The 57304-nt window shown below is 63.7% G+C and carries 47 protein-coding genes (1 of these 47 cut by a window edge); 16 read left to right on the forward strand and 31 right to left on the reverse strand.

What is annotated here, in order from left to right; translation table 11 throughout:
• Nucleotides 1-75: 75 nt before the first annotated feature.
• The 7 genes from ACFODV_RS07895 to ACFODV_RS07925 form a co-directional block, all read right to left on the reverse strand.
• The gene (locus tag ACFODV_RS07895) at nucleotides 76-528 is read right to left on the reverse strand and encodes an AAA family ATPase (protein WP_379757273.1); all 453 of its coding nucleotides are present in this window, start codon (nucleotides 526-528) and stop codon (nucleotides 76-78) included.
• Between the two features lie 4 nt (nucleotides 529-532).
• Nucleotides 533-2356, reverse strand: coding sequence for a restriction endonuclease subunit S (locus ACFODV_RS07900; RefSeq protein WP_379757276.1), 1824 nt, complete (start codon nucleotides 2354-2356; stop codon nucleotides 533-535).
• Nucleotides 2353-3837 carry a type I restriction-modification system subunit M gene (locus tag ACFODV_RS07905; RefSeq protein WP_379757279.1) on the reverse strand — a complete coding sequence of 495 codons (1485 nt, stop codon included), beginning with the start codon at nucleotides 3835-3837 and terminating at the stop codon, nucleotides 2353-2355. The genes ACFODV_RS07900 and ACFODV_RS07905 overlap by 4 nt, the downstream gene beginning before the upstream one ends.
• Before the next feature lie 116 nt (nucleotides 3838-3953).
• A complete protein-coding gene (hsdR, locus tag ACFODV_RS07910) occupies nucleotides 3954-6410 on the reverse strand; it encodes an EcoAI/FtnUII family type I restriction enzme subunit R (RefSeq protein WP_379757282.1) in 2457 nt (818 codons plus the stop codon).
• A 299-nt stretch (nucleotides 6411-6709) separates the two neighbouring features.
• Nucleotides 6710-8038: a TRAP transporter large permease gene (locus tag ACFODV_RS07915; RefSeq protein WP_379757285.1), complete on the reverse strand. Its 1329-nt coding sequence runs from the start codon at nucleotides 8036-8038 to the stop codon at nucleotides 6710-6712.
• Entirely contained in the window at nucleotides 8035-8553 is a 519-nt protein-coding gene (locus ACFODV_RS07920; protein ID WP_379757288.1) for a TRAP transporter small permease subunit, read from the reverse strand. Before ACFODV_RS07920 ends, ACFODV_RS07915 begins: the two co-directional genes overlap by 4 nt.
• Nucleotides 8554-8685: 132 nt before the next feature.
• A complete protein-coding gene (locus ACFODV_RS07925) occupies nucleotides 8686-9747 on the reverse strand; it encodes a C4-dicarboxylate ABC transporter substrate-binding protein (protein ID WP_379757291.1) in 1062 nt (353 codons plus the stop codon).
• Between the two features lie 389 nt (nucleotides 9748-10136).
• Here ACFODV_RS07925 and ACFODV_RS07930 point away from each other — a divergent pair, with 389 nt between their 5' ends.
• From ACFODV_RS07930 to ACFODV_RS07940, 3 genes are all read left to right on the forward strand, one after another.
• The gene (locus tag ACFODV_RS07930; RefSeq protein WP_379757294.1) at nucleotides 10137-11213 is read left to right on the forward strand and encodes a DUF2235 domain-containing protein; all 1077 of its coding nucleotides are present in this window, start codon (nucleotides 10137-10139) and stop codon (nucleotides 11211-11213) included.
• Between the two features lie 153 nt (nucleotides 11214-11366).
• Nucleotides 11367-12845: a DASS family sodium-coupled anion symporter gene (locus tag ACFODV_RS07935; RefSeq protein WP_379757297.1), complete on the forward strand. Its 1479-nt coding sequence runs from the start codon at nucleotides 11367-11369 to the stop codon at nucleotides 12843-12845.
• 94 nt (nucleotides 12846-12939) lie between these two features.
• Nucleotides 12940-13527, forward strand: a complete 588-nt coding sequence (locus tag ACFODV_RS07940) for a DUF4202 domain-containing protein (RefSeq protein WP_379757300.1) — start codon at nucleotides 12940-12942, stop codon at nucleotides 13525-13527.
• Here the strand turns inward: ACFODV_RS07940 and ACFODV_RS07945 are convergent.
• The 4 genes from ACFODV_RS07945 to ACFODV_RS07960 all read right to left on the reverse strand — a co-directional run bounded on the left by ACFODV_RS07945 (nucleotide 13524) and on the right by ACFODV_RS07960 (nucleotide 18307).
• Nucleotides 13524-14717, reverse strand: a complete 1194-nt coding sequence (locus ACFODV_RS07945; RefSeq protein ID WP_379757303.1) for an acetate/propionate family kinase — start codon at nucleotides 14715-14717, stop codon at nucleotides 13524-13526. The genes ACFODV_RS07940 and ACFODV_RS07945 overlap by 4 nt on opposite strands.
• A 1-nt stretch (nucleotide 14718) precedes the next feature.
• Nucleotides 14719-16149, reverse strand: a complete 1431-nt coding sequence (locus tag ACFODV_RS07950) for a bifunctional enoyl-CoA hydratase/phosphate acetyltransferase (RefSeq protein ID WP_379757306.1) — start codon at nucleotides 16147-16149, stop codon at nucleotides 14719-14721.
• 308 nt (nucleotides 16150-16457) lie between these two features.
• On the reverse strand, nucleotides 16458-17513 hold the full coding sequence (locus tag ACFODV_RS07955; RefSeq protein ID WP_379757309.1) for a C45 family autoproteolytic acyltransferase/hydolase: 1056 nt from the start codon (nucleotides 17511-17513) through the stop codon (nucleotides 16458-16460).
• A 2-nt stretch (nucleotides 17514-17515) separates the two neighbouring features.
• Nucleotides 17516-18307 (reverse strand): dienelactone hydrolase family protein, encoded by a 792-nt coding sequence (locus ACFODV_RS07960; RefSeq protein ID WP_379757312.1) that lies wholly within the window; start codon nucleotides 18305-18307, stop codon nucleotides 17516-17518.
• Nucleotides 18308-18502: 195 nt separating this feature from the next.
• Here ACFODV_RS07960 and ACFODV_RS07965 point away from each other — a divergent pair, with 195 nt between their 5' ends.
• Nucleotides 18503-19708, forward strand: a complete 1206-nt coding sequence (locus tag ACFODV_RS07965) for an ABC transporter substrate-binding protein (RefSeq protein WP_379757315.1) — start codon at nucleotides 18503-18505, stop codon at nucleotides 19706-19708.
• A 104-nt stretch (nucleotides 19709-19812) separates the two neighbouring features.
• Here the strand turns inward: ACFODV_RS07965 and ACFODV_RS07970 are convergent, their stop codons facing one another.
• The 8 genes from ACFODV_RS07970 to ACFODV_RS08005 form a co-directional block, all read right to left on the reverse strand.
• Nucleotides 19813-21123 (reverse strand): branched-chain amino acid ABC transporter permease, encoded by a 1311-nt coding sequence (locus ACFODV_RS07970; protein WP_379757318.1) that lies wholly within the window; start codon nucleotides 21121-21123, stop codon nucleotides 19813-19815.
• Nucleotides 21123-22130 (reverse strand): branched-chain amino acid ABC transporter permease, encoded by a 1008-nt coding sequence (locus ACFODV_RS07975; RefSeq protein ID WP_379757321.1) that lies wholly within the window; start codon nucleotides 22128-22130, stop codon nucleotides 21123-21125. Before ACFODV_RS07975 ends, ACFODV_RS07970 begins: the two co-directional genes overlap by 1 nt.
• Nucleotides 22131-22160: 30 nt before the next feature.
• Nucleotides 22161-22865: an ABC transporter ATP-binding protein gene (locus tag ACFODV_RS07980; RefSeq protein WP_379757324.1), complete on the reverse strand. Its 705-nt coding sequence runs from the start codon at nucleotides 22863-22865 to the stop codon at nucleotides 22161-22163.
• The gene (locus tag ACFODV_RS07985; RefSeq protein WP_379757327.1) at nucleotides 22852-23631 is read right to left on the reverse strand and encodes an ABC transporter ATP-binding protein; all 780 of its coding nucleotides are present in this window, start codon (nucleotides 23629-23631) and stop codon (nucleotides 22852-22854) included. Before ACFODV_RS07985 ends, ACFODV_RS07980 begins: the two co-directional genes overlap by 14 nt.
• 70 nt (nucleotides 23632-23701) lie before the next feature.
• Complete coding sequence (locus ACFODV_RS07990) at nucleotides 23702-25147, reverse strand: sodium-dependent transporter (protein WP_379757329.1); 1446 nt, start codon at nucleotides 25145-25147, stop codon at nucleotides 23702-23704.
• A gap of 126 nt (nucleotides 25148-25273) precedes the next feature.
• The gene (locus ACFODV_RS07995) at nucleotides 25274-25609 is read right to left on the reverse strand and encodes a hypothetical protein (RefSeq protein ID WP_379757332.1); all 336 of its coding nucleotides are present in this window, start codon (nucleotides 25607-25609) and stop codon (nucleotides 25274-25276) included.
• Between the two features lie 137 nt (nucleotides 25610-25746).
• Entirely contained in the window at nucleotides 25747-27597 is a 1851-nt protein-coding gene (typA, locus tag ACFODV_RS08000; RefSeq protein WP_379757335.1) for a translational GTPase TypA, read from the reverse strand.
• Nucleotides 27598-27735: 138 nt separating this feature from the next.
• Nucleotides 27736-28284 (reverse strand): hypothetical protein, encoded by a 549-nt coding sequence (locus tag ACFODV_RS08005; protein WP_379757337.1) that lies wholly within the window; start codon nucleotides 28282-28284, stop codon nucleotides 27736-27738.
• 509 nt (nucleotides 28285-28793) lie between these two features.
• Here ACFODV_RS08005 and glnA point away from each other — a divergent pair.
• The 5 genes from glnA (at nucleotide 28794) to ACFODV_RS08030 (ending at nucleotide 35295) form a co-directional block, all read left to right on the forward strand.
• A complete protein-coding gene (gene glnA, locus ACFODV_RS08010; protein ID WP_379757340.1) occupies nucleotides 28794-30200 on the forward strand; it encodes a glutamate--ammonia ligase in 1407 nt (468 codons plus the stop codon).
• Between the two features lie 195 nt (nucleotides 30201-30395).
• Nucleotides 30396-30962, forward strand: coding sequence for a DUF4124 domain-containing protein (locus ACFODV_RS08015; protein WP_379757343.1), 567 nt, complete (start codon nucleotides 30396-30398; stop codon nucleotides 30960-30962).
• Between the two features lie 413 nt (nucleotides 30963-31375).
• Nucleotides 31376-32422 carry a nitrogen regulation protein NR(II) gene (gene glnL, locus ACFODV_RS08020; RefSeq protein ID WP_379757445.1) on the forward strand — a complete coding sequence of 349 codons (1047 nt, stop codon included), beginning with the start codon at nucleotides 31376-31378 and terminating at the stop codon, nucleotides 32420-32422.
• A complete protein-coding gene (gene ntrC / locus ACFODV_RS08025) occupies nucleotides 32415-33827 on the forward strand; it encodes a nitrogen regulation protein NR(I) (protein WP_379757345.1) in 1413 nt (470 codons plus the stop codon). The genes glnL and ntrC overlap by 8 nt, the downstream gene beginning before the upstream one ends.
• Before the next feature lie 124 nt (nucleotides 33828-33951).
• Nucleotides 33952-35295 carry a deoxyguanosinetriphosphate triphosphohydrolase gene (locus tag ACFODV_RS08030; protein ID WP_379757348.1) on the forward strand — a complete coding sequence of 448 codons (1344 nt, stop codon included), beginning with the start codon at nucleotides 33952-33954 and terminating at the stop codon, nucleotides 35293-35295.
• A gap of 36 nt (nucleotides 35296-35331) precedes the next feature.
• Here ACFODV_RS08030 and ACFODV_RS08035 read toward each other — a convergent pair whose 3' ends face one another.
• Nucleotides 35332-36237, reverse strand: coding sequence for a nuclease-related domain-containing protein (locus ACFODV_RS08035; RefSeq protein ID WP_379757351.1), 906 nt, complete (start codon nucleotides 36235-36237; stop codon nucleotides 35332-35334).
• Nucleotides 36238-36414: 177 nt separating this feature from the next.
• Between ACFODV_RS08035 and ACFODV_RS08040 the strand changes: the two genes are divergently transcribed.
• On the forward strand, nucleotides 36415-37269 hold the full coding sequence (locus ACFODV_RS08040; protein ID WP_379757354.1) for an NAD-dependent protein deacetylase: 855 nt from the start codon (nucleotides 36415-36417) through the stop codon (nucleotides 37267-37269).
• Between the two features lie 35 nt (nucleotides 37270-37304).
• Here the strand turns inward: ACFODV_RS08040 and ACFODV_RS08045 are convergent, their stop codons facing one another.
• Both ACFODV_RS08045 and ACFODV_RS08050 read right to left on the reverse strand, forming a co-directional pair.
• Complete coding sequence (locus tag ACFODV_RS08045; RefSeq protein WP_379757357.1) at nucleotides 37305-37679, reverse strand: translation initiation factor Sui1; 375 nt, start codon at nucleotides 37677-37679, stop codon at nucleotides 37305-37307.
• A gap of 111 nt (nucleotides 37680-37790) precedes the next feature.
• Nucleotides 37791-38483, reverse strand: coding sequence for an HAD family hydrolase (locus ACFODV_RS08050; RefSeq protein ID WP_379757360.1), 693 nt, complete (start codon nucleotides 38481-38483; stop codon nucleotides 37791-37793).
• Nucleotides 38484-38681: 198 nt separating this feature from the next.
• Here ACFODV_RS08050 and ACFODV_RS08055 point away from each other — a divergent pair, with 198 nt between their 5' ends.
• Nucleotides 38682-39065, forward strand: coding sequence for a DUF6394 family protein (locus tag ACFODV_RS08055; protein ID WP_379757362.1), 384 nt, complete (start codon nucleotides 38682-38684; stop codon nucleotides 39063-39065).
• 66 nt (nucleotides 39066-39131) lie between these two features.
• On the forward strand, nucleotides 39132-40892 hold the full coding sequence (locus ACFODV_RS08060) for a potassium channel family protein (RefSeq protein ID WP_379757364.1): 1761 nt from the start codon (nucleotides 39132-39134) through the stop codon (nucleotides 40890-40892).
• Nucleotides 40893-40976: 84 nt separating this feature from the next.
• On the opposite strand, the gene fba is transcribed toward ACFODV_RS08060, so the two are convergent.
• The 6 genes from fba to tkt all read right to left on the reverse strand — a co-directional run bounded on the left by fba (nucleotide 40977) and on the right by tkt (nucleotide 47477).
• Entirely contained in the window at nucleotides 40977-42041 is a 1065-nt protein-coding gene (fba, locus tag ACFODV_RS08065; protein ID WP_379757367.1) for a class II fructose-bisphosphate aldolase, read from the reverse strand.
• 47 nt (nucleotides 42042-42088) lie between these two features.
• Nucleotides 42089-43258, reverse strand: a complete 1170-nt coding sequence (locus ACFODV_RS08070; RefSeq protein ID WP_379757370.1) for a phosphoglycerate kinase — start codon at nucleotides 43256-43258, stop codon at nucleotides 42089-42091.
• Nucleotides 43259-43271: 13 nt separating this feature from the next.
• Nucleotides 43272-44339 (reverse strand): type I glyceraldehyde-3-phosphate dehydrogenase, encoded by a 1068-nt coding sequence (locus ACFODV_RS08075; protein ID WP_379757373.1) that lies wholly within the window; start codon nucleotides 44337-44339, stop codon nucleotides 43272-43274.
• Between the two features lie 67 nt (nucleotides 44340-44406).
• The gene (locus ACFODV_RS08080) at nucleotides 44407-45123 is read right to left on the reverse strand and encodes an LrgB family protein (protein WP_379757376.1); all 717 of its coding nucleotides are present in this window, start codon (nucleotides 45121-45123) and stop codon (nucleotides 44407-44409) included.
• The gene (locus ACFODV_RS08085) at nucleotides 45116-45475 is read right to left on the reverse strand and encodes a CidA/LrgA family protein (RefSeq protein ID WP_379757379.1); all 360 of its coding nucleotides are present in this window, start codon (nucleotides 45473-45475) and stop codon (nucleotides 45116-45118) included. Before ACFODV_RS08085 ends, ACFODV_RS08080 begins: the two co-directional genes overlap by 8 nt.
• Before the next feature lie 7 nt (nucleotides 45476-45482).
• On the reverse strand, nucleotides 45483-47477 hold the full coding sequence (gene tkt / locus ACFODV_RS08090; protein ID WP_379757382.1) for a transketolase: 1995 nt from the start codon (nucleotides 47475-47477) through the stop codon (nucleotides 45483-45485).
• A gap of 229 nt (nucleotides 47478-47706) precedes the next feature.
• On the opposite strand from tkt, the gene metK reads away from it, so the two are divergent.
• From metK to ahcY, 3 genes are all read left to right on the forward strand, one after another.
• Nucleotides 47707-48927: a methionine adenosyltransferase gene (gene metK / locus ACFODV_RS08095; RefSeq protein WP_379757385.1), complete on the forward strand. Its 1221-nt coding sequence runs from the start codon at nucleotides 47707-47709 to the stop codon at nucleotides 48925-48927.
• Between the two features lie 95 nt (nucleotides 48928-49022).
• Nucleotides 49023-50711 (forward strand): NAD-dependent DNA ligase LigB, encoded by a 1689-nt coding sequence (gene ligB / locus ACFODV_RS08100; protein ID WP_379757388.1) that lies wholly within the window; start codon nucleotides 49023-49025, stop codon nucleotides 50709-50711.
• A gap of 79 nt (nucleotides 50712-50790) precedes the next feature.
• Entirely contained in the window at nucleotides 50791-52200 is a 1410-nt protein-coding gene (ahcY, locus tag ACFODV_RS08105; RefSeq protein ID WP_379757391.1) for an adenosylhomocysteinase, read from the forward strand.
• 21 nt (nucleotides 52201-52221) lie between these two features.
• Here ahcY and ACFODV_RS08110 read toward each other — a convergent pair whose 3' ends face one another.
• Nucleotides 52222-53157 (reverse strand): AEC family transporter, encoded by a 936-nt coding sequence (locus ACFODV_RS08110; protein WP_379757394.1) that lies wholly within the window; start codon nucleotides 53155-53157, stop codon nucleotides 52222-52224.
• Nucleotides 53158-53276: 119 nt separating this feature from the next.
• Here ACFODV_RS08110 and metF point away from each other — a divergent pair, with 119 nt between their 5' ends.
• The gene (gene metF, locus ACFODV_RS08115; protein ID WP_379757397.1) at nucleotides 53277-54119 is read left to right on the forward strand and encodes a methylenetetrahydrofolate reductase [NAD(P)H]; all 843 of its coding nucleotides are present in this window, start codon (nucleotides 53277-53279) and stop codon (nucleotides 54117-54119) included.
• A gap of 89 nt (nucleotides 54120-54208) precedes the next feature.
• Here metF and ACFODV_RS08120 read toward each other — a convergent pair whose 3' ends face one another.
• Nucleotides 54209-56410: a TRAP transporter permease gene (locus ACFODV_RS08120; RefSeq protein ID WP_379757400.1), complete on the reverse strand. Its 2202-nt coding sequence runs from the start codon at nucleotides 56408-56410 to the stop codon at nucleotides 54209-54211.
• 92 nt (nucleotides 56411-56502) lie between these two features.
• Nucleotides 56503-57304, reverse strand: partial view of a TAXI family TRAP transporter solute-binding subunit gene (locus ACFODV_RS08125; protein ID WP_379757403.1) — the 3' portion only. The gene runs 182 nt beyond the window's last position; the window shows 802 of its 984 coding nt (coding positions 183-984); its start codon lies off the right edge, out of view; the stop codon is at nucleotides 56503-56505.

Raw genomic sequence — 57304 nt, forward strand, 5'->3', positions numbered from 1 at the left:
GGGCGCTTCCAGGCCCAGGCCGAGGGTCAGAATCTGGGTGCCGTCCATGCCATGCCTCCTGTCATCGTGGAGGCTCTATCGTGGCTCAACGACGGGGGCGAATTCCACACCCGACGACGAAGAGCCTGTTTTTATCTTCTTTCTGAATGACTCCTCGGAGTCCTTTACAGCGTTCACTACTGTTTCATTGTGCCCAGAATAATAAACTATTACATTCTCTGGAAGGGTAACGTTGCCGATTTGTTTTTTTCCAGTTCTGCTCTCGTCGATATAAAACAACCCGTCGCGCCATTCTATTATAGTTGCTTTGCCTTCAATTTCATAAGAGATTTTGTAATTAAAGTTTGACTGCGGAGATTCCTTCCCGCCATAGATGTTTCGAAAAATCTTTACTATAGCTTCTATGAGATTTGATTTCCCACTTCCATTCCTTCCTACAAAAATATCCATGAATTCTTCTTCATCGAAAACAATTTCAAAATCTTTTAGGTTTTTGTAATTTTCAATATATATCTTCTTGAATCTCATGATTTTATTTATCCCCTGATGCTTTTCTCACAATTCCATTTGCCAGCTCTTCTTTAAGCTTCTCCAATGAATGTAATTTTTTTCTTATCGCCTCACATAGAAAAAGCATGTTTTCTACAGCTTTACAGATACGCACCTGCTCATCGAATGGTGGTAACGGGGTAAGGAGCTGGTTGATTTGACTTCTGGAAACATTTTTCATTGAGTGACTTGTTCCACCAGCAACGCTTGAATAATATTCTCTGGCATATTGGCTATTGTTGAATATGTTGACATATGGTTGGTGAATGTATTTCGAGAAGACCACTCTTATTATTTTATCACTCAGCATTAGCTTTTCTGGGGTGGTTGTTGGTACAACGACAGAACGAGCAACGAGATCTGCTGTATTGGCCCTGGATATCAAGAAATCACTGGGCCTTACTTCGAGTTCAGCCCGTGGCGCTAAGTTTTTTGGTAATCCTTTGTTTTCATCGGGCTTGAAATTTCCCCAAGAAACGGCGCTAACTTTCAATACGCCCCAATTACCTTCGCTGCGCGGTCCGTTGTTGCATTGAGGGCTCCAGCCGGACTCTGAATATAATGTGATATTTTCTAGCCTACACCATTTCCAACGTCCTGGAATTTTGAAAGGTACAATTTCTTCCTGTGACTCTGGTGCCACTTTCGACTTCTTGATCTTGCCTTCATTTACCAGCCTAGCCTTTTCCTCAGCGATGCGATCCAGCAATACGATGGCGGGCTCGTCATTGGGGTCCTGCTCCACCAACCGCCCCATCACCGCCAGCTGGAGGATGGTCTGCTTGAGCTTGTCGATGCTGGCTTCGGTGGTGAAGAGAGTATCAAAATGCTCGGAAATGCGAGCCCAGTTCTCGACCACTTCGGCGGCGTCGGTGGAGCGGGTGAGAGAGCCTTCGGCGGGTTTGAATAAAGAGCCTAGAAGAGTATCGACCAGCACCTCATGGGCTTCCAGTTGGTCGCCGACCTGCTGCTCCAGTCGGTCGCAGAGGGCCATTAGCTCGTCGATTTTTTCGACGATACGCTGTTGCTCTTTCGGCGGAGGAAACGGTAAAACTAGCTCTTCCATTTTGGCCTTCGTCATGTGAGTCATAGCGATGCCACTTCCGGAAGATTTAATTTCCTCAGTTACAGCTTTCAGATAATTATAGAGAAAATGCTTACTGGTGTATAAGTGATCATATAGCTCGAGCTTCCAGATGTGGTAATGGTAGATGGCTTTTCCGCCATCCCAGATAAAGGGGCCAAATGATGCTGACCAAGCATAGATCAGGTCGCCATGGTCGATATATTTGTCATCCTCAAGCTGCAAGTCTGAGTAGTACCACTCATTGGAAGTGAAGAGATTTCCAACCCGCAGCAGTGGGGTGCCTTCTTGAAGCATTTCATGCTTCTTGTAGGCTCGGCCATTTATAACTCGAAGAACATCGGACAGCCTTGCCCATTGCCAGCCTTCCGGCAGCTCAAACGGCTTCTCTTCCTCCGTGATTTCCGGCAGCTTCTTGGGCTTCTTGATCTTCCCTTCCTTGACCAGCCTCGCCTTCTCCTCGGCGATGCGCTCCAGCAACACGCCGGCGGGTTCGTCGCTGGGGTCCTGCTCCACCAGCTTGCCGCGCACGGCGAGCTCCAGAATCAGCTCGCGCAGCTTCTTGATGCCGGTGAGTTCGATCTTTCCATGGCGACCTCTTCCCGCCGTCGATCGGGTGGTAACGGCGCCGGACCAGAGATCCAAGTGGTCGATTAGCAATCCCGATACATCGGCACTGCCGATTTCCCCAGCGCTGGTCAGCTTTGACTCGCGCACGTTCATGCCCGGCCCTCCTGTCCAGCATGACCCAGCGCATCGCCGAGGATCTGCTTGAGCTGGTCGCGCAGCTCCTGGATCTCGGCCTGCTGCTGGGCGTACTTCGCCAGCAGCTCGTCGGGGTCGTGGCTGATCTGCTCGCCCTGGTGGGGGTTCTTGATATCCAGGTTGTAGTTGCGCGCCTGGATCTCCTCGATGCCCACCCTCCAGGCCTGCTCGGTTTCCTCGCGGGCGGCGAAGCCGTCGCGCTCGTCGCCCCACCAGTCGATCTCGGTGGCGAATTCCTCGACCTTCATCGGCCGAGTCTTGCTGTAGTTCTTCACGCCTTCGGGGTAGGGGTGCTCGTAGTACCACACGGCCTCGGTGGGCCGGCCCTTAGTGAAGAACAGCAGGTTGGTCTTGATGCCGGTGTAGGGGTTGAACACGCCGTTGGGCAGCCGAACGATGGTGTGCAGGTTGCACTCGGTCAGCAGCTTCTCCTTGAGGCGGCTCTTCATGCCCTCGCCGAACAGAAAGCCGTCCGGTAGCACCACGGCGGCGCGGCCGTGCTCCTTGAGCAGGTGGATGAACAGCGTCAGGAAAAGATCGGCGGTCTCGCGGGTGCGGAAGGCCTGGGGGAAGTTGGTCTCGATGCCGTCCTCCTCCATGCCGCCGAAGGGCGGGTTGGCGATGATGACGTCGACCCGCTCGCGGGGCCCCCAACTGATCAGCGGGCGCGCCAGGGTATTGTCGTGCTTGATCTGGCTGGGCACCTCGATGCCGTGAAGGATCAGGTTGGTGGTGGCCAGCAGGTGGGGCAGCGGTTTCTTCTCCACTCCGTGGATGCTGCGCTGCAGAGTCTGCTCGTCCTCCGGGGTCTTCACGTAGCGGGCGCGCTTGTGCTCGATGGTGCAGGTGAGAAAGCCGCCGGTGCCGCAGGCCGGGTCCATCACGATCTCGTCGAGCGTCGGGTCCACGCGGTTGACCATGAACTCGGTGACCGCGCGCGGGGTGTAGAACTCCCCAGCGTTGCCGGCGCTCTGCAGGTCCTTGAGGATCTGCTCGTACATGTCGCCGAGCTGGTGGCGGTCATCCTGGGTGTTGAAGTCGATGCCGTCCTGCAGCTTGTTGATGACCTGGCGCATCAGCTGGCCGGACTTCATGTAGTTGTAGGCGTCCTCGAAGACGTTGCGGATCACCACGCCACGGGTGTCGTCGCCGCGGGGCTGCAGCTGCTGCAGGCCTGGGAACAGCATGGTGTCGACGAAGTCCTTGAGCTCGTCGCCGGTCATGCCCTCGGGGTCGGCGGCCCAGCGGCGCCAGCGCAGCGGCTCGGGGATCGGCGAGCGGTAGTCCTCATTGAACATCTCCCACTCCTGCTCCCGGTCGTCGAAGATCTTCAGGAACAGCATCCAGACGAGCTGGCCGATACGCTGGGCGTCGCCGTCGACGCCCACGTCCTTGCGCATGATGTCCTGGATGGACTTGATGGTGCTGCTGATGCTCATGGGAGTGTCGATTCCTTGCGATTCGGGGTGGATGCCGGACTATCCACAGGGGCTGGGCCGGCATCGGGTGTGGATAACGCTTGGCAGCTTGGTAACGAGAAGCCACAGGATAACGCTCAGCCGCGGGTCTGGTAGAGGGCGTCTTCCAGTTCGTGCACGGCGCGGGTATAGCCGGGCTTGCCGCCGAAGGCTTTCACCAGCTCCATGGGCGCGCCGATGGCGCTGAAGGGGGCCAGGGTGAGCACCTTGGGGTCCTCGATGGGCTCTATCCCTGAGTCGGCGTACTTGTCGACCAGGGATTCCAGCACCTGGCGGGCCTGGCCTTCATAGCGAGTGAAGATGTCGCGCTTCTTCACCTGCTCGGCGCGCTCGCGGCGGGTCAGCGGCGGGCGGTCGAAGGCGATGTGGCAGATCACATCGAAGGGGTCGGGCTCGTCGCCCCAGGTCTTGCGAAGCTCGGCCGCCAGTTCCTCCCAAAGCACGCCCTGTTCGGCCAGCTCGTCGAGGATCGCCTGCTTGCGCTCGGCGTCGTACCAGCGGCGCAGGAAGTCATCCAGGGAGGCGAACTGCTCCTTTACCTTCTTGCGGGTGTAGTCGCGCAGGCTCTCGGTGATCAGCTTGCCGTCCAGGCCCAGGTACTGCACCCGCTCGGCGACTACGCTGACCTCCACGTCGTCGACCACGTACCTCACCCGCTTGCCGGGGCCTTCGTCGTCGCTGAGGCTATTGCCACCGAAGACGTCGTCGCTCTGCCAGATGGCGCCTTCCTCAAGTTCGTAGCCGGCTAGGTCCTCTTCGACGCCTTCCGCCTGGGTGTCGGCGAGCGACCCGGCGCTGTCGCCATGTGCCACCTCGTCATCGGCCAGTTCGTCGTCCGGCACGACGGGGTCGTCGCCCCTGGGCTGGTAGACCTTCACCGGATCGCCGTCGAAGTCCGGGTCGGCGAACAGCTCGGTGGCCTTCTTGAAGTCGAGGATGGTGAACCAGTGCTTGTGGTAGTCGTCGTTGATGCGGGTGCCGCGGCCGATGATCTGCTTGAACTCGGTCATCGACTGGATGCGCTGGTCGAGCACGATCAGCTTGCAGGTCTGGGCGTCGACGCCGGTGGTCATCAGCTTGCTGGTGGTGGCAATTACCGGGTAGCGCGCCTCCGGGTTGATGAAGTTGTCGAGTTCGGCCTTGCCTTCGTTCTCGTCGCCGGTGATGCGCATCACGTACTTGCGGTTCTCGGCCACGCGCCTGGGGTTGAGGTTGACCAGCGCCTGGCGCATGCGCTCGGCGTGGTCGATGTCCTCGCAGAAGACGATGGCCTTCTGGAAGGGGTCGCTGCCCTCCAGAAACTCTGTGATCTTGCGCGCCACCAGCTCGGTGCGTTTCTCCAGCACCAGGTGCCTGTCGAAATCCTTCTGGTTGTAGATGCGGTCCTCGATCTCCTGGCCGAGCTTGTCCACCTGGCCCTTACTGGGCCGCCAGCCCTGCAGGTCGCGGTCGATATCCACCCTCACCACCTTGTAGGGGGCGAGGAAGCCGTCCTCGATACCCTGCTTGAGGGAGTAGGTGTAGACCGGCTCGCCGAAGTAATCGATGTTGGAGACCTCTTTCGTCTCCTTGGGCGTGGCGGTCAGTCCGATATGGGTAGCCGAGGAGAAGTATTCGAGGATCGAGCGCCAGGCGGAATCCACCGCTGCGCTGCCGCGGTGGCATTCGTCGATGACGATCAGGTCGAAGAAGTCCGGCGAGAACTGCTTGTAGATGTTCTGAGATTCCTCGCTGCCGGTCACCGCCTGGTAGAGCGAGAGGTAGAGCTCGTAGGACTTGTCCACCGTACGGTTCGTGACCTTGGTCATGGCCTGGCCGAACGGCTTGAAGTCGTTGTTCTTGGTCTGGTCGACCAGGATGTTGCGGTCCGCGAGGAAGAGGATCCGCTTCTTCTGCTTGGCCTTCCACAGCCGCCAGATGATCTGGAAGGCGGTGAAGGTCTTGCCGGTACCGGTGGCCATCACCAGCAGGATGCGGTCCTGGCCGCGGGCCACCGCCTCGACGGCGCGGTTGATGGCGATGCGCTGGTAGTAGCGCGGGCTGCGGCCGCTGCCGTCATCGTAGTAGGGCTGCTCTACCACCGGGCGCTGGGCCGGGCCGATGCCCTTGTAACGGCAGTAGCGCACCCAGAGTTCATCGGGGGAGGGGAAGTCGTCGAGGTCGAGCTCGGTCTCGGTCTGCCCGCCCAGGCCGGTGCGGTCGTGGAACAGGAAGCCATCACCATTGCTTGAGAACACGAAGGGCACGTCCAGGGCGTCGCTGTAGGCCAGCGCCTGCTGCATGCCGTCGCCGAGGCCGTGCTTGTTGTCCTTGGCCTCGATCACCGCGATGGGCTGGTGCTTCTGGTAGCTGAGCAGGTAATCGGCGCGGCGCCGCTTGCCGCGAGTGTGCAGCCGCCCGCGCACGATGATGCGCCCGGCGGTGAACGACACCTCCTCGCGCACCTGCACCTGGATGTCCCAGCCGGCGCGCTCCAGCGCCGGGGTGATGAACTTGGTGCAGATATCCCGTTCGCTGAGGGCCTTCTTGTCCATGGCAGCATCCTGCTGGTCGATGGCGGGGCGAGTGTTGGTTACCCAAGCTTACGGTATTGCCTGTTCGTTAGCACGGTGGGTCAGGGAGAGCCTGACCGATGACGTTGGCGGAATGTCAGCCGCGTGTTGGAGTTGCCACCGGTAAAGTTGCTGAACAACCCCGGACCGAGCACCCCCTGGTTGATCTCGCTGGTGCTGTGTCCGGGTTAGTGGCGTGAGCGTGGGGTCTGCTTTCAGACGACAGCGCCGCGGCATATGCCGCACCGCTGTCATGGTGGTGGCAGAAGGAATTGGACGCCTCAGCGCCAGGAGGGGCCGCTCATCACCTCTGGCAGCCAGGTCGCGATCATCGGGAACGCCAGCACCAGGGCTAGCACCACCAGCTGGCAGGCGATGAAGGGCATCACCCCGCGGTACATGTGCCGCAGGGTTACCTCCGGCGGCGTGATGGCCCGCAGGTAGAAGATCGCCGGCGCCAGGGGCGGCGTCAGGTAGCTGGTCTGCAGCACCACGAGGAAGGCCACGCAGAACCAGATCTCGTCGAAGCCCAGCATCCGCACGATCGGCATGGCGACCGGCACGATGATCAGCACCACCGAGATCAGGTCGAGCACGAAGCCGGCAATGAAGGCGATGAGCAGGATCAGACCCAGGATCATCCAGGGGCTCAGGCCGGTATCCATCAGCATCGACTGTACCGTGGCCAGGCCGCCCGAGGCGAAGAAGACCCCGGCGAACATGCTGCCACCCAGCACGATCAGCAGGATCATCGCCGAGATGTTCATGGTCTTGATCGCCGCGTGCCACAGCACCCCGGCGTTGAGGTTTCGATAGGCCAGCGCCAGCATCACCGAGCCCAGCGCCCCGCAGGCCGCCGCCTCGGTGGGCGTGGCGATGCCCATCAGAATGGTGCCCAGCACGGTGAAGATCAGCGCCATGGTCGGCACCAGGGCCACCAGTGTGATGCGCAGCCGCTCCGGCCATTCGACCGCGGCCTCGTTCTCCTCCACCCGCGGTGCCATCTCCGGCTTCAGATAGGCCACGCCGATGATGTAGACCAGGAACATCACCGCCATCAGGAAACCAGGGATCAGCAGGCCGCTGAACAGCGCCCCCACCGACACACCGGCCACCGGACCCAGCACCACCACGGTGATGGAGGGCGGGATCGCGGTTCCCAGGGAGCCGCTGGCACAGATGGTGCCGGACATCAGGCTCTTGCTGTAGTGGTGCTTGAGCATCACCGGGATCGCCAGCATGCCGATGACCGCCTCGGTGGCCCCCACCACGCCGCTGGAAGCGGCGAACAGGGCGCCCATGACGATGGCCCCTACGCCAAGCCCGCCGGGCAGACGATGGGTCCACATGTGGATGGCCCCGAACAGCCGCTCGGCGATCCCCGAGCGTTCGAGCATCGCCCCCATGAAGATGAACAGCGGCACTGCTGCGAGGATCGAGTTGGAGGCGGTGTCCTCGATCTTGGTCAGCAGCTGGTAGGCGGCAACGTCTCCGAACTGGATCATGCCGAACAGGGTCGCCACCACGATCATCGAGAAGGCGATGGGGAAGCCGGAGATGATGAAGGCCATCAGCGCCGGGAACATCAGCAGGGCCAGGTAGCTGCTCATTCCTCGCCCTCCATGTTCGGTGTATGGCCGATCAGCAGTGCCAGGGACTTGATCAGCTCTGCCAGCACCTGCAGAGCCAGCAGCGCGAAGCCCACGAACCACACGGTGAAGATCGGCCACACTACCGGGTTCCAGGCCGAACGGCCGGAGCGCTCCTGCCCCTGGAAGGCGGTGAGGGCGTATTTCGACAGCTCCCAGACCAGCCATACCAGCACAGGCAGAAAGATTAGGTAGCCGATGGTGCGCACCAGGGCGTTGGCCCGAGAGCTCAGCTTCAGGCTCACCAGGTCCACGCTGACGTGCTGGCCGATCCGCAGGGCGTTGGATACGCCCAGCATGAAGATGGCGCCCATCACCATGTAGCTGATCTCGAACGCCCACATCGTGGGGCGCCCGATCACATAGCGACTGAAGACCTCGACAACCAGGGCACCGATCAGGGGGAAGATCAGCAGCGCGCCGATCCACCCGGAAAAGCGGGTCAGGGATTCAATACTCTTGATCAGGACGTTCATGTGTCAGGTTCCGATTGCCTGGAAACGGCAAGGGCCCCGGCCGACCCTCCTGGAGCGTCGGCCGGGGCCCGGGATGGCTGTCGCGGGCGCAGGCGGGGTTCTTGTCCGCCTACGCCACCACAAGCCCCGGGATCAGCGGCCGATGCCGCCCATCGGGAGGCGGTACTCCGACCAGCTGCTCATCGCGTCCTTGAAGTCGCGCTGGGACTCAAGCACGCGGGCGAACCACTCGTTCTCCGCCGCGTACTCGTCTTCCCACTTCACGGTCTCTTCGTAGATGGTGTCGATGAACGACTGCTCCAGACGGACGATCTCGTTGGGACCGTCGACCAGCTCCTGGTAGGCATCCAGATCGGCGAACGAGCTGGCCAGCCAGGTCTCGAACACGGTCAGCTTGCCTGCCAGGCGCAGCAGGTCCTGTTCCTCCGCGGTCAGCTCGTTCCAGGCGGATTCGTTGACCTGGCACTCGAGGAAGCCGCCGGACTGGTGAACGCCGGGGATGATCACGTACTGGGCCACTTCCTGGAAGCCGGTGGGCCGGTTCATTTCAGGGCTGCCCCATTCGGCGGCGTCGATCACGCCTCGCTCAAGTGCGCTGTAGATGTCGCCGCCGGCCATGACAACGGTGGAGGCACCAAGACGCGCCGCCAGTTCCGCCCATGCACCGGAAGTGCGCAGGCGCAGGCCCTGGAAGTCTTCCAGCGTCTCCACCTTCTTGTTGGAGTGCAGGAAGATCTCGGTACCGAGGATCGCACAGGGGAAGGCCACCACGTCGAAGACGTCGCGGCGGAAGGCTTCATAGAGCTCGACGCCGCCGCCCTCGTACATCCACAGCATGAACTCCTCCGGCGTCAGGCCGCTGGAGTGACCGGCCAGCAGCGCCGCGGTGGGGTCGGTGCCGTAGTCGTAGTTGATGTAGTTGTGGCTGATCTGGGCCACGCCGGCCTTGACGGTGTTGGTAACGCGTAATGCACCGCCCAGGGTGCCGCCGGGGAACACCTCGATCTCGATGCCGCCGCCGGTCAGCTGGTTCACCCGGTCGGCGTAGAGCTTTGCGTCGCGCTCCAGCCAAGGGCCGCCGCTCCAGGGCGTGGCCATGCGCCAGTTCTTGTCGGCAGCCTCTGCCACGGCCGAGGCCGAAGCCAGCCCCATGGCCAGGCCTACAGAGACGGCGATTCGGTTGAGTTTATGCATTGTAGTCGCACCCTTGTCATGGCCGAGAAGCCTGCGGCGATGCTCGGCCGTTATTGTTTAAATTTATCCACCATTACTTTAATCGCAGCTGGAGCCAGAGTTTTGCCCGGGACTGAGCATGAATATGCCGAGGCTAGGGAGATCGCGACCGCCCAGGGCGAATCGCACTGAATAGAGCATGCAAGGAAGAGGCCAAGGAGGTTGTTGCGGTGGTAATGAGAGCGTTGCGACGCCCATGGACTGCCCGGGCCGGTACGCATGAATGGGTGGATGGTGCCACTTATGGCGTGGTTCTCCTCCCTTTCCTATCTTGAATCCAGGCCACGGCCTTGAAGAACGGCGGTGCGCTCGGGGCCGCAGCAAGGAGATCGGCAAAGGAGAGTATCCTCATGTCTCAACCTACGCAGCGCCTGGTCCTGCTGTTCGATGGCACCTGGAACGATCCCCAGGATCGCACCAACGTCTACCGGCTGGCGCAGGATATCCAGGATTACGACGAGCAGAGCATTCGCCAGCGCTTCTACTACGAGCCGGGGGTGGGCACGCGGCAGTGGGAGCGATTCGTCGGCGGGGTGTTCGGCATGGGGCTGAGCCGCAACCTGCAGAACGGCTACGATTGGCTGGTTCGCCACTACGTGGAGAACACGCAGCTGTTCGTCTTCGGCTTCAGCCGGGGTGCCTACACGGCGCGCAGTCTCGTGGGTATGATCCGCAAATGTGGGCTGCTGCGGGTTTCCACCCCCTCCCTGCTGAAGAAGGCCGAATCGCTCTATCGCGACAAGGCATTGGCGCCAAACGATGCGCGATGTTGCGAATTTCGTGACCGTTACAGCCGCGAGATCGACATCCACTTCATCGGGGTCTGGGATACCGTGGGTGCGCTGGGGATTCCCGGCACCAGCTTTTCGGAGCACGGCCGCTTCGCGTGGCACGATACCGAGCTGTCATCCATTGTGCGGCGAGCCTACCAGGCAGTAGCGCTGGATGAGCATCGCAAGGCCTACGACATCGCCCTGTGGACCCACACCAGCGGCAAGAAGAAGCCCAGTCAGGAGGAGGTAGAGCAGCGCTGGTTCATCGGCGCCCATTCCAATGTGGGCGGCGGCTACCGCATGGAGGATGGGAAGTTCGATCCGCTGGCTACGCTGGGCTATGAATGGATTTGCGAGAAGGCACACGAGGCCGGGCTTGCGCTGCGGATGCCCGTGTCCTTGCCCGATGCCCACCGGAAGGACCCGGTGGATTCCTACCAGGATTTCTTGAAGGGGTTATACCGCCACTATCACGCCCTGCGAGATCGGGGCGGTGACGGCCGTCACTACCGCCACCATGCTCAGGATCACAACGGTAACCCCGCGATTGGCATGACCGTCGACCCCTCGGTGTGGCGCCGCTGGCGGGAAGACAGCAGCTACCGTCCGCCGACCCTGGTACGAGCGGGCTGCGTACCTCCGGATATTTCCTGAGCGGTATGGGCTTGGCCTTGTAAGACCTGTCTGGGTCAATAAAACCTTCGTGTAGTGCTGTTAGCATAAAAGAAGTCGCATCCTGATCTGGTCAGCTCCGCGCAGAAGGCCCTCACCTGGCTTCTTTTTTCAATGCTATTAGGGGGCGCACTCATGCCCAAGTCTACCGAAAGAACCTCTGACCTGAGGCCGTTGCCGGCACTGGCGGCGGTCGTGGTCGGCGTGGTGGTGTGGCTGCTGCCACAGCCGGCTGCTGTGTCCGATCAGGGATGGCTGATGCTGGCCATGTTCATCGGCACCATTGCCGCCATCATCGGCAAGGCAATGCCGATCGGTGCGATCTCGATTATTGCTATCTCGATGGTGGCCGCCTCGGGCGTGACCAGCGACAATCCTGGCAGGGCCATTGCCGATGCCCTGGGCAGCTTTACCAGCCCGCTGATCTGGCTCATCGCAATTGCCATCATGATATCCCGCGGCCTGATCAAGACGGGACTGGGCGCGCGCATCGGCTACTACTTCATCTCGATCTTCGGCAAACGAACTCTGGGCATCGGCTACGCGCTGGCCCTCTCGGAATTGACGATCGCCCCGGTGACTCCCAGCAACACTGCCCGCGGGGGTGGCATCATTCACCCCATCATGCTGTCGATTGCCCACAGCTTCGGTTCTACTCCCGAGAACAACAATACCGGGAAAATCGGCAAGTATCTGGCGCTGGTGAACTACCACGCGAACCCGATTACCTCGGCCATGTTTATTACCGCCACGGCGCCTAACCCGCTGACGGTCAAACTGATTGCCGATGCCACGGGAGCGGCGATCACGCTGAGCTGGACCACCTGGGCGCTGGCCATGCTGCTGCCGGGCCTGGTGGCGATTGCGCTGATGCCGCTGGTGCTCTATGTGCTCTATCCGCCCGAGATCAAGAAGACCGATGATGCGACCATCTTTGCTCGTCAGAAGCTGGCTGACCTGGGCCGGGTAACGCGGGACGAGAAGATCATGCTCGGCGTTTTCATGACCCTGCTGTTGCTGTGGGCCGATGTGCCCATGTGGCTGTTCGGCGAAGGCTTCCAGCTCAACCCCACCACTACGGCCTTCATTGGCTTGTCCATTCTGCTGTTGACCGGTGTGCTGACCTGGCAGGATGTGCTGAGTGAGAAAAGTGCCTGGGATACGCTGTTGTGGTTCGGTGCGCTGGTCATGATGGCTTCCCAGCTCAACCAGCTCGGCGTTATTGACTGGTTCTCCTTCACCATTCAGGGCCTGATTACCCAAACGGGAATAGGATGGGCTGGGGCAAGTGCGGTGTTGGTGCTGGTGTTCCTCTACTCTCACTATTTTTTCGCCAGCACCACGGCGCATATTACCGCCATGATGGGGGCATTCCTGACGGTCGGGCTTGCCATGGGCGCGCCGGCGATGCCGTTCGTGCTCATGATGGCAGCGGCCTCTTCGATCATGATGACGCTGACGCACTATGCCACCGGTACGTCGCCTGTCATTTTCGGCTCCCGCTATGTCGACCTGGGCGAGTGGTGGCGAGCTGGCTTCATCATGAGCGTGGTCAACCTTACGGTATGGGTCGTGGTGGGCGGTCTCTGGTGGAAGCTTCTCGGCTATTGGTGAGGAGGCTCCCACTATGTTGCAGGTGCCCTGCTGATCGCCACTGCCGGCCTGATCGGGGCGGAGTCTTGAGTTGTAAGGATCACCAGGAGTGAGCATGACTGAAACCCCCTATGCGAAGACCCTGAGCGCCCTGGATGCGCTGCATGCGCAGGATCCGCGCAGCGCGGAAGTGGAGGGTGAGCCCGTGCCCCGTGAGCTTTGGCATGCGGGGCGCATGAGTGCCTGGCTGGAGCGGCTGCATGAGCGCCCCGACGCGCTAATGCAGCTGGCGGTGCGCGGGCAGCACCTGCAGCGCTGGACCGTGCCGCGCAGCGACTATCCGGAAGGACGGGTGGGCTATCTGACCTGGCGGCGTGACCAGGGACAGCGCGCCGGCGAGACCACCGCCGGACTGATGCGCGAGGCGGGCTTTGATGATGCGTCGGCCGAGGCGGTGCTGCGAATGATCCGCAAGCAGGGCCTGGGACGAGACCCGGGTGCCCAGGCGGTGGAAGACTGCGCCTGCCTGGTGTTCCTGGAGAACTATTTTGCGGATTTTTCGAAACAAATCGACCACGACCACCTGATTCGCATCGTGCAGATGACCTGGAAGAAGATGTCGCCTCGGGCCCATGAGCTGGCGCTTGGCCTGCCCATGGGCGATGAGGCGCGTAGGCTGGTAGAGGAAGCGCTGGGGAGTTAAGCCTGCCCCACCAGCCGGGCGCTGTACCAGGCGATCATGCGTTCCTCGTCGGTGGGAATGACCCAGGCACCAACGCGGCTGCCGGCGGTGCTGATCCGGCTGGCATCATGGCGATTGGCCTCGGGGTCGAGTTCGAGGCCCAGCCACTCGCACCCGCGGCAGATGGCTTCGCGCACCGGGCCCGCGCGTTCGCCGATGCCGGCGGTGAAGACGAGCTGGTCGAGCCCGCCCAGGGCGGCCGCCAGGCTGCCGATCTCCCGCACGGCGCGATAGGCGTAGAGTTCCACCGCTTCGCGGGCCTCTTCCGCGGGACTGTCGAGCAGCTCACGCATGTCACCGCTGATACCGGACACGCCCAGGAGGCCGGAGCGTTTGTAGAGCAGCTCGGTGACCTCCTCGACGCTCATGCCCTCCTGCTGGATCAGGTGCAAGACAAGCCCGGGGTCGAGGTTGCCGCTGCGGGTGCCCATGGGCATGCCCTCGATGGCGGTGAAGCCCATGGTGGAGGCCACGCTTGTGCCGTTGCGGATGGCGCACAGGCTGGCGCCGTTGCCCAGGTGGGCGACGATCACTCGCTCGCGAGGGGCATCGCCCAGGTGGTGGGGCAGTACCTGATTGATGTAGTAGTAGGATAAGCCGTGAAAGCCGTAGCGGATCAGGCCGCGCGCGGTCATTTCGCGGGGCAGGGCGAACTGCCGAGCCACCTCCGGCTGGTCAGCGTGGAAGGCGGTGTCGAAGCAGGCCACCTGGGGCAACTCGGGGTAGCGCTCGGCTAGCGGCGCCACCGGGGCCAGGCAGAAGGGCTGGTGAAGCGGTGCCAGGGATTCGAACCCTCTCAGCGTGGCGGTGATCTCGGGCGTGAGCACTACCGGACGGTGGTACGCGCGTCCGCCGTGCACCACCCGGTGACCCACTACCGCGAGCGACAGGTTCGGGAGATCGTCGAGCCAGCTCAGGAGCCGCGCGGTGGCGCCTGGCAACTCGAGTTGCTCGGGCAGCTCGCCCATATCGACTTCCATGGGAGTGCCCTCGCCATCCTGGAGCGTCAATTTGGGCGTTCCGCCGTTCAGCCCTGAAAACTTGCCGCGATAGCGAGGCGACAGGGTATCGAGGGCGTCGGCACCCGCCAGCGGGTAGAGGGCAAATTTCAGGCTGGATGAGCCGCTGTTCAGGGTCAGGATATGGCTCATCTCAAACTCCTTGTTCGGGCACGGGCAGACCCTTGAGCTTCTGGTAGTCGGCCACCAGCAGAGCCAGGGCACAGGAGGCCATGCGTGTGATGGCTTCGTCGGCACGGCTGGTCAGGATGATGGGTACCCGGGCACCCAGCACCAGGCCGGCGCCGGTGGCATCGGCCAGGTAGGTCAGCTGCTTCATCAGCATGTTGGCGGATTCCAGGTCCGGGGCGACCAGGATGTCTGCGCGGCCGGCGACGGGTGAGTCGATGCCCTTGGTGCGCGCGGCGCTTACCGAGATGGCGTTGTCGAAGGCCAGCGGACCGTCCAGGGTGCCGCCCTTGATCTGGCCGCGGTCGGCCATCTTGCACAGGGCGGCGGCATCCAGGGTGGAGGGGATCTTGGGGGTGATGGTTTCCACCGCAGAGAGAATGGCTACCTTGGGGTCGTGATTGCCCAGGGCATGTGCCAGCTCAATGGCGTTGCAGATGATGTCGTGTTTCTGGTCGAGGCTGGGGGAGATGTTGATGGCGGCGTCGGTGATGAACAGCGGCCGCGGGTAGGTCGGCACGTCGAAGGCCATCACGTGGCTGATGCAGCGCTCGGTGCGCAGGCCGCCGTCGCGCTTGAGCACCTCGTGCATCAGCTCGTCGGTGTGCAGAGCCCCCTTCATGATGGCCTCGGCGCGCCCTTCCCGTACCAGGGCCACGGCACGCTCCGCAGCGGCGTGGCTATGGGGGACGTCGATGACCTCGAATTCGCTGATGTCGAGCTGGGCGGAGTCGGCCGTGGCGCGAATCTTCGCCTCGGGCCCGACCAGCAGGGGAATGATCAAGCCCTGGTGGGCGGCGGCCACGGCGCCGGTCAACGAGACATCATCCACCGGGTGTACGACGGCGACGGTAATGGCCGGCGGGTGGTCGGCGGCGGAGAGGATCTCGTGCAGGCGGCCGCGCTCTGCCAGTCGCACCGTCGGCATCACGGTGCGGGGCCGGCGGATCTTCTCCGTGGGCGCCATCACTCGGGCCTCGCCTTCGATCACCGCCTTGCCCTTCTGGTTTTCGCAGTGGCAGTCCAGGGTGATCTGTGAGCGGGCTTCGTCCTTGGCGGTGACGCGAACGCTGACCTTGAGCACGTCGCCCAGGGCGACCGGCGCTCGGAAGCTCAGCGTCTGGCCCAGATAGATGGTGCCGGGGCCAGGCAGTTGGGTGCCAAGCACCGTGGAGATCAGCGCTCCGCCCCACATGCCATGGGCGATGACTTCCTGGAAGCGAGAACTGCGTGCGAAATCGTCGTCCACATGGGCCGGGTTGACGTCCCCGGACATGATGGCGAACAGCTTGATGTCGTCCAGGGTCAGACGTTTCTCGAGGTGTGCCTCGTCGCCTACCTGAATTTCGTCGAAGGTGCGGTTCTCGATATAGCGGTCGTCGTTATGGTCATCCATGTCGGCAGCTCCGATGGTGAGTACTGCAATGCAGCAAATTCAGTCTCCATCATAGCCTGTAAAAAGTTACCGTGCGTTGACTGCCAGGGCGTTGCACGAAGCTCAGCGTTTGTGATTAGAGGATCCTGCCATGAGGGCTGCAGAGCGGGGGGTGGAAAAGTCGGTCTCGGAGCCTGGGGCAAGACAGCAGGCTGACGGGCCATGGCGACATGGCCCGTCAGCGTCGTTGGGTAGCTGTTGCTCGGTCAGGGAATCAGGATGCGGGCAGATTCCAGGTAGATCTCACCGTTGCTGGGCACGGAGCTGCGTCAAAGTGTGACCACGAGGGCCTGCTCGGCTTCGCAGGGCTTGCCGTGACGCAGGCTCAGGCGTCTCTCGGTCAGGCTCATCACCACGCCGAACAGTGTCTCCATGCGCTCCTCTTCGGGCTGGGCGGGGTTGAAGTGGCGGCAGATCGATAGCGGTTCGCCGTGGTGGTCGCTGAGAATCTCGAACAGCTTGCTTTCGCCGATCTCGCCCTGTGTGGGCAGGGATTCGTGCAGCAGTTCGTCCAGACGCGCCAGGCGCGGACGTGAGTCGGGGCGGGGGAAGTCCTCCACCTGATTGGCGTCGGCGTAGAGGTGATTGGTGTGGGTAACTACGCCACCCTCGGCCTCGAGACGTCCCGGCTCGCCGGGGTGCACCTCCAGCCCCACGGCTTGGCCCTTTGCGTCAGCCACCAGGAAATGGGCCGGAGAGCAGACTCGGTCGCGGGTGGCCACGGCTACCGCGCTTTCCAGGTCAGGGCTCTCCAGGATCTTGCGCAGCGCCACGTGGATCGGGAGACCCTCCCCGCAGGTCTGCGAACGAATCGCGTTGAGACAGACGCCAATGCCCTTGGCGTTCATGCCGATCTTGGCCACCATGCCGGCCTCGCCGACGCTGATCAGCGGGGCGTGGTCCTGCCCGCTGATCTTGAGCACGACCACGTTGTGCAGCTGGTCGGTGCGCCAGTCCCAGTTCTGGGCCAGCCACTGGGTGCCGCCACGCGCCAGGGCAAAGGCAGAGCAGCCGCCGCTGGCGCGGGTCAGTGAGATTTCGCTGCGGCAGTTGAGGGTGAGGATGTCGATGGGCTCCACCCCGGCACCCTCGGCGATGGCGTCCATTTCCTCGAGAATCTCGGGAAAGCCACGTTCGATCATCCTGCCAAAGCGCTCTGCCTCGACGCGGGCGTCGGCCCAACGGATGCCCACGAAATCGTGGAACAAGCGGTCATAGACCTCGAGGCTGCGCTGGATCAGCCTGGCATGGGTTCTGCCGTGGGCCAGGCCGATCTCGTGGCGACTGCCGGTTAGCTCGGTGACGGAGAGCAACGCCTGCCGCATGGTTACAAGGCCTCTTCCAGCAGTTCGAGAAAGGCGGCCCAGGACTTCGCGTCCGCGCGCTCTCGGTAGGCGTCGCTGCCGAATACCGTGAAGGCGTGGGGCGCGCCAGAGTAAACCTGAATCTCGTAGGTCGCCTCGGCCGCCTCAAGCTCCTCGGCCAGGGTGGCCACCTGGCTCATGGGGATGGCGCTGTCGGCGCCGCCGTGGGCGATCAGGATCGGGCCTACGTCTTCCGGCCACTGCTGACCCTCCGGGGTGGCCAGGCCGCCATGGAAGCTGGCATAGCCGTGTACGCTTTCTGCTTCGCCGGAGCGGGCCAGCTCCAGAACCACGGCGCCCCCGAAGCAGTAGCCCATCAACACACTGGCCTCGGCGCTGCCCTGGGCGCGGGCCTCGGCCAGGCCGGCGAGCGTCAGGGCGCGCATGCGTTCACGATCCTCGTAAAGGCGGGCGGTCTCGGTGCGCTTCTTCTCGACTTCCTGAGGGCGGTTACCCTGGCCATAGAGATCCACGGCAAAGGCGTCATAGCCCTGCTCGGCGAGCATATCGGCGCGTTGGCGCTCGTAGTCGTCCAGCCCGTCCCAATCGTGGATGATCAGCACGCTGCCGCGGGCTTCTCCCTCGGCGCTGGCCAGATAACCCTCGAAGGCCTCGCCGTTCACGTCGTAGACGATGTCCTGTCCGGCGGGGGTGAAAGCGTGGGCGCTTCCGGCAGCGAGGCCGAAGGCGGCAAGTGCCAACGTGATGGAAACCAGGCGGGTGGAGACCAGGTGGGTGGGGGTCGGTAGGCGCATGGCAGTTTCTCTTGTCGGGAGCAGAGGGCCTTCAGTATAGGCAGAAGGGGTGCGCTTTTTGCCAGTTCCCGTGGTCGTATAATGAGATGTGCCTCAGCGTTGGCAGGCGAGGCTTGAGTTTTGCGCGCACGGCTTCCAGATTGTGAAGGTGATATTTCGCCCCTAACACTCGCCACACTCATCAGGAACAAGAATATGAAGAAGAGCATATTAGCGATGGCGGTAGCGGCCTCCGCACTGGCACTGACCGGTGCTGCCCAGGCCGAGGTGAAACTGGGCTTTCTCGGAGGCTTCACTGGCGGCATCGAGAGCCTGACGCCGCCTATCTATGATGGCGCCCAACTGGCCGTTCAGCAGGTCAACGAGCAGGGCGGCATTCTCGGGGGTCAGACACTGGTCATCCCCAACGCCGACACCACCTGCTCGGATGCCTCTGCGGCCTCCAACGCGGCCGATCGCATGGTCAACACCGAGCAGGTGACCGCCATTGTCGGCGCGCTGTGCACCGGGGCGACCATCGCGGCGGCCAATAACGCGGGTATACCCGGCGGTGTGGTAATGGTTTCTCCCGCCTCCACGGCACCCGCGGTCAGTGAGCTGGACGACAACGACCTGGTGTTCCGCACCGTGCCTTCGGATGCCTTCCAGGGTGAGCTGCTGGCCAAGCTGCTGCTCGACAAGGGCATCGACTTCGTGGTGGTAACCTATGTCAACAACGACTACGGCCGCGGTCTGTCGGATGCCTTCGGCGAGGCCTTCGAGGCCGGCGGCGGCACCGTGGCCGACAACCTGGCCCACGAGGACAACCGCGCCGACTATCGCTCCGAACTTGGGGCGCTCTCCGCCAGCGGCGCTGACACTCTGGTCGTGCTCGCCTATGCCGATACTTCCGGCCAGACGGTGCTGCGCCAGGCCTACGAGAGTGGCATGTTTACCCAATACGTCGGCGCCGATGGCATGGTGGGCGACAGCCTGGTCGAGGCGATCGGCGCCGATGTGCTGGAGGGCATGATCGCCACACGCCCCGGTAGCCCCGAACTGCCGGGCACCGACATTTTCAACGCGGCGGCCGAGGCGGCTGGTTTTGACCCCAGTGCGGTGTTTGCTGCCCAGGCCTACGATGCGGCCTTCCTGCTGGCTCTGGCCATCGAGCAGAACGGTAGCGCCGAGCGCGAAGGGCTCTCCGCGGCGCTGCGCAGCGTCGCCACTGAGCCCGGTGAAGTGATCCTGCCCGGCGAGTGGGAGAAGGCCGTAGAGCTGATTGCTGCCGGTACCGAGATTAACTACGAGGGCGCCTCCGGCACCCATGAGTTCGACGCTAACGGCGACGTGCCGGGCGTGGTGGTCGAGATGGTGGTAGAAGACGGCAGCTTCGTCAGCAAAGGCATCGTCAACCCCTGATTGCGGGGCATCAAGACATGACCAGAAGGCAATAGCGAAAGAAGGCCTCGGCGGAAAACCCGCCGAGGCCTTTTCGGTGACAGTCCGTTTGTCGAACGTGCTCGCTACCCGTGGTGCTTGACCTTCTCGGGCAGCAGCCCCTTGGGGGCGAAGCGAAGCACTAGGGTGATCAGCAGGCCTATCACGAACACCCGAGCCTGCAGGGCGCGGCTGTCCATGTTGGACGGTGCATCCCAACCGAAGGCCCCCTCTCCGATACTCACCGCCAGCTGCATCAGGAATAGCGCAAGCGGCTCGGACATGATCCAGATGATGTAGACCGCCACGGCGCCGAAGATGGTGCCCAGGTTGTTGCCCGGCCCGCCCAGAATCACCATCACCAGCACCAGGAAGGTGTGGTTGAGCGGGAGGTAACCCTGGGGGTCGAAGAGACTGTTGAAGGTGGTCAGGGCGCCGCCCCCGATGCCTATCAGGATGCAGCCCAGCACGAAGATTTCCAGGCGGCGGCGGTTGATGTCCTTGCCCATGGCGGCGGCGGAGGTCTCGTTGTCGCGGATGGCGCGGATCATGCGGCCCCATGGGGCGTGGTAGGCGCGGTGCAGCAGGAAGAAGATGACGGCGATGATGGCCGCTGTGACCGATAGATAGATGGCCCGGGAGAGGGTAAAGCCCAGCTCTGCCGGTCCCGGCGTGGGCCAGGGAAGCGGCGAGACCGTGGCGGTGCCACGGGTCAGCCAGTCGGAGTTCTTGAGAAACGCCTTGATGATCTCGGCGATGCCCAGAGTGGCGATGGCCAGGTAGTCGCTGCGCAGACCCAGGCAGATATGGCCGATGAAGTAGCCCACGACACCGGCCAGTGCGCCGCCGACGATCCAGCCCGTCCAGGCCGGCAGGCCCAGGCCCCCGACGAAGCCGGCGCGGGATTGGATCTCGTCGGTGACCTCGCGCAGCAAGCTGATCACCACCAGGTAGAGCACCACCCCCAGCACCACGGCGATAACAGTGCGCAGGGTTCTGGGTACCCCCAGGCGGTCGAGCCGCGTGGCACCGAAAACCACCAGGGCGGCCGCCGCGCCATAGAGCAGCACGCGCGCGAGCTCCCCGGGCAGTTCCGTGCCCCAGAAGGCGTCGTTGACCGGTACGCTGAAGAACATGGCGCAAAAGCCGCCCAGGGCGACGAAGCCCATCACGCCGGCGTTGAACTGCCCGGCGTAGCCCCACTGGATGGTCAGGCCCAGCGCCAGGATGGCGTAACAGGCGGCCTCGACCAGCATGCGGGTACTATAGGCAGCGCCCATCATCGCGTACACGCCGAGGATGGCCACCAGCAGGAGGGTAAACAGGATCACCTCGCGCAAGGGAAAGCGTGACGGGGTATCCACCAGGTCCTCGCGGTGCTTGTCGTGTGTGCTCATCAGATCACCTTCCCCTTGAAGATACCGGTGGGGCGCCACACCAGGATGGCGACCAGGATGAAGAAGGGCACCACGATCTTGTATTCGGTGCCGACGAAGGCCAGGTTGCCGGCCTGGGCGAGCCACTCGGGCAGGCTGTCACGGAAGGGTCGCAGCAGCACTGCCCAGTTGAATACCGCCAGGGTTTCGGCAAAGCCCACCACGAAGCCGCCGGCGATGGCGCCGTAAGGATGCCCAACGCCGCCGACGATGGCGGCGGCGAAAATCGGCAGCAGCAGGAAGAAACTGAGGTCGGGCTTGAAGGTCACGTCCAGCGACAGCAGGGTGCCGGCGATGGCGGCCAAGCCGCCGGCAATCACCCAGGTCACGGCGACGATGGTGTTGGTATTGATGCCGGAGGCGCGGGCAAGGTCAGGGTTGTCCGACATGGCGCGCATCGCCTTGCCCAGCCGCGAGCGGTTGAGGAAGAGGTGCAGGCCGATCACGCAGGCGATGGTGAGCACCAGGAGGATGATCTGCGGCTCGGTAATCACGATCGGCGCACGGACTCCCTCGAAGGGCAGGGCGAGGCGGTAGATCTCCTTGCGCTCGCCGGCCATATAAAGGTTCTGGCCGCTGGTGCCGGCGAACAGGCGAATCAGCCCCTGCAGCATCAGGGTGACGCCCAGTGAGCCAATCACGATGACAATGGGCTTGACCCCGTGGGCTCGCAGCGGTTTGTAAAAGGCCTTGTCGATGCCCACCGCCAGCAGCGCGGTGAGCACCATGGCCAGCGGCAACATGACGACCGGCGTGGGCAGCCCCACGACCGACCCAACCCCCGGAAATGCCGCGGTGAGCAGCAGCACCATAAAGGCGCCGAAGGTCATCATGTCGGCATGGGCGAAGTGGGCAAAGCGCATGATGCTGAACACCAGCGTCACGCCCACCGCGCCAATGGCGTAGATCGAGCCGGTTACGCTGCCGGCGACCACGACGTTATTGATGAAGAACACCAGTTCATTCACGACAGATCTCTCCCGTTCCCGGTGGCGGCTCTAGCCGCCCAGGAAGCTCTTGGCCACTTCCGGATCCGCCAGCAGGGCGGCGCCGGTATCGGTAAAGCGGTTCTGGCCGGCGGCCAGTACGAAGCCCTTGTCGGCAATGGCCAGCGCCTGCTTGGCGTTCTGCTCCACCATCAGGATGCCGACGCCGGCGGCGTTGATCTCCTTCACCCGCTCGAAGATCTCGTTCATATAGAGGGGCGAGAGGCCGGCAGTAGGCTCGTCAAGCAGGAGTAGCTCAGGCTCTGCCATCAGCGCGCGGCCCATGGCCACCATCTGGCGCTGGCCGCCGGAGAGTTCGCCGGCGGGCTGGCGTCGCTTGTCATAAAGGGGGGGGAAGAAGCCGTAGACCGTCTTGAGCATGCGCTGGGTGTTCTGCGGCTTCAGGAAGGCCCCCATCTCCAGGTTCTCCTTTACCGAGAGGCTCGGGAAGACGTTCTTCTCCTGTGGAATGAACCCCATGCCCTTCTGCACCAGCTTGTTGGGCGGCAGGTTGTGGATTGGTTCGCCGCGCAGCAGGATGTCGCCTTGGCTGACCGTCAGCAGGCCGAAGATGGCCTTGAGCATGGTGGACTTGCCCGCACCGTTGGGCCCGACAATCACGCCAATTTCGTCGGCGTCGATGACCATGTTCACGCCGTTGAGGATGTTCATCCCACCGTAGCCGCCGTGCACATCGCGCGCTTCAAGTAGTGGCATCTTGGGGAGCTCCAAAGTAAGCCTCGATGACGTCGGGATTGTTCTGGATCTCCTCGATGGAGCCCTCGACCATCACGCTGCCCTGGGCGAGAACGATCACCGGGTCGCAGAGCCGGGCGATCATGTCCATGTCGTGCTCGATGACGAGGAAGGTGTAGCCCATCTCGCGGTTGAGCCGCTCGATGTTCTCGACCAGGTCGCCAAGCAGAGTCCGGTTGACCCCCGCGGCGATCTCATCGAGCAGCACGACCTTGGCGTCGGTCATCATGGTGCGGCCGAGCTCCAGCAGCTTCTTCTGGCCGCCGGAGAGATTGCCGGCCAGTTCGTTGCGCACATGGTGCAGGCCGACGAAGTCGATCACCTCCAGGGCGCGGCGGCGCACTCCCTCCTCCTCCTGCCTGACCCTTCCGGGGTTGAACCAGGCATTGAACAGGCTTTCTCCGGCCTGGCGGGGTGGCACCATCATCAGGTTCTCCAGGGCGGTCATATGGGAGAACTCGTGGGCGATCTGGAAGGTGCGCAGCAGGCCCTTGTGGAACAGTTCGTTCGCGGGGCAGTTGGTGATGTCCTCGCCCTCGAGCAGCACCTGGCCGCTGTCGAGCGGCAAGGCGCCGGCAATGATGTTGAATAGCGTCGACTTGCCGGCGCCATTGGGGCCGATCAACCCGGTGATGGAACCCTTCTCCACCGACAGCGAGCAGTCGTTGATCACCTTGAGGCCACCGAAGGCCTTGTGGACGTGTCGCACGTCGATCATGGGGGCCATGAGGAGGTTTTCTCCGTTGTTGTCTTGGGCCGTCACGCCGTTGCCGCCCAGGGGCTGGGCGGCAACACCGTCACTGATCCTGGCTGTCGTCCACCAGGAAGGTGCGGCCGGCAGCAAAAGCACCAACGATCACCAGGGCGCCGACGGCGGGAATCAGGTAGCCCTCCACCTGGGGAATGGCGCGCAGGAAGACGAAGGCGACTGCCGCCGGAGCGACGAAGCGCACCAGGAAGCGCCAGATGGCGAACCAGGTCTCGTTGGTGCGCATTTCCTTCATCACCTCGCTGTGGGTCAGCGCCCAGCCAGCAAACAGTGCGATTAACAGGCCCCCCAGCGGCATGAAGATGTTGGTCAGAAGCTCGATGAATTCGAAGGCGCTGCGGCCGAACAGGGTGTGGAAGATCGTGCCCTCGGCGTAGACGTTGAAGCTGGCCACGGTGACCAGGCCCAGCGCCCAGCTGGCCAACACCATGGCAAACACCGCCTGGGGACGCGTCAGGTCGAAGCGTTCGACCAGAAAGGCGGCTACCGGCTCAATCAACGAGATGGAGGAGCTGATTGCTGCCCCCAGCACCAGGATGAAAAATACGCCGCCAACCAGCGCGCCGAAAGGCATCTCGGCGAAGGCCAGCGGCAGGGTGACGAACATGAGGCCCGGGCCCTGGCCGGCATCCAGGCCGGCACCGAATACCAGCGAGAAGATGGCCAGGCCTGCGACCATGGCGACGGCGGTGTCGACGACGGCGATGGCCAACGCGGTTCGGGTCAACGAGATCTCACTGGACATGTAGGCGCCGTAGGCCATGATCGCGCCCATGCCGAGGCTCAGTGTGAAGAACGACTGACCCATGGCAGCCAGCCAGCCTTCGAGACTCAGGTCGGCGATATTGAAGGTGAACAGGAAACTGGCCGCGGCGGCGAAGTCGCCGTTGGCCACGCCGTAGGCCAAAACCACCAGCAGGATGACGAACAGTGCCGGCATGATGATGCGCAGCCCACTCTCGATACCCTTGTGGATGCCCATTCCGACGATCAGCCCCGAGGCGATGATGAACAGGGTGTGGTAAAGGGTAAGAAGTGCCGGTGAGGCGAGCAGGGCGTCGAAGCCGGCGCCAATGGTCTCGGCATCGGCACCGACAAGCGAGCCGGTGAGCATCTGCCAGGTGTAGTGGATCGCCCAGCCGGCGATCACGGAGTAGAAGCTCAGGATCAGGAAGGCGGAAGCGGCCCCCAGCCAGCCGATGGACTCCCAGGCCCGCGAGGTCTTGTGGGTGCGGGTCAGGAAGCGCATGCCCATGATCGGGCTGCGGCGGCTATTGCGACCTAGCATAGTTTCGGCGATCAGGATGGGAATGCCCACGGCGAATATGGTCAGGGCGTAGACCAGAATGAAGGCCCCGCCGCCGTTCTCGCCGGTGAGGTAGGGGAAGCGCCAGAGGTTGCCGAGACCCACTGCCGAGCCGACGGCGGCCAGCAGAAAAGTCCCCTTGTGGGTCCAGACGTTGTGAGTGCTCATGAAGGCTCCAGAACGCGAAACGGGTGGCCAAGAGGGCCCATGCCGCAACTTTGCGGGAAAATGCGTTCGGGAGCCAGTCTCGCAGCGTTTAGCAGACGTTAAGTTCGCCGATAATGCCTCTATCGACTAGCGCTCCTTGTCGTTGTCCTCGGTGTCATCCTTGGCCTGGCCAATGCTCGGTTCCAGGGCGCGGGCCTCGTCGGGCAGGCGTACGGTATCGCCAAGGGCGAGCTTGCCGTGGGACTTCAGTCGCCGACCGTTGTTGACGGCGATGATCGCTGCTACCTCGCCGATGCTGGTGCCCTCCACATAGGCCTCTACCTTCACTCGCACTATGGCGCCCAGATAGCGTGCCGAGAGGATATCGCCAGGGCCGGGGGCCGAGTGGCTCGTGGGCTCATTCTCGAAGTGGCGCATGACGCTGTCGGCGCCGGGGTCGTCCCATTCCACGTGTTTGTGCATGGGGGGCCTCCTGATTGTATTGGACACAGATAAGGGCGAACGGTTGACGTTACCAGCATAGTGGATTGCGGGGCCGACAACGACGACGCCCGCCGCGGGGAGCTCCCGGGCGGGCGTCGTGTGACGTGGTGACGGTCTTATTTCTTGCTGGAACGCTTGCGCTCGTTTTCTTTGAGCAGCTTCTTGCGCAGCCGGATGTGGTGCGGTGTCACCTCAACCAGCTCATCGGAGTCAAGAAACTCGATGGCCTGCTCCAGGCTGAACTTCACCGGCGGGGTCAGGACGATGTTCTCGTCGTTGCCCGTGGAGCGCATGTTGTCGAGCTTCTTGCCCTTGGTCGGGTTGACCACCATGTCATTGGCGCGGTTGCTGATACCGATCAGCATGCCTTCATAAACTTCGGTTGCGTGATCGATGATCAGCTTGCCGCGTTCCTGAAGAGCAAACAGCGCATAGGCCAACGCCTTGCCGTCGACCATCGACACCAGCACGCCGTTGCGACGCTCGATGGAGGCATCGGGCTTGAGCGGGCCGTAGTGGTCGAAGCGACTGGTGAGAATGCCGGTACCGGAGGTCAAGGTCAGGAACTGTCCGCGAAAGCCGATCAGGCCGCGCGCCGGGATGATGAAGTCCAGGCGCACGCGGCCCTTGCCGTCGGGGTGCATGTTGGTCATCTCGCCCTTGCGGTAGCCGAGCTCCTCCATGATGGCGCCCTGGTGCTGCTCCTCGCAGTCGACGATCACCTCTTCGTACGGCTCCTGCTTGACGCCGTCGATCTCGCGGATGATCACCTCGGGGCGGCCCACGGCCAGTTCGAAGCCCTCGCGACGCATGGTCTCGATCAGTACTGAGAGGTGGAGTTCGCCGCGGCCGGAGACCTTGAACTTCTCGGGGGTCTCGCCCTGCTCGACGCGAAGCGCTACGTTGTGAATCAGCTCCTGCTCGAGACGGTCCTTGATATTTCGGCTGGTGACGAATTTGCCGTCCTTGCCCGCGAAGGGAGAATCGTTGACCTGGAAGGACATCGAGACGGTGGGCTCATCCACAGACAGCGGCGGCAATGCCTCGACCTTGGCCGGGTCGCACAGCGTATCGGAGATGGAGAGGTCATCGATGCCGGTCACGCAGACGATATCCCCTGCGGTGGCTTCGTTGGTCTGCACGCGTTCCAGACCCATGTGAGTCATCACCTGGCCGATCTTGCCCTTGCGGACCTTGCCATCCACGCCGATCACGCTGATCTGCTGGTTGGGCTTGACCGCGCCGCGCTTGATGCGGCCCAGGCCAATAACGCCCACATAGCTGTTGTAATCCAGCGCCGAGATCTGCATCTGGAACGGACCGTTTAGCTCAACCTTGGGCGGCTCGACGATGTCGACGATGGACTGCAGCATCGGCGCCATGTCGTCGGCCAGCTCTTCTGGGTCCATGCCGGCAACGCCATTCAGCGCCGAACAGTAGATGATCGGAAAGTCGAGCTGCTCATCGGTGGCGCCGAGGTTATCGAACAGGTCGAAGATCTGGTCGATGACCCAATCGGGGCGTGCGCCGGGACGGTCGATCTTGTTGACCACCACGATGGGCTTCAGCCCCTGGGCGAAGGCCTTCTGGGTGACGAAGCGAGTCTGTGGCATGGGGCCGTCGACGGCATCGACCAGGAGCAGCACGGAGTCGACCATCGACATCACGCGTTCGACTTCGCCACCGAAATCGGCGTGTCCCGGCGTGTCGACGATGTTGATGTGGTAATCCTGGCCGGACTGGTCCTGCCATTGAATGGCAGTATTCTTCGCCAGGATGGTGATGCCGCGTTCCTTCTCCTGGTCATTGGAATCCATGACGCGTTCTTGACCCTCGGCCTTGCGGTCCAGGGTGCCGGACTGGCTGAGAAGCTTGTCGACCAGCGTGGTCTTGCCGTGGTCAACGTGGGCGATGATGGCGATGTTGCGAAGCTTACTGACGTCTGAATTGCTATCGGTCGTGCTCATAAGGTGTGTCTCACTGATATGTACGCACCTATGTACACGTTTTATTAAGTACCCTAGGCGCGGGGCAGGGAATGTAGGGCGCGCATTGTACAGCCTCCCCCGGTTCGGTAATAGCGGATTCGTGCTTTCGATGGGCTGTCAACGCGGCGCGCCGGCCTTCACCCGGGCGCCACAGGCGCGCAGGCGCACCAGCAGTTCGTCCAGAGCGCCGCTGTTGTGGTTGGGGTCGCAGCCGCCGATCCGTTCATACCAGCGATGAGTCAGGCACAGCCCTCCCCCACGAGGCAGACGCTTGATTTGTACAAGCAGACGCTGAAGCGGGCTGCGGTGCAGGGTCGGAAGCAGGGCGGCATCGAACTCACCCGCGGCAACCTCGATGGCCAGTTGCATCAGCACCTCGGCACTGGAGGCATCGCCGATGCCGGGGAAGACCAGTACCTCGCCGATACAGGGGGCGATGGCGTCGTTAAGGCGCTGCCCCAGGGGGGCTGAGGAGACGCTGATCAGACGGGCGCCGAAACGGTGCGCAATACATGGCAGTCGGGGGTCGCCGGTGTCGTCGATAATTCGCAGGGAAAAAGGGGTGGTGTCGGACCGTGCCAGTGACGCGACAATGGCCAACTGCCGGGGCAGGTAGGAGCCAGCACTGCGGGCGTCGATGAGGATGCAGCCGGTGAAATCGATCATGCGAACTCCGGGATTGGGCCGCACTATGGGGGCACTAGCCAGCTGCCAGCAATTCACTGCTGGCGCCTCATGGCGTTGTAAGCAAGTGTAGTCGTTGGTGAGTCTGCGTATCAAAGGGTTCTGGAAGGAAAAATCTGTTTCAGGCCGTGGTCGCGTTACCTCTCCCCGGCGGGCAAATAAGTTAGGCTGGGCATCTATTTCGCTCTTTTTTGGTGCATTGACAGGTCATGTTGCACAAATAAAGCGCACTGGATCGACCTGACCGATGGCCCCTCACGACGCCGAGGTGTCGTTGATTCAGTCTGGTGCGCCAAAAATTCCTGTTTTATTCTTTTAAATCAGATTTTTGCTGTATCCATGGTGCATCAAGGTGCAACATTGGCATGGTGTATGCTTAGTAGTGAGTAGCGTCGGAAACAATGCCGGCAACCGTGGGCAGCTCGTCTGCGGCATGCTACAACTTCGCAACACACCAAGGCTTCGAGCCAAGCTCAACCCCGGAGGACACCATGTCTGCCAAGACTCTCGCCCTGATTGAAGAACACGATGTGAAGTGGGTCGATCTGCGCTTCACCGACACCCGTGGCAAGGAACAGCACGTCACCATTCCGGCCCGTGATGTGGACGAGGAGTTTTTCGAGAACGGCCAGATGTTCGATGGTTCTTCCATCTCTGGCTGGAAAGGCATCAACGAGTCCGACATGATCCTGCGGCCAGAAGACGGCACCGCCTTCCTCGACCCCTTCACCGAAGATTCCACCCTGGTGCTGCGCTGCGACATTATCGAGCCAGCTACCATGCAGGGCTATGAGCGTGACCCACGCTCCATCGCCAAGCGCGCCGAGGCCTACCTGCAATCCACTGGCCTGGGCGATACTGCCTTCTTTGGCCCGGAGCCCGAGTTCTTTATCTTCGACGAGGTGCATTGGAAGTCCGATATCGAGGGCTCCATGTACAAGATCACCTCTGAAGAAGGTGCCTGGTCCACCGACCGTGCTATCGAGGGCGGTAACCTGGCCCACCGTCCGCGCGTCAAGGGCGGCTATTTCCCGGTGCCCCCGGTGGATAGTTTCCACGACATCCGCGGCGCCATGTGCAACACCCTTGAGGCCATCGGTCAGACCGTCGAGGTGCACCACCACGAGGTGGCCAACGCCGGCCAGAACGAGATCGGGATCAAGTTCAACACCCTGGTCAAGAAGGCCGACGAGGTTCAGGAGATGAAGTACGTGATCCACAATGTGGCTCACGCCTACGGCAAGACCGCCACTTTCATGCCCAAGCCGCTGGTTGGCGACAACGGCAGCGGCATGCACGTGCACCAGTCCTTTTGGAAGGAGGGAAATAACCAGTTCGCAGGCGACGAGTATGCGGGTCTCTCCGAGATGGCGATCTACTACATCGGCGGTATCATCAAGCACGCCCGTGCCCTGAACGCCTTCGCCAATGCCTCCACCAACTCCTACAAGCGCCTGGTGCCGGGCTTCGAGGCCCCCGTGATGCTGGCCTACAGCGCACGTAACCGCTCCGCTTCCATCCGCATCCCTTACACCGCCAGCCCCAAGGGCAAGCGCGTCGAGCTCCGCTTTCCGGATCCGACCGCCAACCCCTACCTGTGCTTCTCGGCGATGCTCATGGCCGGTATCGACGGCATCAAGAACAAGATCCACCCCGGCGACGCCATGGACAAGAACCTCTATGACCTGCCGCCGGAAGAGGGCAAGGCCGTGCCGACCGTGGCCCACAGCCTCGACCAGGCGCTGGAGGCGTTGGACCAGGACCGCGCCTTCCTTACCGAGGGTGGCGTGTTTACCGATGACATGATCGACGCCTACATCGAACTGAAGATGGAGGACGTGGAGCGCATTCGCATGACCACACACCCCATCGAATTCGATATGTACTACAGCTGTTAACAGCTCGCGGTTAACGACGAGCTGCTGGTGACGGCAGCGGCCAGAGGCAAAGCGCCCTGGTACGGCATCGACGCCCGGCGTTGATCAAAAAGGGGTTCCGCCATGGCGGAACCCCTTTATCTTGTTCACTATCCAATGAAGCAATGTGCGACACCATCCACAGACCGCCAGGAAAGCGGTACGCAGGGGGTATCCATGAACAAGGCCTTGATGATCCTGACGATAGGGCTGAGTTTCAGCCTGGCTGCTCAGGCCCAGACGATCTACCGCACCACCGACGCCCAGGGGAACGTGGTGTTCACCGATAATCCGGAGCGGGGCGGCGAGCAGGTGGAGCTGGCGCCGGTAACGGTCGTGCCCGCCACCGGCGAGGTGCGCACCGGCCAGCCCGCACCGCGCGCGCAGGGCAGCGGAGCGGAAACCGTGACGGGTTCCCCCGGGCAGCCCTTCATGCCCTATGACAGCTTCCGCATTCTGTCGCCCAGCCATGAGCAGGCCTTTCCGGTGGGGTCGGCTGGCAACGTGTCGGTGGAACTGGGCATCGAGCCGGCCCTGCGCGAGGATCACCGGGTGCGTTTACTGCTGAATGGCAGGGTGAGTCAGACGGCGATGCATACCACAGCCTTCATGGTCGCCAACATGAATCCCGGCGAGCACGTGTTACAGGCTGAGCTTATTGATGGCAGCGGTGCTGTTCGCCATCGCAGCTCCCCTGTCACCATCTTTGTGCATCGTGCCAGCGTCAACCGCCCGACCAATTAGCTGCCCCCGCGCTGGGCGCCCTGGCCGTGGTGCCCGGACGGAAGTCCGAGGCCCTGTCGCTCTCCACACGATGGCGAACGGCCTCCCTGGCCCGTGAAACCGGCGCCACCACCCGTCGAGACGCCGTCTCCGCTGCGTCGCGGTGAACCGGTCCGTCGACTGCCCGAGGATGATTCTCCTCTGCGCCGCCAAGAGGAGCACGCTACCTACCGTTGAGCCTTCTCGGGGCACCTGGCGCACCAGTGTCGGCCGCTGCTTCGTGCAGATCTTTTTCTTTTGCTCTATTTTGGTGCACTAGCATCCCGCACCGACGCCCTGCGGCCAGTGATCCCGGGCCTCGCAAATCTGGCGCGCTTCTTGCAAACCCTTGGTGTCCTGAAAAGGATACTCCTGGATCCGACATGGGCGAATCGATGTACCAACGCTTGATGGAGCACCTTTCCACCGCTGTGGTTCTTCTGGACGGTGAGCTGAGGCTGCAATGGATGAACCCTGCCGCCGAGGCATTGCTGGCGATCAGCCTCAGCCGGGTAAAGGGAGGGCGGCTGTGCGCCCTGATGGAGAGCGATGATGGGCTCGGTGAGGTCCTGGGCAAGGCGCGGGACGAGTTCCACCCCTTCACCCAGCGCGAGGCGCGGCTCGTTCTGTTGGCCGGTGAGACCCTTACCGTGGATTACACGGTGACGCCGCTATCCCGCCAAGAGCTGCTGCTGGAAATCGAGCCTCGCGACCGGCTGATGCGCATCTCTCGAGAGGAAGCGCTGCTGACCCGCCAGGAAACCATCAAGGTGCTGACGCGGGGTCTGGCCCACGAGGTGAAGAACCCTCTGGGTGGGATTCGTGGCGCGGCCCAGCTGCTCGAGCGCGACCTGGACGATCCGAACCTGAAGGAGTTTACCCGGATCATTGTCGAGGAGGTGGACCGGCTGCGCGACCTGGTGGACTCCATGCTCGGCCCCAACCGTATGACTCGCCACGAGCCGCTCAATATCCACAAGGTGCTGGAGCGGGTGCGTTCGCTGATGATTGTCGAGCATCCCCAGGTGCGGGTCGAGCGTGACTATGACCCCAGCCTGCCCGACCTGGCCGGCGATGAGGCCCAGATGATCCAGGCGGTGCTCAACGTGGCGCGCAATGCCGTGGAGTCGATGAACGAGGCCGCAACGCCAGGGCCTCGGCTGGTGCTGCGCACCCGAGCGCGGCGTCAGTTCACCCTGGGGGCGGAGCGGCATCGCCTGGTGTGCGAGGTGGGGGTGATCGATAACGGACCGGGGGTGCCCGATGGGCTGCGCGAAACGCTCTTCTATCCCATGGTCTCCGGCCGCGCCGAGGGCAGTGGACTGGGGCTCTCCATTGCCCAGGCGATCCTTCACCAGCACCAGGGCCTGATTGAATGTGATTCCGTGCCAGGCCAGACCGAATTCCGACTGCTGATTCCCCTGGAGAAGCGCCATGACTGACGCCGCACGCGTGGTGGTCGTCGACGACGACCGCGCCATCCGCTGGGTGCTCGAACGTGCCCTGGCCCAACCCGACCTGAACGTTGAGTGCATCGAGCGCGCCGATACGGCCCTGCAGCGCTTGCTCGACTCTCCTCCCGATGTGCTGGTCACTGATATCCGCATGCCGGGCATTGATGGTCTGGATCTGATGGCCCGGGTGCGCGAGGTCCATCCCGACCTGCCAGTGATCGTGATGACCGCCCACTCCGACCTGGACAGTGCGGTGGCCTCCTACCAGGGCGGTGCCTTCGAGTATCTGCCCAAGCCCTTCGATGTGGACGAGGCGCTGGCGCTGGTGCGTCGTGCCGTGGCCCACGCCAGGGAGCGTCAGCGCCCGGTGAGCGTGCCCGAGGGGCTGGGCGCCGAGATCATCGGCGAGGCGCCGGCCATGCAGGAGGTTTTTCGCGCCATCGGCCGTCTGTCGCACTCGCATATCACGGTGCTGATCAACGGCGAGTCGGGTACCGGCAAGGAGCGGGTCGCCCGAGCCCTGCATCAGCACAGTCCGCGTGCCGGCAAGCCCTTCATTGCGCTGAATATGGCCGCGATCCCCAGGGACCTGATCGAGTCGGAGCTGTTCGGCCACGAAAAGGGGGCCTTCACCGGTGCGGCCGCCCAGCGCCAGGGGCGCTTCGAACAAGCTGACGGTGGCACTCTGTTCCTGGACGAGATCGGCGACATGCCCGCCGAGACCCAGACCCGTCTGCTGCGCGTGCTGGCCGACGGCGAGTTCTATCGGGTCGGCGGTCATATGCCGGTGAAGGTGGATGTGCGCATCATCGCTGCCACCCATCAGAACCTCGAGAGCCTGGTGGATGATGGGCGTTTCCGCGAGGATCTTTTCCATCGGCTCAACGTGATTCGTGTGCACCTGCCGAAACTGGCCGAGCGGCGCGAAGACATCCCCCAACTGGCCCGCCATTTCCTGGCCGAGGCGGCCAAGGAACTCTCCACCGATATCAAAGTGCTGACCCCCGAGGCCGAGACCCACCTGACCCGCCTGCCCTGGCCGGGCAATGTGCGTCAGCTCGAGAACACTTGTCGATGGCTGACGGTGATGGCCTCCGGGCGCGAGATTCTGGTGGAGGACCTCCCGCCTGAGCTGCGAGGGAGTGACGGCGGCAGCAGGGCCAGCGGCGACTGGCGGGCGGCGTTCCGCGACTGGGCCGATCGCGCCCTGGCCGCGGGACATACCCATCTGCTGGAGGAGGCGGTGCCGGACTTTGAGCGGATACTCATCGAGACCGCGCTGCGCCATACCGGCGGGCGCAAGGGCGAGGCCGCGGAGCTGCTCGGCTGGGGACGCAATACGCTGACGAGGAAATTGAAGACCCTGCTGCCGGCGCTGGCCGACGGGGAGTAGCTCCCTCAGGCCTGTCGATGGAGCCGCCTCGAACGGTATCGTCTTCAGGCAGCGTTCCCGGGTGCCAGGGCTGGGCGGCGGCGTCGGGGGCTGCCAGAATGGGCCTCTCAAGGAGAGAATGCCCATGACGCAGATGAGCTGGGAGCGGCTGCTGGATCCGAGCCGCTTGCACGACCGGCGCGACGAGCGCCCCGGTGGCGGCCGCGACGAGATTGGCCGCAGCCCCTTTCACAAGGATCACGATCGCATCGTCTTCGCCGGCTCCTTCCGGCGCCTGGGGCGCAAGACTCAGGTGCATCCGCTGACCGACAACGACCATATTCACACCCGCCTGACCCACTCCCTGGAAGTGGGCTGTGTGGGACGCTCGCTGGGCATGATCGTCGGTGAGCGTCTCAGCGGCCGCTTGCCGGGCTGGATCACTCCGGCGGATATGGGGGTAATCGTCCAGGCGGCGTGCCTGGGACACGACATCGGCAATCCGCCTTTCGGCCATGCCGGGGAGTACGCTATCCGCGACTGGTTCGCCCGCGCCGACGGCCGTGGCCTCCTCGAGGGCCTCTCGGATCTCGAGCGGCAGGACCTGCTCACCTATGAGGGCAACGCCCAGGGTTTTCGCATCGTCACTCAGGTCGAATACAACCAGTTCCGCGGCGGCATGCGGCTGACCACGGCGACACTGGGGACTCTGCTCAAGTATCCCTGGACGGTGGAGCACGGTGGTACGGCCGGCAAGTTTGGCTGCTATCAGAGCGAGCGGGAGCTGCTGGTCGAGGTGACCGAGCGGTTGGGGCTGCTGCCCCAGGGTGCAGGGCGCTGGTGTCGACACCCGCTGGCCTGGCTGGTGGAGGCCGCCGACGATATCTGCTATGCGCTTCTCGATCTGGAGGATGGCCTGGAGATGGGTATCCTGCGCTTCGAGGAGGTCGCCGAGGTGCTGATCCAGATCGCCGGTGGCGAGCCGGCAGACTATGCGGGAATGCAGCGCCACGGCGTCTCCCAGCGACGGCGCATCGCCGCCCTTCGCGGGGCGGCCATGGAGCGAGCGGTGAACGACGTGGGCGCGGTCTTCGTGGAGCATGAGGCGGAGCTGCTGGGCGGGCGCCTGCGGCAGGATCTACTGGAACTCTGCCATCCGGATCTGGATTGGGGCGTCAAGGCCGCCAAGCAGCTGGCCCGGGAGCGGATCTTCCAGAACGAACGCAAGGCCAAGCTGGAGATCGGCGCTTACACCACGCTTGGCATCCTGCTGGAGGCCTTTATCGGGGCGGCCCACGAGCTTCACCATACCGGGCGCTCAACCTTCAAGCACCAGCGGGTGCTGGCGCTCATCGGTGAGAACACCCCGCGCCCCTCATGGTCGCTCTACGACAGCTATCGGCGCATGCTGGATTTCATCGGTGGCATGACCGACCACTACGCTGTGGATCTGGCCCAAGAGATGGGCGGCCGGCTGCGGGGTGACTGAGAGATACTGAAAGATGTCGCACCTGACGGTATCACCCTAGTCGGCGTGGCCCGGCAGTTGCTCCAGGCGAGTAGTGCGTTCCATCAGCACGCCGATCACGGCGTCGTGGGTGTCGCTATCGAACTCGCCTGGGCAGAGCGCGGCAAGGCGATCGGCAAGGTCTTCGCCGCTGACCACCAGCAGATCTTCGGGACCCTGGCGGGCCTCAACTGCCCAACCGGGCAGGGTCAGCACCCCCATGACAGGCACCTCGCGGCCGGTGAGTTCTGAGAGCCATTTGCCCATCCACGTCGTCAGCTCGCGAGTCTTCTCCAGCGGTTGGCGTTCGCTCCAGCCGGGGAAGCGCAGGCGTGACGGCTCTACCGTGACGAGGTTGATCTCCTTACCTGCGGGGGTGAAGGGACGGGTCCGCGCGCGGGTCTCCACCACGAAGACGCCGCAGGGGGTGACCACGACGTGGTCGATGCGGGTGCCCTTGGCCGGCACATCGTGGAAGACGTAAAAGGGGTGCGCCTCGGGGCGGATCAGTCGCTCGAGTTCCTGGCCTACCGCGAGCTCACAGGCCAGGCCCAGTTTCAGGCGCCGAATGCGCTGGAAATCTCGCATGAGCAGGAAGCAGAACAGTAGCACCAGCAGGGTGCTGAATACCCCGTAGAGGGCCCACTCGACCCAGTCCTGCTCGCTGGAGAAGAGCATTCGGCCCATGCCGTAGACCAGTGGCGCCAGGGAGACGATGGGCCCCAGGGCGCCGTCGAGGAACAGGCCGGCGAAGGCGCGGTCTAGACGGTCACGCAGGGCCTGGCCGGGCGCTCGCAGCGTGTGGGCGTCGAAGGGTGAACGCACCCGAGCGTCGTGCAGGTTGCGCAGTGCCACCACGATCACCGCCAGAGCGGCCAGGGGAAACAGGAAAATCAGGGGCAGCAGGTATTCCAGCCAGGCCATTAGGGTTCCTTGCTCATCAGAGAGGGAGCAGCGGAGTATCGGAACAATGGACCCATTCTAGACAACCTCGGCCCTCCGGGGCCATGCTCTTTCGACGCGCGGCACTTTTGGTTCTTTTGGCACTCTGCTAATCATTCGCGCTCAATTATCTTGGAACACCGCAGGGAGATCATCAGCATGACGTCAGCCATTCAGAGCATGACGCTGGGCGTCGAGACAAGGCAGGCGCTGGATGATTTCGCGGCCCGCTACTCGCGCCTGGCGGTGCTTACCGGTGCCGGCGTCAGTACCGCCAGCGGCATTCCCGACTATCGCGACCAGCATGGTGAATGGAAGCGTTCGCCGCCCATGCAGCACCAGCAGTTCATGGGGAATCACGCCGCGCGTCAGCGCTATTGGGCACGGGCCCTGGCGGGGTTTCGGGTGCTCGGCCAGGCGCAGCCCAATCCTGCCCATCGATTGCTGGCGGAACTGGAGAGCCTGGGACGAATCAGCGGGGTGATCACTCAAAACGTCGATGGCCTGCACCAACGGGCCGGGTCGCGGCGGGTCATCGACCTTCATGGTCGCGCCGACCGCGTGCGCTGCATGGCCTGCGGCGCGAGTCGTATGCGCCACGCGCTGCACGCCGAGCTGACGCAGCTCAATCCGCGCTGGGCCGATGTGTCGGCACTGGCGGCGCCCGATGGCGATGCCGATCTGGAGGCTGATTTCTCTGACTTTCGGGTGCCAGACTGCACTCGCTGTGGCAGCGGCATCTGGAAGCCCGACGTGGTGTTCTTCGGTGACAGTGTGCCCCGGGAGAGCGTGGAGCGAGCCTTCGCGCTGGTGGAGGAAAGCGATGCCCTGTTGGTGGTGGGCTCCTCGCTGATGGTCTTCTCCGGTTTTCGCTTCGTCCGGGCCGCCGCTCGCGATGGCAAACCCATCGCCTGCTTCAACCTTGGTCTCACCCGTGCCGATGATCTCTACACCCTCAAGGTGGAGGCGCCGGTAGAGACCTCTCTGGCTGCTCTGCGCGCCTGCTGCGGCTGAGTGTTAGCGCAGATCCGTCGTCGACGCACGGCTTTTCAGCCGCCGGCCAGCTTGACGGTGTAGCCGAGATTCTCCAGCGCTGTCTTGAGGCGTTCACGGTGGTCGCCCTGGATCTCGATGATCCCCTCCTTCACGGCGCCGCCGGTACCGCACACCTTCTTGAGCTGCTTGGCCAGGGCCTTGAGCTCGGCGTCGGGCAGTGGCACGCCCGATACTGTGGTCACCCCCTTGCCCTTGCGCCCGCTGGTCTCGCGCCGAAGGCGCACGATGCCGTCGAGCTCGGCCAGACGGGCCTGTTCGGCGTTTTCGGTGCAGTGGCACTCCGCCACCGGCTGGCGGCAGTCGGGGCAGAGTTCGCCGTGCTCCGTGGAATAGACGCGTCCGCGCAGCTGGTCTTGAAGTGAAGGCATGACAAAACTCCCTGGCGGGGTGGGTGGCGGATGATCAATGACAGCGATGGGATGATAACGCTCGCGAGTGTCGCTTGCATGCTTGCCTGAGCACTGAGACGGGCCAGGGTGTCAGCGGGTGGCGGCGCGCCGTGAGGCAGGCGACTCCATGGCGAGCCGGGCGACCACTGTGGGCAGCTGAAACATGCTGGTGATCATGATGGCGCCTTCCGGAGTCTCTTCCACGTCCGGGAATCGGTTGAGATGCACCACCGACATGCCAGCGTTCAGCGCGGCGCGCACGCCCACCACCGAGTCCTCGATGGCCAGACACTGCTCCGGGGAGTAACCCATCTCGATAGCCGCGTGACGATAGAGACAGGGGTCGGGCTTCCAGCAGTTGGCTTCATAGGCGCTGAACAGGTGATCGCCGAACAGGCTGGCGAGACCGGTCGTCTTGAGAGAGGTACGAATCTTGCTGACGGGACCGTTGGAGACAACGCCCATGGGGTAGGCGTGGAGCTGAGCCAGGGCTTCGCTGGCGCCCGATATGGGGGTGAGCTCGGTGACCAGGCGGCGATTGAGATTGGCGCGCATGGCCGCTTCCAGGGGCTCCAGTATCTGGGGATCAACGCTACCGTGGCGGCCCTCCAGCGTTGCGACGATGCGGCGGAAGCGCGCTCCGCGGAATTCGCCGATATAGTCACTGGCCTGGAAGGGCAGGCCCACGGCATTGAGGGCACTGGCCATCTCGTCGGCGAGCAGGGGCTCGCTGTCGACCAGGGTGCCGTCACAATCAAAGAGCAGACAGAGGGGGCGGTTCATCACCTAACCTCACAAATAAACAAAACGTTATGTATACATTGTTACAGATGTCGAGTCTTCCTGCCCAATATTAAAGCCCAGTTTGCGTGTTTTGTGAACAGTGTTCTTGAATATCGTGAGGTGGTCACAGCGGTGGCGTTCGCGGTCAACGGACGCTCATGCTTATACTGTCAACGCCCCCCGGCCAGGAGCAGGCCCATGAATCTTGAACGCGTGGTATTTGGTTTTTTTATCGTCCTTACCCTGAGCCTCAATGTCGCTTTCGTCGCGGGTAGCATCGAGACGGCCGCCTACCACAACATCTGGATTCTCACCTTCGCCATCATTGCCAACTTGGTCGCGATCGGCCTGAAACTGGGGGATCGCTCCCAGACAGGGGCGTTGCTGCTGGCGTCCGGGCTGGTGGCCGGTCTTCTTCTGATTGCGGCACGCATCGTCTGGATCGTCGCGGAACCTGCTGTCGGCGGTGGACCGGGGCCCGACGAAATGGCCGATATCGTCTCGATCGCCACCGGAGCGCTGGTCGCCAATATCATCGCGACGGTGATCCTGGTCGGCGATACGCTGCTCTCGCGGCGTTAGCACGGTGCGTAGCTCAGAGCCGCATGGCGGCCGTGTCCCGGCGCAGGCATACGGAGGGGTGAGCGCGTGACACAGACCTCCGATCTCGATCGTGTGTCGATGATTGTCCTGCGCTATATGCGCCGGCCGCTATTCGCGCTGTTGTTCGTGTATTCGGTAGGCATTGTGGGTATGGCCCTGATGCCTGGCCACGTCGTCGATGGTGAGACGACACGCATGAATCTCTTCCATGCTTTCTATTTCTTCACCTACACGGCGACCACCACCGGTTTTGGCGAATTGCCGAACGGCTTCAGCGATGAGCAGCGCCTGTGGACGATATTCTGTCTCTATACCGGCGTGTTCGCGTGGTTCTATGCCATCGGATCCCTGATAGGCCTGGTTCAGAATCCCCATTTTATCCAGGCTATGGATGGGTTCCGGTTCGCCCAGAAGGTCGAACGCAACAAGGAACCTTTCGTCATCCTCTGCGGTTTCGGCGATACCGGCAGTCTGCTTGCCCGGGGCCTGAGCGACCACCGTATGCGTGCGGTGATACTCGATGCCGACGAGGAACGTATCAAGGCACTGGGCGTGCGCGATTATACGGTCGCGATGCCGGGCATCCGCGCGGATGCCGGCGCGCCTAAACACCTCCTGGCCGCGGGAGTGGAGCATCCTGCCTGTCTGGCCCTGATCGCGCTGACGAACGATGACGATGTCAATCTCAAGATCGCGGTGATGGCGCGGCATCTGAATCCGCGGCTCCGAGTCATCTGTCGGTCGACCTCGGCCCGCCACGAGGCCAATCTGCGTGCGCTGGACAATGTGACGGTCGTCGACCCTTTCGAGATCTTCGCCCAACTTGTCTACTGGGCGATTGCACGGCCCGAACTGCACAACCTCAATGCGTGGTTTGTTGGTGCACATGGCACCCAACTCGGTGTACCGGTACAGGTTCCGCCGGGCGACTGGATACTGTGCGGTTACGGACGGATGGGACACTGGATCCAGGGCTGTCTCCGTGCCCACGGCATCGGCGTGCGTATCATCGATCCAGACGTGGATGCCGAGGAGGCTGGAGAAGGCACGGTTATCGTCGAGGCGCACGCCGACCATACCGCCTTGTTGACGGCGGGAATCGAGGATGCGGCCGGGGTCATCGCCGCGACGGATCGAGATTCCGACAATCTCAGCACGCTATTGTCGGTGACGGATCTCAATCCGGAGGCGTTTCGCATCGTGCGGCACAACAGCCACGAGAATCAGGTCGCTTTCGATGCCGCGCGGGCCGACCTGGTCCTCCAGCACAGCCTGACGACGGCGCGCCGGATCCTGAAGCTGCTGATCTCGCCTCTCGTCCAGGAGCTGATCGACTGGCTCGCGGAACGCGAACCGGCCCAGACGCAAGCATTGGTGGCCCGTCTAAAAGGGGTCGTGGGAGCGGAACCCCCGCATCTGTGGTCGGTCAGGTTGATCCCGGACGAAGCGCCGGCGGTGACCGACTATCTGGATGCCGGGGGGGAGGTGGCGTTGGGCACGCTGTGCCGCGATGCAGACGCGTTCCCGGAATGGCTTCCTTGTGAAGCGCTCGCCATTCGCCGGGCAGGGCAGTCGATCATGTTGCCGGACAAGGCGTTTCCACTACGGGGCGGCGACGAGCTTCTTTTCTGCAGTGTGCATCGAGTGGAGCCGAAACTGCTGGCGACACTCCATAACCCCTATACGCTCCGGTATGTCCTGACGGGAGTCGATGAGTCTCGCGGATACGTGTTTACGTGGATTGAAGACAGGCTGCGGCGTCGTCGCAGCGCTCGTGAACCGAAGAGTCATCAGCCCCGGCCATGACCACCGTGCCGGCCGCTAATGAAACAGGGGCTACCCGATGGGCCGCCCCTGATGCTGCCGAACCGCTATGGGTTTACTTCGGGTTTACTTCACCTTGGGGGCGAGCTCGCCGCTTTCGTAGCGGGCCACCATGGCTTCCAGGCTGATAGGCTTGATCTTGCTGGCGTTGCCGGCGGTGCCAAAGGCCTCGTAGCGTGCGATACAGATATCGCGCATGGCGGTGACGGTCTCCTTGAGGAACTTGCGGGGGTCGAACTCGCTGGGGTTCTCGGCAAGGAAGCGGCGTACCGCACCGGTGGAGGCGAGGCGCAGGTCGGTGTCGACGTTGACCTTGCGCACACCGTGCTTGATGCCCTCGACGATCTCCTCGACCGGCACGCCGTAGGTCTCGGGGATCTCGCCGCCGAAGCGGTTGATCACCTCGAGCCACTCCTGGGGCACCGACGAAGAACCGTGCATCACCAGATGGGTGTCGGGAATGCGGGCGTGGATCTCCTTGATGCGCTGGATGGAGAGCGTGTCGCCGGTGGGTGGCTTGGTGAACTTGTAGGCACCGTGGCTGGTGCCGATGGCGATGGCCAGAGCATCCACCTGGGTGGCCTTGACGAAGTCGGCGGCCTCCTCCGGGTCGGTGAGCAGCTGCTCCATGTCCAGCTTGCCCTCGGCGCCGATGCCATCTTCCTCGCCGGCCATGCCGGTTTCCAGGCTGCCGAGGCAGCCTAGTTCACCCTCGACGGAGACGCCGCAGGCGTGGGCCATCTCGACGGTGCGCCGTGTGACGTCGACGTTGTAGTCGTAGTCCATCGGGGTCTTGCCGTCCTCGCCCAGGGAGCCGTCCATCATCACCGAGGAGAAGCCCAACTGGATGGAGCGCTGGCACACCGCAGGACTGGTGCCGTGGTCCTGATGCATGCAGACCGGGATGTGCGGGAATTCCTCCACGGCGGCCAGGATCAGGTGGCGCAGGAAGGGGGCGCCGGCGTATTTGCGGGCGCCGGCGGAGGCCTGAATGATCACCGGGGAGTCGGTGCGGTCGGCGGCTTCCATGATGGCGCGCATCTGTTCGAGGTTGTTGACGTTGAAGGCCGGAACGCCGTAGCCGTATTCGGCGGCGTGGTCCAGCATCTGGCGCATGCTGATCAGTGCCATGGTGTCACCTTTTGCGGGTATTGCGTGGAGTCGGTTGTCGGAGTCTATCAGCCCCGCTTGGCGGCTGCCTCGAGGGCGGCCACCGCCGGCAGGGTCTTGCCCTCGACGTATTCGAGGAAGGCGCCCCCGCCGGTGGAGATATAGGAGACCTGCTCCGCGATGCCATACTTGTCGATGGCCGCCAGAGTGTCGCCGCCCCCGGCGATGGAGAAGGCGGGGCTTTCGGCGATGGCGCGCGCGATCACTTCGGTTCCCTTGCCGAACTGGTCGATCTCGAACACGCCCACCGGGCCATTCCAGAGGATGGTGCCGGCGTCCCTGAGCATGGCGGCCAGGCGCGCGGCCGTCTGGGGGCCAATGTCGAGGATCATCTCGTCGTCACTTACCTGATCCACCGGCTTCACGATGGCCTCGGCAGAGTCGGAGAACTCGGTGGCGACCACTACGTCGGTGGGCAACGGAATCTCGACCTTCGCCATCAGCGTCCTGGCCTTGTCGATCAGGTCGGCCTCATGCAGCGACTTGCCGACGTTGTGGCCCGCCGCGGCGATGAAGGTGTTGGCGATGCCGCCGCCGACGATCAGCTGGTCGCACGTCTCGGAGAGGGCGTTGAGCACGTCGAGCTTGGTGGAAACCTTGGAGCCCCCGACGATAGCCGTCATCGGACGCGCGGGGGTGGCCAGGGCCTTTTCCAGGGCGTCGAGCTCGGTAGCCAGCAGTGGGCCGGCGCAGGCCAGCGGAGCGAAACGGGCTACCCCGTGAGTAGAGGCCTGGGCGCGGTGGGCGGTGCCGAAGGCGTCCATCACGAAGATGTCGCACAGCGCGGCGTACTGCTGGGCGAGGGCCTCGTCGTCCTTCTTCTCGCCGGCATTGAAACGCACGTTCTCGAGCAGTACCACCTCGCCGTTGGCCAGGTCCAGGGAGGCGTCAAGGTAGTCGACGACCAGGCTGACCGGGCGCCCGAGAAGTTCGCCCAGGTGCTCGGCCACCGGGGCCAGGGAGAACTCCTCGGCGGGTTCGCCCTCGGTGGGGCGGCCAAGATGGCTCATCAGCATCACCCTGGCCCCGGCGTCGCGGGCGGCCAGAATGGTTGGGAGAGCGGCGCGCAGGCGGGCGTCGCTGGTCACCTTGCCGTGCTTGACGGGCACGTTCAGGTCCTCGCGGATCAGAACACGCTGACCGTTGAGGTCGAGGTCGGTCATCTTGCGGACGTTCATCGGGACGTGGTCCTCATCTGGAAACCGGAAGGGGGACAGGATTCTCGAGGGGCATGTCGGCCAACCGCCGGCTGACGTCGAGCATGCGGCTGGTGAAGCCCCATTCGTTGTCGAACCAGCACAGCAGTTTGATCAGGCGACCGCCAGCTACACGGGTCTGAGTGGCATCCACGATACCGGAGCGCGGATCATGGTTGAAGTCGACCGAGGCCACCGGTTCTGCTGTGTAGCCAAGCAGTCCCGCTAGTCTTCCGCGGCTGGCTTCGGCCAGCAGGGCGTTGACCTCGGCGGTGGTCGTGTCGCGGCGAACCGTGATGGCGATATCCATGGCCGAGACGTTGATGGTTGGCACCCGCACATGCAGACACTCGAAGCGCCCGGCCAGGTGCGGCATCAGGCGATTGATGCCTAGCGCCAAGCCTGTGTCCACCGGCACGATGGAATGCATCGCCGAACGGGTCAGGCGCAGGTCGGTTTGATGGTAGGCGTCGATCACCGGCTGGTCGTTCATCGCCGAGTGAATGGTCGTAGTGACGCCGTTCTCGATACCCAGGGCATCGTCGAGCACGGTGAGCACGGGCACCAGACAGTTGGTAGTACACGATGCCGCCGAGAGGATGCGCTGCCAGGGAGCGAGCTCATGGTCGTTGATGCCGGTAACGATGGTCGCATCAACGTTGCTCTCCGCCGGCTGGGAGAAGAGCAGGCGGCCGGCACCGGCCGCCAGATGGCGCTCGGCGGTGCTGCGATCCTTGAAACTGCCGGAACACTCCAATACCAGGTCGACGCCGAGCTCGCGCCAGGGCAGGCGGTCCGGGTCGGGCTCGGAGAGCACACGGATCGATCGGCCATCGATGCATAGGCCCTCACCGTTTCTCTCTACCGTTGCCGGGAAGCGGCCGTGGGTGGTGTCGTAGCGGGTCAGGTAGTCGATGGTGGCGAGGTCGGAAAGCTCGTTGATCGCGACGATTTCAAGGACCGGCTTGGCTCTCTGCTGCTCGGCTCTGTGTTGCTCAATCAGGGCGCGTAGCACGCACTGGCCGATGCGGCCGTAACCATTGATGGCGATGCGGTGGGCCATGGCGGTGGCGGGGGCTCCAAGTCTCGGGATATCACGAAAGAAACGAAAGGCGGGATTTTAGCGCACTTCAGCCGACGAGTCCCGGCAGCTTCCAGGCCAGCGGCAGCAGCAGGGCGGTAAGGATGCCGGTCAGGCTCATGCCCAGGGAAGCGAAGGCGCCGGCGGTGGGGCCGATTTCGAAGGCGCGCACCGTACCCAGGGCGTGGCCGTTGATGCCCAGCGCCAGGCCGAGGAGGCGCGGGTCGCGAATCTTAAGCCAGCGGGCGACCACGTCGACGAAGCCGATCGTCGCCACGCCGGTGAGCAGCAGGCCACCCATCATCAGCGACACGGAGCCGCCGAGCTGCTCGGTGATGCCGATGGCGATAGGGGCAGTCACCGACTTGGGCGCCAGCGAGGCGAGGGTCTCCAGCGGTGCGTTCAGCAGCCAGGCGATGCCCACCGCGTAGAACGCCGCCATCAGCGCGGAAATCGGCAGACAAACCAGCAACGGACGCCACATGGCGCGGATGTGGCCCATCTGCTGATAGAGGGGCAGCCCCAGTGCCACGGTGGCTGGCCCCAGCAGGAGCATGAGCCAGCCGGCGCCCTCCCGATAGTCGGAGTAGTCGATGCCCAGCAGCGCCAGCACGCCGGCCAGCAGCAGGGCGGCTACCAGGATCGGCGGGCACCAGGCGGGGGCTCCCACCAGGCGGAACAGTCGGTCACCGGCAAAGTAGGCGGCCAGGGTCAGGGCGATGGCCAGCAGCGGAGTGGCCAGCAGGTGGTCAAGGAGCTCACTCACGGTCGAGGCCTTCCTTGCCCATCAGTCGGCGCATCAGCCACAGGGTGGTAAAGACACTGAGCAAAGTGCCACCCACCAGGGCGGCGAGGATCGCCAGCCACTGGCCGGCCAGGGTGTCGAAGATAAAGAAGATCCCCACCACGCCGGGCATGATCAGCATGGCCAGCACGCCGATCAGGGGCTGGGCGGCGGCGGCGATCTCGGCCGATACCGTGCCGCGCATCATCAGCCAGGCAGTGAGCAGCAGCATGCCGACAACCCCCGCGGAGACCGGCAGGCCGGCGAGAGTCACCAGGGCATCGCCGAGCAGTAGAAAGCCCAGCAGCCAGAGGAAACCGCGCAGTACGGCCACTCCAGGCTCAGCCCTCGAGCAGCTCTGTGGCCTGCTTGACCACGTTTTCCACGGTAAAGCCGAAGTGCTTGAACAGATCCCCGGCCGGGGCGGACTCGCCGTAGGTGCTCATGCCGATGATGCGTCCCTCGAGTCCCACGTACTTGTACCAGTAGTCACGGTGGCTGGCTTCGACGGCGACGCGCTTGGTGACGTCGCTTGGCAGCACCTTCTCGCGATATTCGATTTCCTGACCATCGAAGCGGAAGGCCGAAGGCATGGAGACGACTCGCACCGCATGCCCCGACTGTTCCAACTCGGTGGCGGCGTCCATGGCCAGTCCGACCTCGGAGCCGGTGGCAATGAGGATCAGCTCTGGCGTGCCCTCGCAGTCGCGCAGCACGTAGGCGCCTCGCTGGATGTTGGCCAGCTGCTGCTTTGTGCGCGACTGGTGAGGCAGGTTCTGTCGCGACAGCACCAGGGCGGAGGGGCCGGAATTGCGCTTGAGGGCGGCATCCCAGGCAGCGGCGGTTTCGGTGGCGTCGCAGGGGCGCCAGGTGGCCAGGTTGGGCGTGGAACGCAGGCTGGTCAGCTGTTCGATCGGCTGGTGGGTGGGGCCGTCCTCGCCCAGGCCGATGGAGTCGTGGGTAAAGACGTAGATGGCGCGCTTGCCCATCAGTGCCGCCATGCGCACGGCGTTGCGCATGTACTCCATGAAGATCAGGAAGGTGGCGCCGTAGGGAATGAAGCCGCCGTGCAGGGCGATGCCGTTCATGATCGCGCCCATGCCGAACTCCCGCACGCCGTAGTGCAGGTAGTTACCTTCCGGGGTCTCCGGGGTGATGGCGCTGGCGCCGTTCCAGAAAGTCAGGTTGGAGGGGGCAAGGTCGGCGCTGCCGCCGAGCAGTTCGGGCAGCTGCGGACCCAGCTCGTTGAGGCAGTTGAGAGAAGCCTTGCGGCTGGCGATGGAGTCGCCGGCCTGCTGGGCTTTCTCGAGCATTGCCTCGCTGGAGAGGGGCGTTGGCAACTTGCCCTTCATGCGGCGCTGGAACTCGCGGGCCAGTTCGGGGTGCGCGTCAGCATAGCGGTCGAAACGTGCCTGCCACTCGCTTTGGGCGGCCTGTCCCTGTTCGCGGGCGTCCCAGCCCTGGTAGATCGGCTCGGGGATGTTGAAGGGCGCGTGGGGCCAGTCGAGCTGCTTGCGGGCCAGGGCGACTTCTTCTTCGCCCAGCGGAGCGCCGTGGCAATCTTCCTTGCCCTGCTTGTTGGGCGAACCGAAACCGATAATGGTCTTGCAGATGATCAGGCTCGGCTTGTCGTCTTGGCTCTTCGCCAATTCGATGGCAGCCTTGATCTCTTCGGGCTTGTGCCCATCGACGTTGGGTACCACGTGCCAGCCATAGGCCTCGAAGCGCTTGGCGGTATCATCGGTGAACCAGCCTTCCACCTCGCCGTCGATGGAGATGCCGTTGTCGTCGTAGAAGGTGATGAGCTTGCCGAGCTGCTGGGTGCCCGCCAGCGAAGAGACTTCATGGGAGATGCCTTCCATCAGGCAGCCGTCACCCACGAAACACCATGTGGTGTGGTCGACGATGGTGTGACCCGGGCGGTTGAACTGGGCCGCCAGCGTGCGCTCCGCCAGGGCCATGCCCACGGCGTTGGCCAGGCCCTGGCCCAGTGGTCCGGTGGTGGTTTCGATGCCCGGGGCGAAGCCGAATTCGGGGTGGCCAGCGGTCTTGGCATGCAGCTGCCGGAAATTCTGCAGTTCCTCAAGGCCCAGCTCGTAGCCAGTGAGATGCAACAGGGAGTAAAGCAGCATGGAGCCATGACCGTTGGAGAGCACAAAGCGGTCTCGGTCGGCCCACTTGGGGTCTGTCGGGTTGTGCTTGAGATAGTCGTTCCACAGCACCTCGGCGATATCAGCCATGCCCATGGGCGCGCCGGGATGGCCTGACTTGGCCTTCTGGACGGCATCCATTGAGAGGGCGCGAATGGCATTGGCCAGTTCGAATCGAGACGGCATTGGATAGCTCCTCGCCTGCGGCGGAATAAGGTTCACAGCCACCGCCGGGGGACAGCGAGGCATGTAGTCTTGATGGGTAAGTCGCCGCGAGACGCGCGCGGCGCGGTGGAATTCGGTCCCACATTGTCGCCGACTTGACGCCCGGCATCAAATCGTGGGTGCCCTGCCATTCCCCAGCGTGTAGACTCTTGTCCCCTAAAAGACTGCTTCACATACGGTCGAGGACGCCATGAGCGAATACTCCCTGTTTACCTCCGAATCCGTCTCAGAGGGCCATCCGGACAAGATTGCCGACCAGATCTCAGACGCGGTGCTCGACGCCATCATCGCCCGGGACAAGAATGCGCGGGTAGCCTGTGAGACTCTGGTCAAGACCGGCGTGGCCATCGTCGCCGGCGAGATCAGCACCTCGGCCTGGGTCGACCTTGAGGAGCTGGTGCGCCAGGTGATTCTCGATATCGGCTACACCTCCTCCGACGTGGGCTTCGACGGCGAGACCTGCGGCGTGCTCAACCTGATCGGCAAGCAGAGCGTGGACATCGCTCAGGGCGTCGACCGCAGCCAGCCCGAAGATCAGGGCGCCGGCGACCAGGGGTTGATGTTCGGCTATGCCACCAATGAGACCGAAAGCTACATGCCGGCGCCGATCCACTATGCCCATCGGCTGGTGGAGCGTCAGGCGGAGCTGCGCAAGCACGGCCTGCTGCCCTGGCTGCGCCCGGATGCCAAGAGCCAGGTTACCTTCCGCTATGACGAACAGGGCAAGCCCTGCGCGGTGGACGCCATTGTGCTCTCCACCCAGCATGACCCGGACATCGACCAGGATGAGCTGCGCAAGATGGTCAAGCGCGAGATCATCGAGCAGGTGATCCCTGCCGAGTGGCTCACCGAGACCACCCGCTACCACATCAACCCCACCGGCAAGTTCGTTATCGGCGGTCCGGTGGGCGACTGCGGCCTGACCGGGCGCAAGATCATTGTCGACACCTACGGTGGCATGGCGCGCCACGGCGGCGGTGCCTTCTCCGGCAAGGACCCCTCCAAGGTGGATCGCAGCGCCGCCTACGCCGGTCGCTATGTGGCCAAGAACCTCGTCGCCGCGGGACTGGTCGAGAAGTGCGAGATTCAGGTCTCCTATGCCATCGGCGTGGCCGAGCCCACCTCGGTCTCGATCAATACCTTTGGCACCGGCAAGATCGATGACGCACGCATCATCGAACTGGTGCGCGAGCATTTCGACCTGCGACCCCATGCCATCACCCGCATGCTCGACCTGCTGCATCCCATGTACCGGCTCACCGCCGCCTATGGCCACTTTGGCCGCGAGCCCTTCGAGACCTCCTATACCTGGGTCGATGCCCAGGGAGAGGAGCATACCGAGACCTTCACCGCCTTCCCGTGGGAGAAGACGGATCGCGCCAACGCTCTGCGCCAGGCCGCCGGTTTGTAAGCCAGCGCCTACGCCAGATGACAGGCCCCGCCGGCATCGCCGCGCGGGGCTTGTTGCTATGGTGAGATCAAGTTTCTCGCCAAGCGGGGCCGCCCATGCGCCAGCGTCTCCTCGTCGGCCTGCTGTGGCTGGCCGCCTTCCTGCCTATTTTCCTGACGTCCGCCTTTGCCGAGCCTTGCCCGGCCCCACCCGCTGCGGCGGCGGTGAAAACACTGGTTGAACGCCTCGCCGAGTGGGATGAGGCCTACTACCGTCGCGGTGAGTCGTTGGTCAGTGATGACGTCTACGACCAGGCTCGAACAAGGCTTGCGCACTGGCGGCGCTGTTACCCCGAGCGGGTGCCCGCGCTGCCGGTGCCGAGGCACTCGGGCGGTGAAGCCGCGCACCCCTTGCCCCAGACCGGGCTTGCCAAGCTGCCCGACCGCTCGGCGGTGGAGCGCTGGTTGCTACGTCGCCACGACGTCTGGATTCAGCCCAAGGTCGACGGCGTGGCAGTGACGCTGGTGTATGAGCGAGGCGAACTGGTGCGGGCCATCAGCCGTGGCGATGGCGTCAGCGGGCAGGACTGGACCCGCCGGGTCCAGCAGCTCCCCGGTGTGCCGACGCGACTTCCCGAGGCGCGACAGGCGGTGATGCAAGGTGAGCTATATTGGCGCTTCGACGGGCACGTACAGGCGGACGAGGGCAATGCAGGCGCCCGTGCCAGAGTGAGCGGCCTGATGGCTCGGGAGGCACTGGATCCTGCGGCAGTGGCCGACATTGGACTCTTTATCTGGGATTGGCCCGACGGCCCCGAGGAGATGACCGAGCGGCTGGCCACGCTGGCGCGATTGGGTTTTGCCGATACCGCAGAATGGAGCCTTCCGGTGGCCGATATCACCGAGGTGGCCCGCTATCGCGAGGCGCTCTTTCACGAGCCCCAGCCATTTGCCACCGACGGCGTGGTGCTGCGCCAGGCCTCGCGCCCGACCGGGGAAGCCTGGCGCGCCGAGCCGCCCGACTGGGCGGTGGCCTGGAAGCATCCCGCCCGGGAGGCGCTTGCCGAGGTGCGCGGTGTGGTCTTCCGGATCGGACGCAGTGGGAGAGTGACGCCGGTACTGCAGCTGTTCCCGGTGGCGCTGGAGGGACGCACCATTCGGCGCGTGTCGCTGGGCTCCCTGGACCAGTGGCGTGTCCATGACATTCGTCCCGGTGATCACGTGGTGATCGCCCTGGCGGGGCTGACGATTCCGCAGCTGCGGGACGTGGCATGGCAGGCCGAGACGCGGGAGCCACTCGTCGTTCCTGATCCTTCCGAGTACCACGCCCTGAGCTGTCTGCGTTTGGCGCCCGGGTGTGAGGAACAGTTCCTGGAGCGCCTTGTCTGGCTCTCGGGCCCCGAAGCCCTGAGCCTGTCAGGACTGGGGCCCGGGACCTGGCGGGCCCTTGTTCGGGCAGGGAAGATCGATGGGCTGCTAGACTGGATGCGCCTGGACGCGTCGGATCTTAAGGCGGCTCATGGCATCGGTCCGGTGCGCGCGGCAGAGCTGATGGCCGCTTTCACGGCAGCGCGGGCCCGAACTTTTCCTCGCTGGCTACAGGCCCTGGGAGCCCCGCCCGGCGTGGCGTCCGCGCTACCGGCAGGCTGGGCCGCGATGGCGGCACGTTCGGTGGACGAATGGGCACGGGAGCCTGGTATCGGGCCGGTGCGGGCGCGGGCACTGAGAGCCTTCTTCACCGATCGTGAAGTGAATCACCTGGCGGCACGGCTGGCGAATGCCGGCGTGGAGGGGTTTATTCCCTGAAGGAGGGGCCGATTTGGCGGTCGGTGCGGGATGGGGCCTATAGTGAAGGGCATGTTTTTTCACTGCGAAGAGGTGATCCATGAACCAGCCCGCCGTTACCACGCCGACGCATCAGGACTTCCGGGTGGCCGATCTTTCTCTGGCCGAGTGGGGGCGCCGCGAGATCCGCATCGCCGAGACCGAGATGCCAGCGCTGATGACGATCCGCGCGAAGTATCGCGAGCAGCAGCCTCTGGCGGGCGCTCGCATTGCTGGCTGCATCCACATGACGATCCAGACGGCGGTGCTCATCGAGACGCTCATCGACCTGGGCGCTTCGGTGCGCTGGTCGTCCTGCAATATCTTTTCCACCCAGGATCACGCCGCCGCGGCCATTGCCGCCGCCGGCATCCCGGTGTTTGCCTGGAAGGGCGAGAGCGAAGAGGAATTCTGGTGGTGCATCGAGCAGACCGTGGCGGGCCCCGATCGCTGGGCACCCAATCTGGTGCTGGATGACGGCGGAGACCTGACCGCCCTGCTGCACGACAAGCGCCCGGAGCTCCTCGATGCCGTCCACGGCATCAGCGAGGAGACCACCACCGGGGTTCACCGGCTGGAGGAGATGCTGCGCGATGGCTTGCTCCGGGTGCCGGCCATCAACGTCAACGATGCCGTCACCAAGTCGAAGAATGACAACAAGTACGGCTGTCGCCATTCGCTGTCCGATGCCATCAAGCGCGGCACCGACCACCTGCTGTCCGGCAAGCAGGCGCTGGTGGTGGGCTACGGCGACGTGGGCAAGGGCTCGTCTGCCTCGCTGCGCCAGGAGGGCATGATCGTCAAGGTGGCGGAGGTCGATCCGATCTGTGCCATGCAGGCCTGCATGGACGGCTTCGAGGTGGTCTCCCCCTACGTGGGCGGCATCAACCGCGGTCAGGCCAGCATCGATCGAGCGCTGCTCGGCCGGATCGACCTGGTGGTGACCTGTACCGGCAACATCGACGCCTGCGATGCGCCCATGCTCGAGTCGCTCAAGCCGGGTGCCGTGGTCTGCAATATTGGCCACTTCGACAGCGAGATCGACACCGTGTACATGCGCCGCCAGTGGCACTGGGAGGAGGTCAAGCCCCAGGTGCATAAGGTCTACCGCGACAGCAAGCCAGGTGACTTCGACCCGGCCAGCCGCGACTACCTGATCCTGCTCTCCGAGGGGCGGCTGGTGAATCTGGGCAACGCTACCGGCCACCCCTCCCGGGTGATGGACGGCTCCTTCGCCAACCAGGTGCTCGCGCAGATGCATCTCTACCAGGGGCGCTTCGCCGACCTGCCGGAGGACAAGAAGCGCGAGGGGCTGGGCGTGACGGTGCTGCCGCGTCACCTGGACGAGGAGGTGGCCCGCTACATGGTAGAGGGCTTCGGCGGAGTGATCACCCGCCTTACCCCTGCCCAGGAGACCTACACCGGCGTACCGGCCTATGGCCCCTTCAAGCCCGACAGCTACCGTTACTGATTTTACTGATCACCGCCCTGGTCACAGCCCAGCCAGCCGCGTCATCAGCGTCAGGTAGAGCGGGATCAGCAGCGGTGCCGCCAGGGTGGTCAGCAACACCGCCTGCGCCCCCTTGGCGGGGGTGATGCCGAGTTCCATGGCCACCACCACCACGTTGGCGGCCATGGGCACCACGCCCAGCAGCAGGATGGCCATGGCCAACTCCGGCGACAGCGGGACCAGCCCCTGCAGCCCCAGCACTGCGGCCAGCGCCAGCAGGGGCCAGGCCACGCAGCGCACCGCCACGCAGGCGCCGATGAAACGGCCATCCACCTCCCTGAGACTCACCCGGCCCAGCGTCATGCCGATGATCATCATGCCCAGCAGGGTGTAGGTGGCCGGAAATACCGACAGCCCCTCCATGGCCGCCGCCGGCACCGTCAGGCCCAGGCCGCTGACCACCAGCGCCGCCAGGAAGGCGTAGATCAGTGGCAGGCGCACGATCTTGGCGAGGCTCTCGGCCACCGAGAACCGCCCTCTCGCGGAGAGATAGAAGCCTACCGTGAACTCGTAGAGGGTGATGCCCAGCACACAGAACAGGTAGAGGGTGACTCCCTCCGGGGGCAGTAGTACCATGGCGACCGGCAGTCCGAAGTAGCCGGTGTTGCCGGTGCCGGCCGAAAACGCCAGCAGGGCCCTCTCCTGGGGAGCAAAGCTACGCCGGGTCAGGCGGTGCACCGCCACCGCCAGGAGGCTCGCGACCAGGAAAGCGGCCAGGGTCAGGAGCAGGTAATCCGGGGTGGGGCCGCCCAGCGTCAGAGCGCGGAAGAAGGTCAGCGGAGCGATCAGGTAGATCAGCAGGGTGGCGATGGGGCGCGGGTCGATGGCGAGCCGGCGAGCGGCCAGCCAGCCCAGGGCGACATAGGCGAGCAGCGTCCACAGGGGGCCCATCAGGGCGCTGGGGTCGAGGGCGTGCATGGGTGCCTCCCGGTTCAACGTGAATCATATTGATGGTGGACTGCGGATCTTTCATTGGAGACCCCGCCATCGAGGGGTCACAATGACGCCATTATGCAACGATTTCATGAGGTCATCCGATGAGCACCCAGGAACATCCGCTTGGCGTCAGCTTCGAGTTCTTTCCGCCCAACACCGACGCCGGTCGGGAGAAGCTTGCCGGCGTGCGCGATGCCCTGGCAGCACGTGCCCCGCGTTTCTTTTCGGTGACCTATGGCGCCGGTGGCTCCACCCAGGACCGTACCCTGAACACCGTGCGCCAGGTGCGCGAGGCGGGCATTACCACCGCGCCCCACCTCTCCTGTGTCGGCAGCGAGAAACAGCCGCTGCGCGAACTGCTGTCACGCTACCGTGAGGAAGGCATCGACAGCCTGGTGGCCCTGCGCGGCGACCTGCCCTCGGGCATGGGCGGCATCGGCGAGCTTCGCTATGCCAACGAGCTGGTGGAATTCATCCGCGAGGAGACCGGGGACCACTTCGAGATCGCCGTGGCCGCCTATCCGGAGTCCCACCCCCAGGCGCCTAGCCTCGAGCGCGATGTGGAGAACTTCGCCCGAAAGATGAAGGCCGGCGCCAACCTGGCCATCACCCAGTACTTCTTCAATGCCGACGCCTACTTTCACTTCGTTGAGCGTGCCCGCGCTCTGGGGGTCGAGGCGCCTATCGTGCCTGGCATCATGCCGATCACCAACTACGCCAAGCTGGCACGCTTCTCTGAGTCCTGCGGTGCCGAGATCCCGCGCTGGATCCGCAAGCAGCTCGAGGCCTATGGCGACGACAGCGAGGCCATCTCGGCCTTCGGCGAAGAGGTGATCTCGCGACTCTGCCAGCGCCTGCTCGACGGCGGTGCACCGGGGTTGCACTTCTATACGCTTAACCAGGCGGCGCCGAGTCTGAAGATTCTGGATAATATTGTCGGCTGAACGCCCGTCGCTCAATAGGAAAGGGGCCCTGCCAGTGACTGGCAGGGCCCCTTTTCGTCGGTGCCGTTCGTCGGTGTCGTTCGCCAGAGCTACCCGGAGGCGGCCGTGCTGGGCGAGCTACCACCCCCGTGCAGCTTGCGCTGCATCAGGAAGAGGGCGGCGCCGATGGCGAGGCCGGCCACATCGGTGTAGATGCCGCCATAGATCATGAAGATGGCCCCGACCAGCATCACCAGGCGCTGCCATGCCTTGACGGGACCGAAGAACCACGCCTGGACAGTACCCGACAGCAGCACGATGCCCAGAGTGGCGGTGACGCCGACCCGCAGGATCTGCGGCCAGCTGCCTTCCATCAGCATGGCCGGGCTATAGAAGAACATGAAGGGCACGATGAAAGCCGCCAGGCCGATCTTGAACGAAGCCACCGAGGTGCCCATGGCGTTGGCGCCCGAGATGCCCGCCGCGGCATAGGAGGCCAGGGCCACCGGCGGGGTAATCGCCGAGACCACTGCGAAGTAGAACACGAAGAAGTGTGCCACCAGCGGCTGGATGCCGATGTTGATCAGGCCGGGGGCCACCACCGAGGCGGCCACTGCGTAGGCGGCAGTGGTGGGCATGCCCATTCCCAGGAGGATCGAGATGCACATGGCGAAGATCAGCGCCAACAGCTGGCTGACGCCTGCCAGGCCGAGCAGCAGCGAAGAGAAGCGGGCGCCGACACCGGTCAGCGAGATGACGCCGACGATCAGGCCGGCGCAGGCGCATACGGCAATGATCTGGATCGCCATGGTGCCGGCCAGCTGCAGCGCTCGGAGGATCGACGCGATTCCCATCTTGTTGGGCGAGAACCAGCTCACCACGGCGGCTGAGGCGGTGGCCAGGGTGCCGGCGCGGATTACCGAGTAGCCCATGAACAGGGCGGCGATCAGGATGATAATCGGCGCGAACAGATAGACCTGCTTGACCAGTTTCGAGAACAGCGGGATCTCGTCCTTGCGCATGCCGCGCATGCCCTTGCGGGCCGCCTCGAAGTCCACCATGCAGTAGACCGAGAGGAAATAGAGAATGGCCGGAATCAGCGCCGCCACGGCGATGTCGGTGTAAGGGATGCCGGTGATCTCGGCCATGATGAAGGCGCCGGCGCCCATGATCGGCGGCATGATCTGCCCGCCGGTAGAGGCAGCGGCCTCGATGGCCCCGGCGCTCTTGGCCGGATAGCCCACCTTCTTCATCAGTGGGATGGTCAGCGAGCCGGTGGAGACCACGTTGCCGGCGCTGGTGCCGTTGATCATGCCCATCAGCCCCGAAGCGAAGATGGAGACCTTGGCCGGGCCGCCACGTGCGCGGCCGGCGGCGGCGAAGGCGAAGTTGACGAAGTAGTCGCCTACCTTGGAGGCCTGCAGGAAGGCAGCGAAGATGATGAACAGGATGATGTAGGTCGAAGAGACCGCGGTGGTCGGGCCAAGGATGCCCGCATCGGTGTAGACCTGGCTAAAGAAGCGATTGAACGATAGGCCCGGGTAGCCGAGAAAGCCCGGCAGGTAGGGGCCGGCGAAGACGTAGAGCAGGAAGATTGCCGAGATTACCACCAGCGCCATGCCGGCCACGCGGCGGGTCAGCTCGAGGATCAGTAGCGAACCGGCCAGCGCCGCATAGGAGATGCCTATGGGGGCGAAGGAGGTGCCGGTGGAGGCGCGCAGCGGGGTCCCGTAGATCAGTATCAGGTAGCCGGCCACTGCCAGGGCGCTGACCATCAGCACAAGGTCCGGAGGGGAGAGCTTCGCGCGCACCTGGCGGTATCCCCAGGAGAGCAGGATTGCGGCGCTGGTGGCGAAGATCAGCGGATAGCCGTAGTGCCAGGCCTCGATGGCGGGGTCGACGCGCATCGTTCCGCCACTGATGATCTGCTGCATCCGGAAGACTTGGAAGAGGGCGTAGCCGGCGGGAATCAGCAGGGCGTAGCTGATCCAGCCGAGCCAGGCCGGCGACTGTTTCACACTGCCTTCTCCGGCGAAGCGGGTGCCAGTGTAGAGAGCGAAGCCGAGTATCAGCGCACCGGCGATGTGCACGATGCGAAACGACCAAGTCTCCATCGGATAGACGTTGAGCGAGATCAGGTGGAAGCTGGAATATGCGATGGCCAGGGCGGCGAACAGCAGCCACTGCCAGCCGACGTAGAGACGCCGGTTGGACTCGACGATCTCTTCGTCGACGCCCGCGGCAATGGTCTCGGGTGCCTGGTCGATGGCCTCCTCGGACGCCCCGGGACGGGTATCAGGAGAGTTGCTCATGGGGGGTTCACCCTCGGGTGTGAGTCGGGACGGCAAGCATGCCGCCCCGCGCCGGATAACGACGCGGGGCGGGGTTCACGGTGTCGGTTGGCTTACAGCTTCAGATCGTCGGCGATCTCGTAACCGTTTTCCTCGTACCAGCGCACGGCGCCCGGATGGAAGGGCAGCACGCGGTTGTGCACGATGTTCTCCGGGATGGAGGTCTCGGCGCTACGGTGGACGTTCCGCATCTTGTCATTGTTCTCCATGGTGAGCTTGGTCACCTCGTAGACGAAGCTCTCCGACACGTCGCAGCCGGCGATGGCGAAGTTCCACATGGAGACGGCGCGGGCGTCTTCTTCCAGGGTGTTGTAGGTGCTGGCGGGGATCTGGAAGGCCGCGACCGGGAAGGTCTCGAGCACCTGAGCCTGCTCCTCCTCGGTAAACTCGATAATGTTCACGTCGGTCTGCACCTCGAGCTGGCTGACCGCCGGGATCGGGATGCCCGCGGCGAAGGCGACGACATCGAGCAGGCCGTCCTGCAGCTGGCCACCCAGGTCGGTCCAGCCACCGTTGCGGCGCTCGAAGTCAACGCCCAGCGCTTCCAGGATCGCCGGGAAGTAGGTGTCGGAGGTGGAGGCCGACGGGCCGAAGCCGATGCGGGCGCCGTCCGGAATCTCGGAAATGCTGGTGATGCCGGAGCTGGAGAGCGCGGTGATCGAGAACGGGGTCTCGTACATCGGGAAGAGCGCGCAGACGTTGTCCATGGCGATACCTGGCGCCAGCGGGCTCTGGCCGGCCGCGGCCTCGGCGGCCGGGCCCATGGTCGTCAGGCCCAGGGCGATATCCCCGGTGTGCACCAGCGCCAGGTTCTGGGTCGGGCCGCCGGTTACCTCGCCGCCGCCGGAGACATCC

It is taken from the genome of Halomonas tibetensis (genome assembly GCF_042643535.1).
Taxonomy (GTDB): domain Bacteria; phylum Pseudomonadota; class Gammaproteobacteria; order Pseudomonadales; family Halomonadaceae; genus Halomonas; species Halomonas tibetensis.

What these genes read in the sequence shown, in the direction of transcription:
- ACFODV_RS08055 (WP_379757362.1), top strand. Translation starts at nt 38,682, where the DNA reads ATGAATCTTGAACGCGTGGTATTTGGTTTTTTTATCGTCCTTACCCTG.
- hsdR (WP_379757282.1), bottom strand. Translation starts at nt 6,410, where the DNA reads ATGGACAAGAAGGCCCTCAGCGAACGGGATATCTGCACCAAGTTCATC.
- ACFODV_RS07960 (WP_379757312.1), bottom strand. Translation starts at nt 18,307, where the DNA reads ATGCGCCTACCGACCCCCACCCACCTGGTCTCCACCCGCCTGGTTTCC.
- ACFODV_RS08070 (WP_379757370.1), bottom strand. Translation starts at nt 43,258, where the DNA reads ATGAACGTCCGCAAGATGACCGACCTCGACCTCAACGGTCAGCGTGTT.
- fba (WP_379757367.1), bottom strand. Translation starts at nt 42,041, where the DNA reads ATGGCACTGATCAGCATGCGCCAGATGCTGGACCACGCCGCCGAATAC.
- metK (WP_379757385.1), top strand. Translation starts at nt 47,707, where the DNA reads ATGAGCGAATACTCCCTGTTTACCTCCGAATCCGTCTCAGAGGGCCAT.
- ACFODV_RS07950 (WP_379757306.1), bottom strand. Translation starts at nt 16,149, where the DNA reads ATGGATGACCATAACGACGACCGCTATATCGAGAACCGCACCTTCGAC.
- ACFODV_RS07935 (WP_379757297.1), top strand. Translation starts at nt 11,367, where the DNA reads ATGCCCAAGTCTACCGAAAGAACCTCTGACCTGAGGCCGTTGCCGGCA.
- ACFODV_RS07895 (WP_379757273.1), bottom strand. Translation starts at nt 528, where the DNA reads ATGAGATTCAAGAAGATATATATTGAAAATTACAAAAACCTAAAAGAT.
- glnL (WP_379757445.1), top strand. Translation starts at nt 31,376, where the DNA reads ATGTACCAACGCTTGATGGAGCACCTTTCCACCGCTGTGGTTCTTCTG.
- ACFODV_RS07915 (WP_379757285.1), bottom strand. Translation starts at nt 8,038, where the DNA reads ATGAGCAGCTACCTGGCCCTGCTGATGTTCCCGGCGCTGATGGCCTTC.
- ACFODV_RS07965 (WP_379757315.1), top strand. Translation starts at nt 18,503, where the DNA reads ATGAAGAAGAGCATATTAGCGATGGCGGTAGCGGCCTCCGCACTGGCA.
- ACFODV_RS08050 (WP_379757360.1), bottom strand. Translation starts at nt 38,483, where the DNA reads ATGAACCGCCCCCTCTGTCTGCTCTTTGATTGTGACGGCACCCTGGTC.
- ACFODV_RS07920 (WP_379757288.1), bottom strand. Translation starts at nt 8,553, where the DNA reads ATGAACGTCCTGATCAAGAGTATTGAATCCCTGACCCGCTTTTCCGGG.
- ACFODV_RS07985 (WP_379757327.1), bottom strand. Translation starts at nt 23,631, where the DNA reads ATGGCCCCCATGATCGACGTGCGACACGTCCACAAGGCCTTCGGTGGC.
- ACFODV_RS07970 (WP_379757318.1), bottom strand. Translation starts at nt 21,123, where the DNA reads ATGAGCACACACGACAAGCACCGCGAGGACCTGGTGGATACCCCGTCA.
- ACFODV_RS07905 (WP_379757279.1), bottom strand. Translation starts at nt 3,837, where the DNA reads ATGAGCATCAGCAGCACCATCAAGTCCATCCAGGACATCATGCGCAAG.
- metF (WP_379757397.1), top strand. Translation starts at nt 53,277, where the DNA reads ATGAGCACCCAGGAACATCCGCTTGGCGTCAGCTTCGAGTTCTTTCCG.
- tkt (WP_379757382.1), bottom strand. Translation starts at nt 47,477, where the DNA reads ATGCCGTCTCGATTCGAACTGGCCAATGCCATTCGCGCCCTCTCAATG.
- ACFODV_RS08005 (WP_379757337.1), bottom strand. Translation starts at nt 28,284, where the DNA reads ATGATCGATTTCACCGGCTGCATCCTCATCGACGCCCGCAGTGCTGGC.
- ACFODV_RS08030 (WP_379757348.1), top strand. Translation starts at nt 33,952, where the DNA reads ATGACGCAGATGAGCTGGGAGCGGCTGCTGGATCCGAGCCGCTTGCAC.
- ACFODV_RS07990 (WP_379757329.1), bottom strand. Translation starts at nt 25,147, where the DNA reads ATGAGCACTCACAACGTCTGGACCCACAAGGGGACTTTTCTGCTGGCC.
- ACFODV_RS07995 (WP_379757332.1), bottom strand. Translation starts at nt 25,609, where the DNA reads ATGCACAAACACGTGGAATGGGACGACCCCGGCGCCGACAGCGTCATG.
- ACFODV_RS07900 (WP_379757276.1), bottom strand. Translation starts at nt 2,356, where the DNA reads ATGAACGTGCGCGAGTCAAAGCTGACCAGCGCTGGGGAAATCGGCAGT.
- ACFODV_RS07945 (WP_379757303.1), bottom strand. Translation starts at nt 14,717, where the DNA reads ATGAGCCATATCCTGACCCTGAACAGCGGCTCATCCAGCCTGAAATTT.
- ACFODV_RS07940 (WP_379757300.1), top strand. Translation starts at nt 12,940, where the DNA reads ATGACTGAAACCCCCTATGCGAAGACCCTGAGCGCCCTGGATGCGCTG.
- ACFODV_RS08035 (WP_379757351.1), bottom strand. Translation starts at nt 36,237, where the DNA reads ATGGCCTGGCTGGAATACCTGCTGCCCCTGATTTTCCTGTTTCCCCTG.
- ACFODV_RS08120 (WP_379757400.1), bottom strand. Translation starts at nt 56,410, where the DNA reads ATGAGCAACTCTCCTGATACCCGTCCCGGGGCGTCCGAGGAGGCCATC.
- ahcY (WP_379757391.1), top strand. Translation starts at nt 50,791, where the DNA reads ATGAACCAGCCCGCCGTTACCACGCCGACGCATCAGGACTTCCGGGTG.
- ACFODV_RS07930 (WP_379757294.1), top strand. Translation starts at nt 10,137, where the DNA reads ATGTCTCAACCTACGCAGCGCCTGGTCCTGCTGTTCGATGGCACCTGG.
- ACFODV_RS08040 (WP_379757354.1), top strand. Translation starts at nt 36,415, where the DNA reads ATGACGTCAGCCATTCAGAGCATGACGCTGGGCGTCGAGACAAGGCAG.
- ACFODV_RS07980 (WP_379757324.1), bottom strand. Translation starts at nt 22,865, where the DNA reads ATGCCACTACTTGAAGCGCGCGATGTGCACGGCGGCTACGGTGGGATG.
- ACFODV_RS07955 (WP_379757309.1), bottom strand. Translation starts at nt 17,513, where the DNA reads ATGCGGCAGGCGTTGCTCTCCGTCACCGAGCTAACCGGCAGTCGCCAC.
- typA (WP_379757335.1), bottom strand. Translation starts at nt 27,597, where the DNA reads ATGAGCACGACCGATAGCAATTCAGACGTCAGTAAGCTTCGCAACATC.
- glnA (WP_379757340.1), top strand. Translation starts at nt 28,794, where the DNA reads ATGTCTGCCAAGACTCTCGCCCTGATTGAAGAACACGATGTGAAGTGG.
- ACFODV_RS08045 (WP_379757357.1), bottom strand. Translation starts at nt 37,679, where the DNA reads ATGCCTTCACTTCAAGACCAGCTGCGCGGACGCGTCTATTCCACGGAG.
- ACFODV_RS07925 (WP_379757291.1), bottom strand. Translation starts at nt 9,747, where the DNA reads ATGCATAAACTCAACCGAATCGCCGTCTCTGTAGGCCTGGCCATGGGG.
- ntrC (WP_379757345.1), top strand. Translation starts at nt 32,415, where the DNA reads ATGACTGACGCCGCACGCGTGGTGGTCGTCGACGACGACCGCGCCATC.
- ligB (WP_379757388.1), top strand. Translation starts at nt 49,023, where the DNA reads ATGCGCCAGCGTCTCCTCGTCGGCCTGCTGTGGCTGGCCGCCTTCCTG.
- ACFODV_RS08075 (WP_379757373.1), bottom strand. Translation starts at nt 44,339, where the DNA reads ATGGCCCACCGCATCGCCATCAATGGTTACGGCCGCATCGGCCAGTGC.
- ACFODV_RS08110 (WP_379757394.1), bottom strand. Translation starts at nt 53,157, where the DNA reads ATGCACGCCCTCGACCCCAGCGCCCTGATGGGCCCCCTGTGGACGCTG.
- ACFODV_RS08015 (WP_379757343.1), top strand. Translation starts at nt 30,396, where the DNA reads ATGAACAAGGCCTTGATGATCCTGACGATAGGGCTGAGTTTCAGCCTG.